Origin of the sequence: Bacillus cereus group sp. MYBKT14-1, from assembly GCF_051915185.1 — a bacterium.
GTDB classification, from domain to species: Bacteria; Bacillota; Bacilli; order Bacillales; family Bacillaceae_G; genus Bacillus_A; species Bacillus_A cereus.
This window is the reverse complement of the sequence record NZ_JBQAEF010000006.1, coordinates 1-57671: the sequence shown is the minus strand read 5'-3', so window position 1 is coordinate 57671 and position 57671 is coordinate 1. Positions and strand designations below refer to the sequence as shown.

Here is a 57671-nt window from a genome sequence, read left to right as displayed (position 1 = left end):
TTTTCAGCAGACTGCACAATATCAACCGCAGCTCTTACATCCACTAAGTCATATGTAGAATGTACTTTCATAAAACGTAATTGCTCATTTTCTACTAAGCGAATTAAATGACGAAACGTTTCTTGCCATTTATAAGGTGACACTTCTTTATTCCAATGTCGTAAATGAAATATGTTCGCGTGCACTTTTGCTTTCGTGACAATCTCTGCCCAGTTTACTTGTATTCCCGACAGAAGTCCTATAGTTAAAAAGTGCCCATTGGGACGTAAGGAGAAAGCTAATTCATTTCCATCCGGTCCCCCAATAGAATCAATCGCAGCGTCTGCACCTCTGCCGTTTGTTAATGTCATAACTGTTTCATAAAGCGGGGCAGTCGAAGTATCAATTATATGATGAGCGCCAAGCTGAAGTAATTCGTCTGTATGTTTACTATTTCTTGTCACGGCAATGAGTTGGAAATTTAAAATTTGCGATAACTGCGCAAAAAGATGCCCGATAGCGGATCCACAAGCATTCACTAACAAAACATCATTACGTTGTAAGTTTAGCGTTTCCGTACATGTAACCCAAGCCGTAAGGGGATTAATATACATTTGTGCCGCGGTAAAATCATCAATAGAATCGGGAATAGGGACTACAAAATCAGCCGATGTTTTCACATATTCTTGCCAAGTACCTTCCCCGCGTAACGGTAACACACGTTTACCGATGAGGTCTCTAGAAACAAAAGCTCCTACATCTTCTACAATACCAACACCTTCATAACCAGGTATGTTAGGTAAAGGGATTCTATGTGCGTACGCTCCGGTTATTGGAATTAAGTCAGATGGATTAATCGGTCTAACTAGCATACGGACGAAAACTTCATTATCTTTCAGTGGTTCTATATTTTTATATTGAACTTGTAATACGTCTTTTGGATTGCCAAACTTATGAAATTGAATGCATCTTCCAAGCAAAGTAATTTGCCCCCTTAGTTTCATTGGGTTTATTATAGCATTTTTAGTTTGGGTGGTTATTTTGTTAATGATAAATAGGGTTTTTAATTTACGTATTTATCAGAATTTTATAAAATGTGTATATAACTATGAAATGGGGGGGATTTCTTCATGTGTACTAGTTTGACGTTACAAACAAAAAATTTCCAGCATCTTTTTGGGAGAACAATGGATTTCACATTAGATATGAATCAAGAAGTAATAATTATTCCTCGGCGTTATCAGTGGAACAATATAACTGGTGAAACAATCCGAACGAAAAAGGCTGTTGTCGGAATGGGAATTAATTTTGGAGGAAGGGTCATGATGGCAGACGGAGTAAATGAAGCTGGTATGACATGTGCAACTCTCTATTTCCCAGGATTCGCTACTTATAGTAGTCATGTAGATAGCAATAAAACGAATGTAGCACCATTTGATTTTGTGACTTGGAGCCTCACGCAGTTCAATTCTGTTGAAGAATTAAGAAAATCTATTGATAGCATTGCCTTTATAGATGTGCCATTACCAATTTTAGGGGTTACTCCACCGCTACATTGGATTTTAGCAGATAAATCGGGAGAATGTATTGTACTTGAGCCGACAGCTGATGGAATAAAAGTGTATGACAATCCAATAGGAGTGATGACTAATAGTCCGGAGTTTAGTTGGCATTTACAAAATTTAAGACAATATATTGGTCTTAAATCGCAGCCATTTGCGCCAACGGAGTGGGGCGATGTACCATTAAGTGCTTTTGGCCAAGGTTCAGGATCGATGGGACTTCCTGGAGATTTCACACCGCCATCAAGATTTGTACGGGCAGCGTATGGCAAACAAAACATTCAAGGTATAGAGAACGAAGAAGAGGGGATATCGGCTATTTTTCATATTTTATCGAATTGTGAGGTTCCTAAGGGGGCAGTAATAACAGAAGACGGTATATTAGATAATACGATCTATACAAGTGCAATGTGTATGGAGTCTGGAACATATTATTACCATACTTACGATTGTAGACAAATTATAGCCATTCATTTATTCAATGAAGATTTAGATACAGCTGAGATTAAAACGTATCCGTTTCAGCGGAAACAAAAAATATTTTATGAAAACTGAAGCGCCCCTGAAAAAGTGAGACTAATAAAAACACCTCCATTTAATTTGCATACTTAGTATGCGAATTTAGGAGGTGTTTTTTATCATTTACCAATATTCAGGTTTACTTCTTGCTATTCTATTAAGCCGAAGCTCTCTTCATTCTCTCAAGTAAACTAGACAACACATGCGTACGATAAGATTCTAGTTTTTTACCTTCATAAGTACGGATACCTAATTTTTTAAGTTCTTTTACATACCAACCTTTGCTTCCGAAATACATGTGATCGCTCCCCTTCAACTTTGTTTTTATTTATCCTGATTGCATATGGAGGTACAGGAATTATAATGAAGGAAATGAATTTCGCGCGAAAATGGTTAACTTTGTTGCAAAAGACATATATACTAAAGATAGTATACAACGAGGTGGACAAGACGTGATTATAGAGAAGCACGAAATTCAAATTGACCAAATTACTAGCGGTAAAGTGAATATCTTTACTTTCTATAGAAATAGAAAGCAAATTGATGATCATTTTTTACGATTGCAAGAACCATCGCTTACAGCAAACTACTTCTTCCATTTTCATTTTGATGCAGAGAGCTTGCATCTACTGCAGAAAGAGTTTCCGAGCGTATATCCGTACGACGGTAGTGAAACGATTCACGACTGGACGGAAAAGATGAAAGCTGAATTGCAACATCAGATCCAAACAGGAAAATGGAATAAACGCGTACGTATCGGTAATCGCATTCTAGATGTGGTGTTTACGTGGTGTGACGAAGATATAGTAGAGTGAAAAAGAAGCGGATGACGCTTCTTTTTTTTAGCGCTGGAATAAAACGAGCTTACCTGCAGTAGATGTACAGCGATGTGTTTTTTCATACAATCCTTTTTCTTGTAAGATAGATTCACCTTTTGCTTTTGCTTCTTTTTCAGTTGCCGCCTCGAATGATTCGTCTAATGCTTTTGAACCATCTTTTTCAAAGACTGTTAGAACGTATACTCCCATGAAAATTCCCTCCAATAATTAAAATCAGAATCTTATAATTATTTTGACATAAAACGCTACAATATGCAAAGAAATATATGACATTGCGTGGTAAAATAGAATGAAACTTTACTCATCGAGAATATTTTTATTCTCGATGAGTATTAGTTTTCAGCAATTTTAATTTTAATAAAATGAAACTTTTGAAAGATAGAAAGGATCGTTATTTGTGAAACAAGTAAAGTTTATACATGCGGCTGATTTGCATTTGGATAGTCCGTTTAAAGGGATGGAGATGAATGTTGCGCAGTCTGTTTGGGAGAGAATGAAGCAAAGTACGTTTGAATCATTTGAGCGTATTGTTGATAAAGCAATTCAAGAGCGCGTTGATTTCGTATTACTAGCTGGGGATTTGTATGATGCGGAGACGAGAAGTTTGAGGGCGCAAGTGTTTGTGCGTGAGCAAATGAAGAGACTTTCGCAGTACGATATCCCTGTTTTTATTATTCACGGTAACCATGATCATTTAGGAGGAAGCTGGGCAGCAATTGAGTTTCCGGAAAATGTTCATGTATTTACTGAGCCTTATGTAGAAGAGAAATCATTTTATAAAAATGGTGAGCTATTAGCTTCTATTTATGGGTTTAGTTATTTGCAGCAAGCGGTAACGGATAATATGACAGCGCAGTATACGAAAATGAGTGATGCGCCTTTTCATATTGGCATGCTTCACGGAAGTGTGGAAGGAGATGCAGAGCATAATCGCTATGCACCGTTTCAAATTCGTGAGTTGAAAGAAAAACAGTTTGACTATTGGGCTCTTGGCCATATACATAAACGTGAAATTTTATCAGAAGAGCCATACATTATTTATCCAGGGAACATACAAGGTCGTCATCGTAAGGAAACAGGCGAGAAGGGTGCGTACCTTATTGAACTTACGAAACAAGGAACGCAGTGTTCATTTTTCCATACGGCAGATGTTGTATGGGATGAGATTGAAGTTTGTATTGATGGACTTGAAACTGTTGATGAACTTATGACGAGCCTATCTGCTGCGATGAATGAATGCAGAAGAGAAGAGGAAGGGACGCTTTTAACTGTCGTATTCACAGGGCAGGGCCCACTTTCTCCTTATTTGCGTGACGAAAAGCGTGTGGAAGAGATTTTTCACATTTTAGCATCTAGCGAAGAGCGAAAAGATTTTGTATATGCGATGAAGTGGAAAAATGAGACAGTTTCTTTTGCGGAAATCGAACGTTTGAAAGCGGAAAATCATTTCGTAGGTAGTGTGCTAAAGGAGTTAGAAGCTTTCAGCAATATGGACGGCGTATTGCGCACTATTTGGACATCTCCTGTAGCGCGTAATAGTATTGAATCTTTTACAGAAGAAGAGAAGAAAGAGATTCAAAAGGAAGCAGAAAATATTATTTTAGAGCAATTATTCCAGCAAGAGAGGGATAAAAAATGAGAATTGAAAAACTCCATATTTATGGGTACGGAAAATTAGAAAATGTGGAAATGGATCTTTCATTGCTGACGGTGTTATACGGTGAAAATGAAGCGGGGAAATCGACAATTCGCTCATTTATGAAAAGTATTTTGTTCGGTTTTCCGACGAGAGGACAGCGCCGTTATGAGCCGAAAGAAGGCGGGAAGTATGGCGGCGCGATGACTGTGCAAACAGAGCAGTACGGTCGTTTGAAAATTGAGCGATTGCCAAAGACGGCAGCTGGCGAGGTGACCGTTTATTTTGAAGACGGGAAAACGGGCGGAGAAGAAATTTTAAACGATATATTAAGCGGGATGAATGAAAGTTTATTTGAATCTGTCTTTTCATTTGATATGCATGGTCTTCAAAATATTCATCAGCTAGGCGAAGCGGATATTGGCAATTATTTATTTTCGGCAAGTGCAGTCGGAAGTGATGCGCTATTGCAGTTAGATAAAAAGCTAGAAAAAGAAATGGATCAGCGCTTTAAGCCGAGCGGGCGTAAACCAGAAATTAACGTGTCACTGCAAGAGATGAAGAAACTTGAAGAGAAGATGAAAGAGTGGCAAGGAAAAATTGGCACGTATGAAAAACAAGTAGAGCAGTTAAAAGAAAGTGAAGAGAAGCTTGCTTCTGTTCGCGTGGAGAAAGAGAGTGCAGAAAAAAGAAAGCAAGATTATGAAATATTAGCAGCGCTTGAGCCACTCGTTATTGAAAAACGTGCGCATGAGAAAGTGTTAGAGAACGAGAGCGGGCAGTTTCCTGTAAACGGAATGGCGCGTTATGAAGCAATGAAGGCGAAGATGGAGCCGCTTCAATTACAAGTTGATTCGCTCCACAAGAAAATTGAGACAGTGCAGTCGGAAATTGCCTCGATTCAAATAGATGAAGAGTTTTTACAAAAAGAAAGTTATGTAGAAGAACTTCGTATGCAGCATATGTCTTACGAAAATGCACGCCAAGAAATGCGTGATATGAGCGGGAATATTACGAATATAAAAGAAGAAATCGCAGAACTAGAACAGCAAATTGGTACTACTTTTGAAAAGGAAACAGTTCTTTCATTTGATATGAGTTTGGCAACGAAAGAGTTAATTACGCAAACGGTGCAAAAGGCGCGCGAATTAGAAACGCAAAAAGCACAGCTCGATGATCGTTTTAAAGTAGCGCAAGAGCAATTAGAAGAACAAGAAGAAAATATAAGACAGATTAAGAAACAAATGTTAGTGGATGAAGAGAGAAATGTGTTAGTTGAGAAAGAGAAATCGTTCCAAGATGCGGCGTTTATCGGTATGGGCGCAGAGAGAATGAAGCGCAAGTATGAGGAAAAAGCAGGAGTAGCTAAGCAAAAGAAAAAGCAGTGGCAAAGGGTTTGTCTTCTGTTACTTCTTATTAACACAGGCGTTTTATTCACAAGCTTATTTATAGATAACCGAGCGCTCTTATTTATTAGTGTCATTGTTTTTGTAGGGATTGTTCTCGCCCTTGTTTTATATAAAGATCCATCAAATGGATTACAAGAAGAGCTCCTTACACTTCAGCAAAGTGCCGGCGGGAGACAAAGTGAAGAAGCGATGTCTGTTCGCTATCAGTTAGAAAAAGATGAAGAGATACGTAAATTATTTGAGCGCGAGTCTTATAAGTTACAGCAGTTGGAACGAGCGTATGATAAAGTCGTTTCATCGTATGAGGAATGGGAGAGAGAAACGTTCCAGGCGGGAGAACAAGTCGATGCATATAAAACGCGCTATATGTTTCCTGAATTTTATACGTATGCACACATATTGCCGGCGTTTGAGCGTATTGAAAAAATGCAGCAATTATATCGTGAATTAGAGAAACAAGGCACGCGAAAATCTTCATTATATGAAATGATTTCGCAATTTGAACATAAACTAGAAACTGTTATCGGTAGTGCGGAGTATAGTAAGCTACACGAGGCACAAAGCCGTATGCAAAATGAGAAAGAGAAGCGCCAAACTTGTAAGCAGTTAAAAGAAAAACTGGCGGAATGGCAAGAAGAATATGAGTTTATGCAAGAACAATTAAAGCAATTACTAATAGAACGAGATGGTTTATGGCATATTGCAGCGTCTACAGATGAAGAGATGTTTTTAGAAGCGGGTAAACTAGCGGAAAAACGTGAAGATGCAGAGAAACAAGTGGGGCGTTTATTACCGCAAATTGATCTGTTAGAACAGCGTTTAATGAGTTTATCATTAGCTGAACATTACGAAGCTGACGGTTATGACGGAAAATTAAAGCAAGAACTGACAGTCGTGCAAAACTGTCTGGCGCAAGAGAAAGAACTGACAGAGCGTATTGCGAAACATCGTATGGAAATTGCGAATTTAGAAGAAGGTAGTACGTACGGCGATTTAATGCATGAATGGGAAATGAAAAAAGCGCAAGTGCGTGAACAAGTGAAGAAGTGGGCTGCTTATGCGGCCGCAAAAACGGTGTTAACGAAAACGAAGCAATATTATCATGAAGTACATCTTCCTCGTATTTTACAAAAGTCAGAAGAGTATTTCGTCTATTTAACAGGCGGACGATATAGTAAAATTTTTTCACCGTCAGAGTCAGAGCCGTTTATTGTAGAGCGTAACGATGGTATGCGTTTTTACAGTCATGAACTAAGCCAAGCGACAGCGGAGCAGTTATATTTATCGCTGAGATTTGCACTAGCAAAAACATTTGAGCATGATTATCCATTTATTATTGATGATAGTTTCGTGCACTTTGACGCGGTAAGGACGAATCGAACGATTGAACTTATAAAGGAAATTGCAAAGGATAGACAAGTCATATTCTTTACATGTCATGCGCATTTACTCGCCTATTTTACAGAAAAACAGATTATAAAATTAACACATATGCGTAAAGAAAATGAGTTGTAGTGTGCTATACTAAAAGTAACTGATTTGGTGGAGGAATTCGAATGAAAAAGAAAATTGCAGAGTATGAAGTTGGTGAACAAGTCGATATTTTCTTGTTAATTAAAACAGCGACAAAAGGTATCGCAAGCAATGGAAAGCCATTTTTAACAGTAATCTTACAAGATCCAAGTGGAGATATTGAAGCAAAATTGTGGGACGTATCACCAGAAGTTGAGAAACAATATGTAGCGGAAACAATCGTGAAAGTAGCTGGAGATATTTTAAACTACAAAGGACGTATTCAATTACGTGTGAAACAAATCCGTGTTGCGAATGAAAATGAAGTAACAGACATCTCAGACTTCGTAGAAAAAGCACCAGTGAAAAAAGAAGATATGGTTGAGAAAATTACGCAATACATATTTGAAATGAGAAACCCGAACATTCAACGTCTAACAAGACATTTATTAAATAAGCATCAAAACGAATTTTTAGACTATCCAGCAGCGACAAAGAACCATCACGAGTTCGTATCTGGACTAGCTTATCACGTCGTATCAATGCTTGATTTAGCGAAAGCTATCTCAAATCTATACCCATCGTTAGATAAAGACTTACTATATGCAGGCGTTATTTTACATGACCTTGGTAAAGTAATCGAACTATCTGGCCCAATTTCTACAACGTATACGTTAGAAGGAAATTTACTAGGCCACATTTCTATTATGGTGAACGAAATTGGTAAAGCGGCAGACGAATTGCAAATCGATGCAGAAGAAGTATTAATTCTTCAACACATCGTCCTTTCTCACCACGGAAAAGCAGAATGGGGTAGTCCAAAACCACCATTAGTAAAAGAAGCAGAAATTCTGCATTACATCGATAACTTAGATGCAAAAATGAACATGATGGACCGCGCATTAGGACGCACAAAACCAGGCGAATATACAGAACGTGTCTTTGCTCTTGATAATCGTTCGTTCTATAAACCGTCGTTCCATAATTAATAGTGTGAATAAAGTGGCCTCATTAAGTTTTAAAAGCTTAGTGAGGCTATTTTTATAGGAAGTAAATAATATGATACAAAAAATATCTCGAATTTGAGATAAATCTCTTGCTTTTTAATCACTTGAGGTGTAAAGTGATAGTAACGAAAGCGATTGAGTCATATGAAAACATACACTCAGTTGTTTTTGATTAAAACAAAGTAACTTATACAGTAAAAACTAAGATGAATTTACAAAAATATAATTAAGAATAAATTGAAAAGCTAAAAACCATATTAGTTGTGGGAAATGTTATTTTTTTAGTTGTCACTTGACTAGTAAAACGAAACGGAGGAATAACCAATGTATGAAATTAAAGGGCATCATCACATTTCAATGGTTACGAAAAATGCAAATGAAAATAATCACTTTTATAAAAACGTGCTTGGCTTACGTCGTGTGAAAATGACAGTAAACCAAGATGATCCGTCAATGTACCACTTATTTTATGGAGATAAAACAGGAAGTCCAGGTACGGAATTATCATTTTTTGAAATTCCATTAGTAGGAAGAACATATCGCGGTACGAATGCGATTACTCGAATTGGATTACTCGTTCCTTCAGAGGAAAGCTTACATTACTGGAAAGAACGATTTGAGAAATTTGATGTGAAACATAGTGAAATGACAACATATGCAAATCGTCCTGCTTTACAATTTGAGGATGCTGAAGGTCTTCGCTTAGTACTACTCGTTTCAAACGGAGAAAAAGTAGAGCACTGGGAAACTTGGGAGAAATCAGAAGTTCCTGCAGAGCATCAAATTCAAGGAATGGGTTCTGTAGAAATGACCGTTCGTAGACTTGATAAAATGGCGAGTACACTTACAGAAATGTTTGGTTATACAGAGGTTAGCCGCAGCGAAGAGGAAGCAATTTTCCAGTCCATTAAAGGAGAGGCTTTTGGAGAAATCGTTGTGAAATATTTAGATGGTCCTACTGAAAAACCGGGCCGAGGCAGCATTCACCATTTAGCAATTCGCGTGAAAAACGATGCAGAGCTTGCCTATTGGGAAGAACAAGTGAAACAAAGAGGCTTCCATTCTTCAGGAATCATCGACCGTTTCTACTTTAAAAGCTTATATTTCCGTGAATCAAACGGAATCCTATTTGAAATTGCGACAGATGGACCAGGGTTTACAGTTGATGGAGATGTAGAACATTTAGGAGAAAAACTTGATTTACCACCGTTCTTAGAAGATCAGCGAGCAGAAATTGAAGCGAATTTAGCACCGCTTGAAGAGAAGTAATAGAAGAAAATATACAACTTTAACATATAAATGAAACCCATTGGAGGAATATAAAATGAACCAATTAAAAGGAATTCACCACGTTACAGCGATTACAAGTAGTGCAGAAAAGAACTATGAGTTTTTCACTCACATTTTAGGAATGCGTTTAGTTAAAAAAACAGTAAACCAAGATGATATTCAAACGTATCATTTATTCTTTGCAGATGATAAAGGTAGTGCAGGAACAGATATGACATTCTTTGACTTCCCAGGTATTCCAAAAGGAGTACACGGTACGAATGAAATTTCAAAAACTTCATTCCGAGTGCCAACTGATGCAGCGTTAGCATATTGGGTGAAACGTTTTGACCGTCTTGAAGTAGAACATACAGGAATTAAAGAGCAATTTGGTAAGAAAACTCTTTCTTTCGTTGACTTTGATGACCAACACTATCAATTAATCTCAGATGAACTTGATAAAGGGATCGAATCAGGTACACCATGGCAAAACGGACCAGTTCCATTAGAATATGCAATTACTGGTTTAGGACCTGTATTCATTCGTATCGCAAACTTTAGTTTCTTCAAAGAAGTGTTAGAAAAAGTTTTATTATTTAAAGAGGTTGCGCAAGAAGGAGAATTCTATTTATTTGAAGTGAACAAAGGCGGAAACGGTGCCTCTGTCATCGTAGAACATAATACAATTCTTCCAGAAGCACGACAAGGTTTTGGTACAGTGCACCATGCTGCATTCCGCGTAGAAAATCGCGCTGTATTAGAAGAATGGATCGAGAGAATCAGTAGTGTTGGTCTTCCTTCATCTGGTTACGTAGACCGTCATTTCTTTGAATCATTATATGCAAGAGTTGCACCACAAATTTTATTTGAATTTGCAACAGATGGCCCAGGATTTATGGGAGATGAGCCATACGAAACACTTGGCGAAAAATTATCTTTACCTCCATTCCTAGAGCCAAAACGTGAAGAAATCGAAAAATTAGTTCGTCCAATTGATACAGTAAGAAGCACGAAGGAATTTATTAAAGAGTAAAAATAGAGCAAGTAGTTTTAGCGGAGTGCTGGAACTGCTTGCTTTTTTATTTATTCTAGTAAGTTTTCTGACAATTGTTTCTCAAGTTATTAAAAAGGAAAACTTTGGTATAATTAATTAAAATATTAAATTTTCTGATAATTATTTTTCAATGCATAGAAAAGGAGTGGTAATATACAATTTTGATAATTGTATAAAAATCCTAATTTTGTAATTTTGGAGAAAAGGGGATGCGAGTGTATGGGAGCAGATGTAGTAACAAGGGAGCAAATGAAACATTCTTTAGATGATTGGTATCGTGTAATGTTGCAGCAAAATATAGAGAAAGCTACGGAAATGAAAGAGGAGATTGAAAGTAAGATTAGTGGTTTGGACGTGGATCAGGATGTATTGCTTTATCATGCGTTGTTGAATTTTAGATATGATGCATTAGTGGATTGGATTGGGGTTAGAGAAGATAGTTTTGATAAAGTGGAATCTTTTGAAATCCCGGCAGAAGGTGTTCTAGCTTATTACTATCACTTTTTTAAAGGGTTTCATTGCACATTAATTTCAAATTATAACGAAGCGAAAGAACAGTATGAGCAAGCTGAGAAGTTATTGAAATATATTGCAGATCCGATAGAACATGCGGAGTTTAATTATCGGATGGGGAATTTCTATTATCAAAAATATGACCAAGTTCATGCAATAGATTACTTGAATAGGGCAAAAGCAGCATTTTTACAATATCCAGGTTATGAAATAAAAGTAGGATTATGTGAAAATGCTTTTGGACTATGTTGTGTAGACATAGATCACTATGAATTAGCGGAAGAAAACTTTAATTCTGCTATGGAAGTATTGCAAAAAGCAGATCAAAAAAAATATATGCTAATGGTTCGGCATAATTTAGCTTGGCTTTATGCTAGTCAAAATCTTTCAGAATTAGCAATTCGTCATATATCTGAGGTGACCAAAAACTACCCAGAACACTTTAAAGCCTTATTTGTAGAAGCGCGTGAACATTACAAATTAGGACAATATAATTTAGCGAATCCAATCGTTGAAAAAGGTTTAAATATTTGTGTTGATTTAGGAGAAAAAGAATTTCAACATCGGTTTAAAATTTTGAAAGAACTCAATGGAAAATCTTCAGTATCAATTATTGAAGATGTAATTTTAGAAGGACTTTCTTATTTTGAGAGAGAAAGATTATGGGATTGTATTCAAGAATACACTGAAATTTTAGCACTGAAATTTTATGAATTTGATGATCATGTTAAGGCAAGTAAATATTTTTATATGAATAATAAGGCTCAAAAAAATATATTGGAAAAGGGAGCGTTAAAATAATGAAGAAATTTCGTTTGGCTATTGTTGGGACTGCATTAGTAGGGGTATTATCAATTGGGTTCAATAGTTCTTTTACAAATCAAGCTGTAAATATTGGTGACACAGGAGGGGCACCAGCAAGACCAGACTACGTTAATATTGGTGACACAGGAGGAGCACCAGCAAGACCAGACTACGTTAACATTGGCGACACGGGCGGAGCACCAGCAGATAATAAAGGCGGTGGCGGTATTAGCAAGCAAGACTCACACGCTGATCATTTTTAAATTAAATAATAACAAAGAAAGGGATCTCACAACGAGGTCCTTTTCTTTGTTATTAGGCCATGTAGAGAAAAGAATTGACTTACTTTAAATATGTAACTATAATAGTTACAGGATAACCATTAGTAATAGAAATGAGTTATATTTTTTTAGTTTAATTGTAACTGTATTAGTTACAATTAAAAAGAGAACATAAAATAACCAAAAAATGTAAAAACTTTTAAATAGCAACAAGAGAAAGGAGACGGGAACTTTGAAACGGTTTAAGTTTTATATGATTAGCGGTATTGTGCTCGTTTTGTTAATTGTTTGTAACTTCGTTGATAAGCCGATTGCGAAGGTTGGAGAAGTGAAAGATACTGTTATGATGAAGCTGAATACGAAAGAGAGTATGGCGCAAATTGATGGGCAGACGATTTATTTTAAACAAATTGGTGAGGGGAAACCTCCTTTACTTATGCTGCATGGGTTTGGTGGTTCTTCTGATGGGTTTAGTGATATTTATCCGGAACTAGCGCGAGACCATACGATTATTGCGGTTGATATTTTAGGGTTTGGGCGTTCTTCTAAGCCAGTTGATTTTCAGTATTCGTTTCCTGCGCAAGTGAATTTATATTATAAGTTAATGAAGAAGCTCGGATACGATCAGTTTGCGGTGCTCGGCCATTCAATGGGCGGAGAGATGTCCCTCAATTTAGCGTATTTATATCCAGACGCAGTGACGCATCTCATCTTGGCGGATGCTACAGGGATAGAGTCTTTCCAGCAAAAAGAAAGTTATGAAGTACCACCGCTATCGACGGACTTACAAACTGTAACTGAGATTACGAAGTATAATAAAAATGAAGTGAAAAATAGTCGTGATGATAAAGAGCATTATGATCAGCTTACGAAAATGAGAGAGCGCCGCATTGCGATGGAAGCTGATAAAATTAAGGTACCGACTTTAATTATATGGGGACGACATGATAAGAGTGTTTCTTGGAAAAATGGTGAACTGTATCATGGGCTATTTGCGAATAGTACGTTTCATATTATTGAAAAAGGATACCACGCACCGTTTCGTCAAGAACCAATTGAGTTTATGGAATATGTACAAGCATTTTTCGCGAAGCATCCACAATAAAAATTTTAAGCATAAATCCACTTCTTTCCTCATAGAGTGAAACTAATAAGGCTTGTCTAAGGAAAGGAATGAAGTGATTTGGAAACTTTACCATGGTGGGTGTATCTTGTAATTGTCGGGATTGTACTAAGTGGCTACATGGTTTTATATACTTCGAAAAAAGAGCAAGATATGGATAATGAGTTTATCGAAAAAGAAGGCGAAGTATATATGAAGCGCTTAGAAGAAGAGCGCGAGAAACGTAATCAGGATAGTGATAAGGATTCTGTATTGCTTTAATAGAAATTTTGAAAGGCTACCACCTAGTAGAATTTTACAACTAGGTGGTAGCTTTTTTCTTCTGGGGGAGCAGTATATGTTCATCAAGCTAAGGTTATATTAGTTTAATTTTACATGTATAAGAGAGTCATCATAAACTTTTATTGATGGTATTTATATATATTTTTCCTCATAAGAATGGAACTAGCGGGGATTTTACTGGGGGGGATTAACAATGCATAGGGATGAAACTTCATTACATCCTGATACAGGCGTTACGTCTGTAATGTTTGTTGAGCGTTCATTAAATGAAATTCGTTTTTGGTCTAGAATCATGAAAGAGCATTCTTTTTTTCTTCGCTTGGGATTTAGGTGCGAGGATACTCAACTAATCGAAGAGGCGAATCAATTTTATCGATTGTTTGAACATATTGAACAAATAGCGCATTCCTATACAAATGAAACAGATCCTGAGCAAATAAAAAGATTTAATGCAGAAGTACAACAAGCCGCAACTAATATTTGGGGATTTAAACGAAAAATTTTAGGATTAATTCTCACATGTAAATTGCCAGGACAAAATAACTTTCCACTTTTAGTTGACCATACAAGTAGGGAAGCTGATTATTTTAGAAAACGTTTAATACAATTAAATGAAGGTAAATTAGATGCCCTTCCTGATGCTATTATTAAAGAAAATGTTTTCTTTTTACGGATTATGGCAGACCATGCTAAATTTATTGGCCATCTTCTTGATCCGTCGGAAAGAAAGCTTGTAGATACAGCACGAAATTTTAGCAATGATTTTGATGAATTGATGTATCAAGCAATTGACTTAGAATCTATGAAACCACAATCCCAAACAGCTCCTCTTTTAGATCAATTTTTAGATCAAAATCGCGTGTCAGTTGCATCTCTTCGGGATTTTAAGAAAACAGCACGTGATTTAATTGAGCAATGTAAAATAAAGAGTATCATTCATCCATTATTAGCAGACCATGTTTTCCGTGAAGCTGATAGATTTCTTGAAATCATTGATATGTATGATGTTCATCTTACAAATATTCAATCACAACCTAGATATTAGAAGATAAGGAAAGATACTATTTTTCCTTAAGCTGAGAAGTTAACAATTTATTGTTAGCTTCTTTTCTTTGTGATTAAAATTTCCTTTTAAGGACTACATAAATCCCTTTGACCAAATATGTAATTCTTTGTAAAATGTTATATATGGAAAGATTATGAATATACAGGAAATCTATGGGTAGTAGATTCTAATAAATTACTCGGGGGAAATTTATTAATTAAGTATATTAACTTTTTCACATTAAATTTTACAACTAAAGGGGTAGTAGTAATCATGAAGGCAAAGAAATTAGTAAGTTTAGCATTACCAGTTATGTTATTGAGCGGTTGTATTACAATTGAAACGGATGGTAAGAAAGCTAATGAACCAAAGAAAGAAGAAACACAACAGGTAGAGAAAGAAAATAAGGCTTCTGAAAAAGAGAGTAAGTCAACTGATAGCAAGAAAGAGGATAGCTTATCTGTAGCGAAAGGTGAAGGTACAAACAGTAGTTCATCAAGTAGTCAACCAAGTTCTTCTTCAAATAATTCAACTTCTTCACCTGGTAAGGTAACTGGTTCAGATGTTGAAAGGTACAAGGCAGATATCATAAATAGTGCTACTCAAATTGAAGATACAATGAAATTAATTGAAGGAATAGCAGATTCAGACGTAAAATCATACAAACAAAAGAAAAGTGAAGTACAACTAAGTTTAGGTGGAGCAAAGGCAACAACGAAGAAACTGAAGAATTTACAAGCGCCCCCTGAGTTACAGGGAGAACAGGCGAAGATAAAGCAATCGATGGAACTGTATGCGGATTGTTTTCAACTTCTTTTTGATGCATTGGACCAAGAAGACGAGAGTAAAATGCATCAATCATTAAGTAAAGCACAAGAAGGTTCAAAACTGTTTGAAGAAGCAGCGAAGAGTATTGGTAGTAAAACCAACTAAAAATAAAGTATTTAAAGGGGTATTTGTAAGTGCAGTTGGTGCAAGTGAAGAGTTAGGAATTAGTTATGGAAACACATTACAAATTTATCAAATGGACGATAATGTTCGTATTCGATATGTAAAACAATAAATAATTGGTGAAAAACTCTGTAATAAATTTTACAGGGTTTTTTATTAGTTTTAATTTAATTTCTTCATTATCTTTCCAGACGCTGTCCATACTAGTATAAGTTGAGAAATGAACAAAACGATAATGATAGGAAGATAATGTAACTCCATAGTAACTGTAACCATCTAAAGCCCAATTCATACACTATGATGGAGGATTTTTACTTCATAACCGGATGAAAAAGGAGTGTAATCATGAAGAAACGTACTGTTAATGAAGCGGGAGGGAATGTGCCGCAACCAATCCGTAGCGACGGAGCAGGTGCGATTGATTCTGGACCTCGTAATGTTATGCGGGATATTCAAAATCCGAATATGCTTGTTCCGCCTATAACGGATGCAGGGTTAGTTCCTAACTTGAAGTTTTCATTCTCGGACACTTCTATGATTTTGAAACAAGGCGGGTGGTCTCGGGAGATTACTGCTCGGGAACTACCGGTTTCGACGACGATTGCCGGAGTAAATATGAGTTTAACGGCCGGTGGAGTACGAGAACTACATTGGCATAAAGAAGCAGAATGGGCGTATATGCTTTTAGGACGGGCGCGCATAACGGCTGTTGATCAAAATGGACGGAATTTTATTGCTGATGTTGGACCAGGTGATCTTTGGTATTTTCCTCCTGGTATTCCGCATTCCATTCAAGGATTGGAACATTGTGAATTTCTACTCGTTTTCGATGATGGGCATTTTTCTGATTTATCTACTTTAGCTATTTCTGATTGGTTTGCGCATATGCCAAAAGAAGTGTTATCGGCTAATTTTGGAGTACCTGAGAGTGTTTTTCGTTCTCTCCCTTCAGATCAAGTTTATATTTATCAAGGAGAGGTGCCAGGTTCGCTTGAAAGTCAGGAAGTTCAATCACCGAAAGGAGAAGTTCCTTTAACATTTAAACATGAATTGTTAAAACAAAAGCCGATTAAGACGCCTGGTGGTAGCGTTCGAATTGTAGATTCTACAAATTTCCCTATTTCAAAAACAATCGCAGCAGCGCTCGTTGAGGTTGAGCCTGGTGGAATGAGAGAACTTCATTGGCACCCGAATAATGATGAATGGCAATATTATTTGACAGGGGAAGCGAGAATGACTGTGTTTCTTGGAAATGGTACCGCTCGTACATTTGATTATAGAGCTGGTGATGTCGGATATGTACCATTTGCGACGGGGCATTATATCCAAAATACAGGTGACGAAACATTATGGTTTTTAGAGATGTTCAGAAGCAATCGTTTTGAAGATGTATCGTTAAATCAATGGATGGCACTGACTCCTAAAGAAATAGTGGAGAGTAATATACGTGTTGGGCCGCAAGTAATGGATTCTCTTCGTAAGGAGAAGTGGCCTGTTGTGAAATATCCGGGGTTTTCATATAGTCCGAAAAGTGATGAGTAAAAATGAAAATTTGCGTTATTCTTTCTGGAGACTGATAAGAAGGGATGGCGTATTTTTTATGCCTAATCTAGTCTTTATCCCGCTATTTGCGGGGCAGTAAGACCCACCTCAAAATTCAGCGGAATCAAAGAAGTTAGGTGGGGCGCGGGCTGTCCGTAAAAGCCCGATTAGTGAGGGCTGATTAAAGTTTCACTTTATTAGTATCCGTCCCTTGTATTATTGTTCGGGAAATTATTATTGGAGCATAGTATAGGGAAGATACATATAAAAGAGCGCCATTATAAGCTGTAACGTATAAGTTGTGCAGGAAATGCAACAATAACTCGCTTTACTCTTCATCATTTATTTGAACATAATGGGCATAGAGAGGTGATAAACACAGTATGATTTTTAGTGAGCGTTTAAAAGAAGAACGAGAAAAACGAAATTGGTCGCAACATGATTTGGCTGAAAAACTTCATGTGAGCAGGCAATCTGTTTCGAAATGGGAGACGGGAAAGAACTATCCGAGCATTGAAATTATTATTCATTTAAGTGATCTGTTCGGTATTACAATTGATGAACTGCTAAGGAGTGATGAAGAATTGACGCAGAAAATAATTGAAGATAGTAAGCAATTGGCGTATCCAAAATGGAAGGTGTTTTTTGATAGTCTATTTATGATAGGAGTATTTTTGTTTATTGCAAAAATCGTTGTATGGATGCTAAATAAGTTTGCTGGAGCAAGTATTACAATTGTAGCAGATGCGCCATATGTAATGAATCTTTTGCCCCTTGTATTCATGATTATAGGTGGTATAGGTTCCGATAAGTTGAAGAAAATATATAAATAGAGGAAAGATTTGAAAGAAATCCCCAACACTGGCTGTTCTTTTCACTTAAATTGTGTACTATAAAGGATAGGATGACATAAAGAAGGGGACATTTAGAATGGAATTTCATGAACAGAAGATTTTGCCGGCAGTGAGGCAAATTAAAGATTTGGAAAAGCTATTACATAGTTCGTATGAATATATCGTTATTTTAGATATTCATGTCGGTCAATTGAAGAGTGTTATATCGCTTGCGAAGCAATATTGTAAAAAGGTGTTTTTACATGTGGATTTAATTCATGGTTTGCAGAGTGATGGGCATGCGACGGAATATTTATGTCAGGAGTTTAGACCGTACGGGTTACTTTCAACAAAGGCGAGTGTTATTATGAAGGCGAAGCAAAAAGGTGTTGTGGCAATACAACGCATCTTTTTAATCGATTCGAGTGCGATGGAAAAGAGCTGCAATCTTTTAGATAAGACGAAACCGGATTATATTGAGGTACTTCCTGGAGCATTAACGGATGTTATCGCTGAAGTGAAAGAGCGTACTGGTGTACCGATTTTAGCAGGTGGTTTTATTCGTACTGTAGAAGATGTGGAAAGAGCATTAAACGCTGGTGCGACAGCAATTACGACATCAAAACGTGAACTATGGAAACATTACCAAAAAAAGTGACGAAAATGTGAATTTTTTCGTTGACACCGCTTTCATTTACGGTTAACATTATAGACAAGTTAATAAACGTGACGGAGAAAAGTAGAGATCCACATTTCATTGTTTCTATATAAATTTATATAGAAGCGTGCAAGCTGTGGGTCTTTTTCTTTTGACAAAAACGAATGGCCATTCATTTTACCTCTATCACATTTGAAAGCGTTTAAATTGATTGTGGAGGGATACTATGTCAGCATTTTTAGGAGAGTTAATAGGGACTGCGTTGTTAATCGTACTTGGTGGCGGCGTTTGTGCTGGTGTAAGTTTAAAGAAATCGTTTGCGAAAGATTCAGGTTGGATTGTTATTACAATGGGCTGGGGCTTAGCAGTAGCGGTTGCAGCGTATGCGGTTGGATCAATTAGTGGGGCACATTTGAATCCAGCGTTAACGATAGGATTAGCATTTAAGGGAGCGTTCCCATGGAGTGACGTACCAGGTTATATCGTAGCACAAATGATTGGGGCAATTATCGGGGCAGTTATCGTATATTTACATTACTTACCACACTGGAAAGAAACAGAAGATCCAGGAACAAAGTTAGGTGTATTTGCAACAGGTCCAGCAATTCCGAACACATTTGCAAACCTTTTAAGTGAAATGATTGGAACATTCGTTTTAGTATTTGGTATATTAGCAATTGGTGCAAATAAATTTGCAGATGGATTAAATCCATTTATCGTAGGTTTCTTAATTGTAAGTATTGGTTTATCATTAGGTGGGACAACAGGATACGCAATTAACCCAGCGCGTGATTTAGGTCCGCGTATCGCACACTTCTTCCTTCCGATTGCAGGAAAAGGCGGTTCAAACTGGAAGTATGCATGGATTCCAGTAGTTGGTCCAATTTTAGGTGGATCACTTGCAGGTTTATTCCATCAAGTTGTATTTGAAGGAAAACAAAATTCAGCACTTATTTATGTGATTATCGCAACTGTGATTGTACTAGCAATCTCTTATATGACAAGTAAAAAAAGCGGAAGCAATACAAATAGTAGAAAAGTAGCATAAGGGGGAAACCGATATGAAAAAATATATTCTTTCATTAGACCAAGGAACAACGAGCTCACGCGCAATTCTTTTCAATAAAAAAGGTGAAATTGTTCATTCAGCTCAAAAAGAGTTTACACAACATTTTCCAAAGCCGGGCTGGGTAGAGCATAATGCACAAGAAATTTGGGGATCTATTTTAGCAGTTATCGCAACTTGCTTAAGCGAAGCAGATGTAAAACCAGAACAAATCGCAGGTATCGGTATTACGAACCAACGTGAAACAACGGTTGTATGGGATAAAACAACTAGTAAACCAATTTACAACGCAATCGTATGGCAATCTCGCCAAACAGCTGAAATTTGTGATGAGTTAAAAGAAAAAGGTTATAGCGAAATGGTTCGCGAAAAAACAGGTCTTTTAATTGATGCATACTTCTCTGGTACGAAAGTAAAATGGATTTTAGATAACGTTGAAGGTGCAAGAGAAAAAGCAGAAAACGGCGATTTATTATTCGGAACAATTGATTCGTGGCTTGTATGGAAACTATCTGGTGGTAAAGCACACGTAACAGATTACTCAAACGCATCACGTACGTTAATGTTTAACATTCACGACTTACAGTGGGATGATGAGCTTCTAGAAATGTTAACAGTACCAAAGAGCATGCTTCCAGAAGTGCGTCCATCATCTGAAATTTACGGAGAAACAATTGATTACCACTTCTTCGGCCAAAATGTACCGATTGCAGGTGTAGCTGGTGACCAACAAGCAGCATTATTTGGACAAGCTTGTTTCGGTGAAGGTATGGCGAAAAATACTTACGGAACTGGTTGCTTCATGTTAATGAACACAGGTGAAAAAGCAGTAGCTTCTGAGCACGGTCTATTAACAACAATTGCATGGGGAATAGATGGTAAAGTAAACTACGCATTAGAAGGAAGTATTTTCGTAGCGGGTTCTGCAATTCAATGGTTACGTGACGGAATGCGCATGTTTAAAGATGCAAGTGAGAGTGAAGTGTATGCGAGTCGCGTTGAATCAACTGACGGTGTATACGTTGTACCAGCATTCGTTGGACTAGGAACACCTTATTGGGATAGTGAAGTACGCGGCGCTATGTTTGGTGTAACGCGCGGTACGACGAAAGAGCATTTCATTCGTGCAACGCTAGAATCTTTAGCTTACCAAACGAAAGATGTATTATGCGCAATGGAAGCAGATTCAGGTATTGAGCTGAAAACATTACGCGTTGATGGCGGAGCAGTTAAAAATAACTTCTTAATGAAGTTCCAAAGTGATATTTTAGATGTTCCTGTAGAGCGTCCAGTAATCAACGAAACAACGGCTCTAGGTGCAGCATACTTAGCTGGTCTTGCGGTTGGATATTGGAAAAACCAAGATGAAATTAAAGAACAGTGGCATATGGACAAACGCTTTGAACCAACGATGGAAGCGAAAACAAGCGAAGAGCTATATGCTGGATGGAAAAAAGCAATTGAAGCAACAAAAGCTTTCAAATAATCATAAACAGTGTTATAATGGTGACAAGTTAATAATTCGGTAGGAGATTTGGAGAGACCACAACGCGCTATAGAGGCGAAATCTATAGCGGAGTTTGTGGTCTCTTTTTTCGTTATCAAAGGGAGGAATTACCATGAAATTTTCAAGTAAACAACGTAAAGACGTATTAAACGGAGTAAATAAACAAGAGTTAGATGTGATCGTAATTGGTGGAGGTATTACTGGTTCTGGTATTGCATTAGATGGAGCAACACGCGGGTTATCAACAATTGTGTTTGAAATGCAGGACTTTGCAGCAGGTACATCAAGTCGTTCAACGAAGCTTGTACACGGTGGTCTACGTTATTTAAAACAACTTGAAGTGAAAATGGTAGCAGAGGTGGGGAAAGAGCGTGCGATCGTATATGAGAACGGTCCCCATGTAACAACACCAGAGTGGATGTTACTTCCGTTCCATACAGGCGGTACGTTCGGATCATTTAGTACATCAATTGGTCTTCGTGTATACGACTTCTTAGCAGGTGTAAAACGAAGCGAGCGCAGAAAGATGTTTAACCGTGAAGAAACGCTAAACAAAGAGCCTCTTGTAAAAAAAGAAGGATTAAAAGGCGGCGGTTACTACGTAGAATATCGTACAGACGATGCGCGTCTTACAATTGAAGTAATGAAAGAAGCAATTGAGCATGGTGCGAAAGCTGTTAACTACGCAAAAGTAGACAGTTTCTTATATAAAGATGGAAAAGTATGTGGTGTACGTGTAATCGATTTACTAGACGGTGAAGTATATGAAGTTTACGGTAAGAAAATTGTAAACGCAGCTGGTCCTTGGGTAGATACACTTCGTGAAAAAGATAACTCGAAAAAAGGAAAAGTACTTCAGTTATCAAAAGGTGTTCACTTAGTAATTGATCAAAAACGTTTCCCATTAGGTCAAGCGATTTACTTCGATACACCAGATAAACGTATGGTGTTCGCGATTCCTCGCGGAGGAAAAACATACGTAGGTACAACAGATACGTTCTATGATAAAGACGCAGCTGTACCACAAATGACAACAGAAGATCGCACATATATCATTAATGCGATTAACTACATGTTCCCAAGCGTGAAAATTACAGAGAAAGACATCGAATCAAGCTGGGCTGGTGTACGTCCGTTAATTTACGAAGAAGGTAAGAGTGCATCTGAAATTTCTCGTAAAGACGAAATTTGGACTTCTGAATCTGGTTTAATTACAATCGCAGGTGGTAAATTAACTGGATACCGCAAAATGGCTGAAATGGTAGTAGACTACGTAACGAACTTACTACAAAAAGAAGGTCATAGCGCATATCCGAAGAGCGACACGAAACATATGCCAATCTCTGGTGGACATGTAGATGGTTCACACGGATTCCCAGCATTCGTTGCGAAAAAAGCTGGCGAAGGTACGAAATATGGTTTAACAACAGCACAAGCAGAAGAATTCGCGAAATTCTACGGCTCTAACGTTGACGTACTATTTGATTTAGCGAAAAAACATAAAGACGAAGCGAAAGAATACAACATGCCACTAGACGTTCTAATCCCGCTTGTATACGCAATGGATTACGAAATGACAGCAAAGCCAGTTGACTTCTTCGTACGCCGTAGAGGCGCTGTATTCTTCAATATCCACTGGGTATACGAGTGGAAAGAAGCAGTAATCAACTACATGGCTGCGAAACTAGGCTGGAGCAAAGAAGAACAAATGAAATACACAGCTGAACTAGAAAAAGCATTAACAGACGCTGTAATTCCTGTAGATCAACAAGAACAGGCAGCTGCGTTAGCATAAAATAGAGAACCACCTGAAGGGGAGCCTTTAGGTGGTTTTTTGTTTTATTATGCACGCACTAAAACCGTGATTATAAGTAAATAGAGTGTATTAATTTTATTTTGAATATTAAGGTTTCTAATGGGTTTATAAGCTTTTTTGCATAAAATAAAAAAAGACAGAACACTCATGAATTTCTGTCTTGTACAACCATACTTCTATGGTGGTAGTAGATGTGGTTATTGAACAATCAAATCAACAATTTAATTGAGAACCGCCCTTACCTTTTTCGCAAGCAGGGTGTTTTTCACTTTTTGTACCGCACGAAATCATTAAAACGATATGTGAAGTAACAAAGAACAAGAAGGAAACGTATGTTTCAAACGGGGACAGTTAAAATTAAATAAATTTCCATCAAAGAACCCTCTTCTATTTTGTACTAGATGATTAGAAGAATTTTTATATTTGAAAATTATAATTAAGTGGGAGTATTCGGACTCTCTTCTGTCAGAATCTTTAGATAGATGTATCTCTAAAGGGAATTTTAATTTATTTATCCAGATATATAAAATTGCATATTGGAAATTATGTGGAACTTATATACAAATTTTGGTTCGTATTGTAATATCAAGATGTCGCTAATGGAAAAAGTAAAAAAACATATTTTTTGTAAAAATATGTTTTTTGTTGTGAAATATAAATGGCAGGAAAATGGAGTTGATTAATTGGATATTTCGGTAAATAAAGATGTAATTGTATATGAAGAAAATAATGAAATTATTCTAGTGAATATGATTAAAAATAATTTCTATGCATTAGATCACACAGGATCTGAGATTTGGAAGAAAATCGAACTTCTATCAGAAGTAACAAAGATAATTGACTCTATATTTCAAGAGTTTGATGGCGAAAGAGAAGTTATTAAGAATGAAATAATGGATTTTATTTTTAATTTAGAGAAGGCAGGGGTAATTGAGATTGATAAGTAAGTTTAAGAATTTGAATACATACATATACTTGTTAGTATTATTAGTAAAATTCGACATGGAATTATCAAGAAATGGATTTAATAATACATTTAAAAGATATGCATATAAACATCTTAATATAAGGGATATAAAATGGGACAAGGAATCTATAGAAAAAACTAAAAGTGAAATCGAAAGAATATTCCATATATTAGATGTTGTTTGTGTTTGGTATCCAAGAAAGGCCGATTGCATACATAAAACTTTACTAGGGTATAAAATTATTAGAAAAAATTTCGCAATACCAGTTGAGATGGTTATAGGGATTAAAAAATTTCCTTTTGAGGCTCACGCATGGTTACAGTGCAATGGTGATAATTTTTTTGATGACCAAGAAGAAACAAGTCGATATAACATTATATTGGATTCGAGGGAATTAAAGAAGGAGGATTTAAAATGAAATGGTTTTTGGTATCCGTTTCTTCTAAGGAAAAAGATTTTAAAAATCTAAGTATAAAGAATACTATTTTTGATGAATTTAAAATAAAAGTTGAAGAAAATTATGGAATGAAAAATCATTTTGAATTTTTTGCCGCCAATAGCCATAAGAATATAAACACTAAATTTGAATTTGGTGACATATTAATTATTGGGGATATTGTATTACATAACAAAAGAGAGCTTATAAGGAAATATAATCTTTCAATATCGTTAGATGAAGACGTAGAAAGTGAATATATCATTAGTTATTTATACAAAGAAAAAGGGATTGAATTTATAAAAGATTTGGTAGGCGAATTCTCATTTGTACTGTATGATCAAGCGAAGCAAAAAACATTTGCAGTAAGAGATCATATAGGGGTGAAAACTTTATTTTGGGTTAAGCATAAGGATGAATACGTTTTAGCAAGTGATATTTTCTTATTAAAGAGTTACTTTGATTTTAAAGATATAAATTATAACTATTTCAAAGAATTTCATGAGAGAAACGGAATAATTGATACAACAGATACACCCTATAATAATATTTTTAGAATCCCTAGTGGATGTTATTTAAACATAAATCAGGACGTATCTAAAGTGCAAACATATTGGGATTTATCTAAAGTTTCTGGAACAATATTATATAAGACTGAGGAAGATTATTTCAGAAAATTTTCAGATTTATTATTTCAAGCTGTAAAAGATAGGCTAGATAAAGAGGAAGGAAACGCAATAATGTTGAGTGGAGGGATGGATTCTACCTCGTTGTACGCAGCTTCCAAAATTATTGCGAAGGAAGAAAAAAAACTCCATATTTCATCAGTTAGTGCAGTTTTTGATGAATTGAAGAATTGTGATGAAAGAGAATATATTAATGAATTAACTCACAAATATAATGATGAAGGAATATATTTAAATTTAGATAATACATTGATGTTTGAAAAATTCCCTAATGATGACCCTTTTACTTTTGAACCGAATGTAAATTCAATATCTTTTAATTTCACATATAATACTGTGAAAAAATCAGTTGAGAATAACTTAGTTAACATATTGAGTGGCTTCGCGGGTGATCATCTATTAAAAGGTTCCTTACATACAACTCGAGATTTTTTTAATAAAGGACAACTGAAAAAAACATTTTCTTGGATTACTGATTATTCTATAACTACAAATACATCAGCCCTTAAAAATTTTTATAACTGTGTACTATCTCCTGATTTAGCCAAAGAATTTATTGGGAATACAGATAGTAATTATTATAAGTTTATGAATAAAAAAATGAGAAATATTAAACGTTTTCACCAAAAGGAATTATATTACCAAATTACTAATGCTAAAGCACACTTATATATAGATAGGGTAATAGGTGCTGCAGTAGGTGCAGATATTAGTCATCCGTTTTTAGACAGAAGATTAATCGAATTCGTTTACAAAATCCCCGGTGAATTTAGATTTTCAACTGAAACTACTAAATATATATTAAGAAAATCAATGGAGAAATACTTAACTCCAAATATTGTTAATAAAATTAATAAAACAACTCACTTAGATTATACTTATAAAAGCATTCGAAAGAATTGGGATAAAATATACAGATTAATGGAAAATCCGATGATTGTAGAGAAGCTTAACCTGCTTTCGCATGAAGAGTGGCACGAGGAACTCGCAAAATGGAGAAATGGTCTTGAAAATAGAAAAGATTTTTGGACATTATTTTGTATTGAAATATGGTTTATAAAGTATCAACAAAGGTTAAATCAAAATAATTAGTAGAAAATATATCAAATAAATAACGCAATATTTTTATATATGAAATTAATGTTAACTAATTTTTTGTGAATTTATAATGAATATATTTAATTAAAATTAGTATAAAACTATTGCGTTATTTATCAAAAAACAATAAGGGAGATTGATTTAAATGAAAACATTTGTAAAACCTTCAATGGTGAATTGTGGTAAAAGTGAAAGTGTAATCAAAGGAGATTGCTCTTGGGGGAAAGAAAATTTCGCATTAGATGAAACAGGAGCGTACTATACGAAAAAAAGAAAATATGTACATGCTGGTTGGCTTCCAGGATATAAAGAAGTATTTAAATGTGCGGTTGTAGATGGTTGTAGTTCTGACTCTAACCAATGCTAAAAATAAATAAATAATTATTTTATTAAGCAAAAATATACAGGTGAATAGCGCAATATGTATATTTATTGGTAACAGATTTTTCGAAACGCACAATATGTCAAGAATGTAATTGAAATATAGTTAGAAATTATTTGAAGTTATTATACTCATAAAACTAAAGGGGATAAGTTAAATGAAAACATTTGTAAAACCTTCAATGGTGAATTGTGGTAAAAGTGAAAGTGTAATTAAAGGAGATTGCTCTTGGGGGAAAGAAAATTTCGCATTAGATGAAACAGGAGCGTACTATACGAAAAAAAGAAAATATGTACATGCTGGTTGGCTTCCAGGATATAAAGAAGTATTTAAATGTGCAGTTGTAGATGGCTGTAGTTCTGACTCTAACCAATGCTAAGAAATAATATGTAATTATTTAGGATTATTATACTTATAAAGTTAAAGGAGATAAGTTAAATGAAAACATTTGTAAAACCTTCAATGGTGAATTGTGGTAAAAGTGAAAGTGTAATTAAAGGAGATTGCTCTTGGGGGAAAGAAAATTTCGCATTAGATGAAACAGGAGCGTACTATACGAAAAAAAGAAAATATGTACATGCTGGTTGGCTTCCAGGATATAAAGAAGTATTTAAATGTGCGGTTGTAGATGGTTGTAGTTCCGACTCTAACCAATGCTAAATAAATTGAAAGATAATCATACCAGCTGTGTAGCTGGTATGATTGCCTAATTTTATAGTTTTTAATGAGAGGAATATTAATCCATTGATAAAACATGTTAATTTACTAAACTGATGAAACAAAAAATGTTTAATTGTTTTTAAATTTATTTTATTAGTATTCATAGGAGAATTTTAATGGTGACTTACCTTTTTATAATAATTTTAATAGTAGCAATTATTACATGCGCATACATATATATCAAAATTAAAAAAAATCAAGATTTTACCGCAAGTATTATGAGTGGATCGGAATTTAGGAAGAAGATTAATGACTATACAGGATATGCTATATGCTCAGATAGAGAAAGCTTTATACATGATTTTAATTTGTTTATAGAGTTGTTAAATATTATTAATAAAGAAAGACGATGTGTTTTAGTAGATTTATCTAATGACACACATGCTTCATCTGAACTAAATATGGAACTTATTAAAATATTAGACATTAGTTTTATTCCTTCAATTATATATATGAAAAATGGTAAGGAATTAAAAGAAATCATACATTTTGGTGAATTCGAGGAAAACTTCAATAATCAAGAATTTCTGGTAGAACTCAAAAAAAGGTTAGGGCAGGATTAAATTATGGATACAGTTTATCTAATTATGATTAAGATGTCATATGTTATTCTTGGTTTGATTTTTCTAAAAAGTGTTAGAACTAAAGTGAAAAAGCCATTTGCTTATTATATGGCTATGAAAGATTATCAAATAGTTAAAAAAGAAAAATCACTAAATGTTATTACTTCTCTATTAATTGCTTTAGAGCTATTCTTAGCATTATTATTAATAACTACAATATATTCAAATATTGTTCTAATTATAGGTTTAATAATTCAAGTGTTTTATATATTACTGATAGTAATTAACATAAACAAAGAATTTATAAATAATTGTGGTTGTTTTTCCTTAAATATGCCTAAGAAAGTAACAACAAAAAATTTAGCTGTTAATATTATTTTATTATTATCCATAGTACTGATATATGGTTGTGAGATTAGACTTTTATAATAGACCATATTTTAACATGATATATTATGCAGACTAGTTATCGATTAGGAGGAATTAGGCTTTTGAATGTTATAACATTAATATTTAGTGTGTCTGTAGGATTACTTTTTTTTATTTCGGGTTTGTTTAAATTGATTGCTATAAAAGAAGCATCTCAATCGATTGTTGAAATGAATTTAATGCCTGAAAAATTAGCATCTATATTTGGAATGTTATTCCCTTTTCTGGAGATTTTTTTAGGTGTATCCTTAATTATTTTTAATAATAATATGTTTATTAATATTATAGCGATAGGTTTGATAGTCATGTTTATTTTAATCAACTTCAAAGTAATTGTTGAAAAAAAGCAAAAGAAATGTTTTTGTTTTGGAAAAATAATAGAGACTAAACTTGGTTATGGTGGATTAATTCAATGTCTACTATTATTGCTTAGTATTATTCCAAATATAATATTTAATGGCACAAATTTAAGCACAGTATTGACTCATAAGGAGCATTTAATGCATGGACTAGAAATTATTATAATTTCTGTATTTTGGACAATAACATTAATATTAATTCGATTAATATTTGAAATTATATTTCCTAATAAATTATCTAATTAAGTTGTAATTGGAGGAGCAATAATGGATATAAATCATCAAATAATAATTTCATTACTTATTATTATAACGATACAAACAGCCTTACATATAATTACAATTTTAAAATTAAAATGGGGTCAAGTAGTTCAGGGGGGACTAGAAATCGGAGACAAGATTCCAAACGTTGATTTTAACAATGTTGATGGAGACATAAAGGGGATTTACGATAATGTATTAGGAAATAAAAATACACTTGTTTTTTTAGATCTAGATTGCAAAGAATGTAATAAAGTTTTTAGCTCGTTAGATGTTTTTAATATTAGCTACCTAAGTGAAATTAAACTAGTTTTAATAAAAACAGAAAAAAATTTCAAATATATGAGCAATAGTGTTTATAAGGATAGAGCATTATTTATTGATGAAGATATTATTATTAATAAATTCAATATTGATGTATTTCCTTTTGCAATGAGAGTGGATGAAAGTGGTAAAGTTGAAGAGAATAGTCATATTACTAAAGAAAACTTGATTAACTATATAACTTGAAAAATTAAACTAGCTAATTGAGAGGAGGATTATAGTGAAGGAGAAAAGACATAATCAATTTTGGGCATTTATAAAAACTCAGAAATATTTTCTAGGTTATATATATAGAGAGCATCCTTTGAGTTTAATCTTATTTTGTATATTATCACTTATTACCGCTACTATTCCACCAATTTTAATCATTTTAAATAAACAAACCATTGACACGATTACTAATATACATAATAACCCTGATGCTCAAAAAGTTGTAATAATTTTGTTGGTAGTAACTTTTTTATTGCAGTACTTCTCTTCTGTATTGAGTAATATAGGAATATATATATTTACTCGTATTACCCAGACTGTTAATTATGTTCTAAAAAAAATAATGTTAACAAAATTGATTAAAATACCATTAAAAGAATATGAAGATAGTAGTTTTTTTGACACTATAAATTTAGCGAATATAGCAATAAGCGGAAATGGTGTAAGGGTAATTAGTAGTTTGATAGGGGTTTTACAAAGCTTGATTTCTTTAATTGGGATTTGTGGGATATTGCTTGCGATCCATTGGATATTACCTATTGCACTATTTTTGTCTACATTGCCAGGTATTATTTTGATTTTTATAGCAAAGTCTAAAAATTATAGAATGACTAAAGAAACAGCGGCTAAAGATAGAGAACTGGGCTTTACTGATAACCTTTTTGTTGATAAAAGTGCTATCAGAGAGATAAAGATTAATGATTCGGGAGATTTTTTATTAAATAAATGGTCTAACTTATTTAAAGTTATACAAAAATATAAACTCAACTTAGCTTTATGGGAGTGCAAAACTAAATCGATTGCCGCATTACTATTACAGGTGTCTAGTTTAGTTGTATCTTTAATACTTGTATACCAAATATTTAATAATAAGTTATCCATTGGTGACTATGTTGCTTTACTTGGGGCAGTAGCTTCTGTGCAATCAATATTTGGTTCAATTGGTTCTCATCTAGGTTCGATTTTTGAGACAGCTATCTATAATAGTGCTCTAATGCAAATATTGGATTACGATGTTAAAAATAAAAAAGAAGTAGATCCCATAGAAATTCAAAGCGTAGAAGAGATATCTTTAAAAAACATAAGTTTTTATTATCCAAAAACTAATGTTAAAGTATTGGATAATATAAACTTAAAGATTAATAAGGGAGAAAATATTTCAATTGTAGGGCATAATGGTTCTGGAAAGACTACACTAGTTAAATGTATTTTAGGCCTTTATGATGTAAGTGATGGTGAAATTAGAGTAAACGAAAAAAATATTAAAGATATTGATAAAATAACTTATTTTGAAAGAGTAGCAGCAATTTTCCAGGATTTTTATAAATATAAATTTAGTGTAAGAGAAAATTTAGGATTTGGGAATCTAAAGAAGTTAAACGATGATCAGGAATTATATAATGCACTACAAAAGGTAGGGTTATATGAGAAAGTAAAAAATTATCAATTTAATCTGGATACATATTTAACTAGAGAAATACCAGATGGGAGAGAGTTATCTGGTGGAGAGTGGCAAAAATTGGCTATTGCAAGAGGGTTCTTGAAAGATTCAGATTTAATTATTTTAGATGAGCCTACTGCAGCATTAGATCCACTAAGTGAGATGAAAATTTTTGAACTTTTCAACAGATTATCTGAAAATAAAACGACAATAACTATTTCTCATAGATTAGGACCTACAAAGTATTCAGATAGAATTGTTGTAATGGACAATGGGAATATAGTTGAAGAGGGAAACTACGATGAGTTAATGAATAAACGTGGAGTATATTATGAAATGTATTTATCACAAGCAAAATGGTATGAGGAACAAATAACGCAAAATTCGATTTAAGACATTGAGGTGTATTATGGACAAGAGTCAGTTTTTATTATCTGTGAAAAATTTGTGTAAAACTTATAAGGGCGTTGGCTATGAAGTTAAAGCACTAAAAAATGTATCCTTTAATTTATATAGAGGTGAGTTACTTGCAGTTATGGGAACAAGTGGTTCAGGAAAGAGTACATTACTTAACATATTAGGTGCTTTAGATAGTCCAGATGAAGGCACTATTTTGTTAAATGGGGAAGTGAAAAATAATATGTTTACTGAACCATATGCGACAAAATACCGGAGTGAGAATATAGGGTTTGTGTTTCAATCATTTAATTTATTGAAAGATTTATCAGTTAAAGAAAATATTGCATTACCGCTTATTTTAAAAGATATAAAAAAAGAGGAAATAGACACTGAGGTACAGCAGATGATAGAACTAGTTGGTTTGGAAAATTGGTCTAATCATCGACCAGTTCAACTTTCAGGGGGGCAACAGCAACGTGTTGCTATCGGAAGGGCATTAATTACATCACCACCTATCGTATTAGCTGATGAACCAACTGGGAATTTAGACTTTAATAGAACTACAGAACTTTTAAAAATGTTAGTAGAGATGAAAAAAAAATTAAATCAAAGTATGGTTTTAGTTACACATGACCCCAATGTAGCAACATACGCAGATCGCGTGATTTTTTTCCATGATGGAAAAATTGTTGACAATTATGTATGTGATAATGGACCGATCGATATGGAAAATATTTTAGAGAAGTTTAAAGCGTTGATGGAGAAAGTGCAATGATTAGATCTATTAGGGGAATAGCATTACGTTTTTTTAGAGCGAATAAATTTATTGCATTGTCATCAATTGTTAGTGTGATGTTGTCCATTTCGTTAATTATCACAATGGGAACTTTCTCGGTAAATGCTAGACATTCAATAGAAAATAAAGTTAAACAGATATATGGAGATATGGATTTGTCAGTTGGTTACAGTAGTGATCAAACAAAAGTCATGGATAAGTCCCTATTAGATAAAATTACATCCTCAAAAAGTATTAAACAATCATCGAGTGCCTTGGTTACACGTTTAAAAGTTGATAGTTTAAACACAAATATGTATACAGTTGGGGTTCAAAATGATTTGCTAACAAAAAGTAAGTATCATTTTGATGAGAATATAGAATCCAATGAAGTGATAATTAATAAAGAATTAGCTCAAGTATTGAAGGTTCGAATAGGGGATAGTATTTTAATAGAAAATAAACAATATAAGATAAAAGAGTTATTGACAGATTTAGATGCAACGGGGATGCCTCCTGATATAATTATATTATCTAAAGATACAGTTCAACGACTTATGCAGGAAAAGAATAGTAAAAATATTGAAGCCACTTATGTTTTAATTAAGATGAAAGAAAATGAAGATGTACTAACATTAGCTAATCAAATTAGAGAAATTGATTCGGACTTACGAATTGATGTAACAGAAGAAGATGAATTTTTAAAGAGTAATCTAGCCTCATTAAATATATTTATGATTATTTTGTCGGTACTCATGCTTGTTGTTACTTCATTGATGATTATTTCTAATTTTGAATTGTTTTTATATAAATATAAAAATCAAATTTCTATTATGAGATCCATTGGAGCGACAACAAAACAAATATTTAAAGTTGTGTTATTTCAATGTAGCTTGATTAATATTATTGGTACTATCTTGGGCTTTGTGCTAGCTGTGATAAGTAATCAATTCTTGCAAAAATGGCTGGAAAAATTATTTTCTTTTCAAATTAGTTCGTTAGGATTTGATTATAAAATAGCAGTAATGGTCATGATTTTTGGCGCAATATTGATTGAAATATTCATGCTTTTGCCCTCTTATAAGAGTGCAAAAGTGTTGCCATTTAAAATTATGCAGGACAATGAAAAAGTCGATTTTTCTAATAAAAATAAGTATTTGAAATTTGGGAAATTCATAACTTTTATCAGTATAGCTCTAATTCTTATAGGAAGGTTTGTAACTTATGGAGAAGGTACAAGAGTAGCGTTTGTATTAATTGGATCACTGTTATTAATATTAGGGATATTTATATTGTTTCCTATTTATCTTCCAACGTTATTAACGCGCACTTTACCTATCATTAAATATCTTACTGGTAATACATCATTTGTAGCAATTAAGAATCTTATACCACAAGTAAAAAAGAATACATTTGTTGTTTTGACTATTAGTACAATGATGATTATTGCTGTTTTTGGATCGGCACTATTAAAAACTATTCAAAAGAATGAAGAAGCATATTTAAAACAAGAATATCCAACAAATATTATTGTAAAAAGTCATTTAAGTAAAAATTCAACAATTAAGCATGCAGAATTGCAAGCGGAGATAAAAAAAATAAAAAGCGTTAAGGAAGTAAGCACGCTAAGTAATTTTGTTTCTGCAGAATTGAAGAAAGGCGATCAATATGTTTCTTTTAATTATGCATTAGCTGATTTAAAGGAGATGGGGAAACAAAATTTACTTCCACTTCTTTCTACAAATGTGGAAAATAAGGTTGTTATTACTAAAGGTTTTGCGCTACAACATGATCTTCATGTAGGGGATAGTATTGTTCTTGGTATGTACTCAGAATCCTCACAAAAAATAGAAGAGAATGGAAGAGTTGTTGTGGGGGAAATCGTTCAAAAATTATCTGGCTCAAATGTAGAAATGTATATGGATTGGAGAAATAAAGAATTTAATACAGATTTCACTGTATTTAGTCGTTTATTTATTAGCTCCAACGATGAACAATATACCTTGAAACAATTAGAAGAATTAAAAAAACAGTATCCAGAATTACAAATCAATAGCTATGAACAGTCGGTCAAAAAGGCAAAACAAATGTTTTATCAAAGATGGTCCATATTTATTGTAGTGATGATAGTAATGGTGTTTAGTGTTATGTTAGGAGTATTTAATACTCTTATTAATAATATAAATTCAAAAAGAAAAGAATTTGCTGTTTTAAGGACGATATGTATTGATAAAAGAGGGATTATAAGGGTCATAATGACACAAGTTATTCTATATATCCTTATAGGATTAATACTTGGTACTTTTGCCGGGATTCTATTAACATATGCTATTAGTTTAATTGATCATGGGAAAGTATATATTGATTTTATTTTTGTGAATACGATTGTAGGAGTTATGTTAGGAATGGCGTTTATTATTTTTGTTCCTTTTGCAAATCGAATAGGGAAAAGAAAGGTTTCTATAGAATTAAATCAAGATAATAAATAATAGGCCATCATTATTGTAAGTTTTGAACGAATTAAGGTATTATTTATCATACTCAAAATTCTCCAGATCTAAGAAGGCTTTCACCACTGTATATGTCTTTATAGCGTTATTAATGATAATAGTGTTGAAATGAAATACACAGCAGAACTAGAAAAAGCACTAACAGACGCTGTAATTCCTGTAGATCAACAAGAACAGGCAGCTGCGTTAGTGTAAAATAGAGAACCACCTGAAGGGGAGCCTTTAGGTGGTTTTTTCTCTTGACTAAAAATAAATAAAATGTGTTACAATGATGATAGAGTATATAGTATGAATTTTGCATAAAATAAAAAAGACAGAAGCCTGAGAAACTTCTGCCTTGTGTAACCTAACTTGCTATTGTGGTGGTAGTAGGTGCGGTTATAAGACAATTACATTAACGTTTTAGCCGAGAACCGCCCTTACCTTTTCCACGAAGCAGGGTGGTTCTCGCTTTTTTGTATACAGAAATTAGCCATGGACCGACGTATCTTCTACCGATGACAACGCCAGCTCCGGTTAGGATACCATACACTAATTTAATTACAAACATCGCGATCATATTATCACCTCCCCCTTTTTTCAAAATGGAAGAGATGATTACCACACCTACTAGTTATAGCTTATTAAGTTACATATTAATTGTATTATGTTTTAAAATAGGGAACAAGACATATGGATGAAAATTCCTGTTTTTAAGCAGAACATTAGTGTCAGGGGACAAGAAGTAAATAAATATTCATAAAAAAACGGTATGGACATTACCATCCGTATTTTTTTATGTATTTATAAAACTTTTCCATACTTTTTAATTTAGCGATGAGGGGAATCTTGATGATATAAAACTAAGACAAAATCCTTATTGTAAACTTAAAGAGCGCCTTGGGAGAAAGACGCTCTTTAGGTGAATGCATTGTAACGACTATTCGGTTTATTATATGTAATTTACTGAGGAAGTGCTTTATAAAAAATGTGATTGCCGATCATATTTTTTTATACATTTATAAAACTTTTCCATACAGTGCGTCGTCTAATATATGGGAAGGAGGAAATGATGTGGATGAATTAACGATAGAAGCGTTTGAAATAGAAGATAAGGAGGACCTTATCGACGAAATAATGAACAAGTATGGACAAGAAGTTCTGCAGCTTGTGTATTCGTATGTGAATAATAAAGAGGTTGCGGAGGATGTAACGCAAGATATATTTGTGAAATGCTATAAATCTCTTCATACATATAAAGGAAAATCGGATGTGAAAACATGGTTATGGAGAATTGCGATCAATCAATGTAAGGACTATATAAAAAGTTGGTATAACAAAAAGGTAATCGTTACAGAGGATGAATTTGCGTATATTGGGATTCAAAATGATAGTGTCGAACAAACTGTCATTCAAAATGCTGAGGATAGTAGGTTAGCTTCTGCAGTAATGAATTTACCGATAAAATATCGAGAAGTCATTTATCTATTTTATTATGAAGAATTATCAATTAAAGAGATTACTATGGTAATAGACGTAAAGGAAAATACGATAAAAACGAGACTGAAAAAAGCGAAGGAACTTTTGAAGGAAGGATTGGAGGAATAATCAAATGGAAGATCGATTAAAAGGCTTGCGAAAATCAATGGAGAACACAACGTTTAAACATTTGAGTTTTTCTGATCAGCACCAGAAGCAGGTGCGCGAAAAAATTAAGCAATCGTCCGAAAAGGAAGAAGATATCCTTTTAGCAGTGTTACAACTTCTTATGAATGAAAAAACAGGTTATGAATTGATGCAGTTACTAAGAGGAAGAGGGATTCAAAAATTCGAAGGTGATGAAGGGTCTCTATACACTTTATTACATCGTCTAGAACAGAATCGCTTTATCCAATCTAGCTGGGATCACGCAGGAGCTAAATATTATCAATTAAATGATAAAGGAAACAAGATGCTGCGAAAGGCAGAGAAAAATGCTACAAAGGCACGATTTATATTAAAAGGCTTAGTACAGGGGTGAGAAAAAAATGAACAAAAAAGGAGAGCGTTTTTTAAAAGAAGTTACGAACCATATTAAATCAAAAGAAGCGAAGGACTTAGTAGCAACGGAACTAGATTTTCACTTGAAACAGACGAAGAATATGTGGATGGATAAAGGATTAAGTGAGGAAGTTGCTGAAGATAAGGCTGTTGAACAAATGGGAAGTCCAATTAAGCTTGGCCAGGAACTTAATAAACTACATAAGCCAAAGGTTGATTGGTTCTTAATTGGTTTATTAGTGGCTGCGATGGGGCTAGGGTTTTTGCCAGTTATAGCGCTTGGACATGCTGACTTATTAATGAATAAGGTGATATTTGTAATTCTCGGTGTTACAACAGCGATTGGGATGATGCTATTTGATTATCGGAAGTTAGAGAGAATCGGGTGGCTGTTTTATACAATTGGTGTACTTATCTTGTTAATAATAAAGTGTTTTCCTACTGCTTTTTTGAATGGTGAGCCATTAATGAAAATTGGTTCCATCATAATTGACTGTCTAATGACAATACCATTCTTCCTTCTAGCCTGGGCTTCTTTTTTCAATAACAGTAGATTAAAGTTTATACATCTTCTCATGTTGTATTTATTTTCTTTATATTTATTTCTAACTACATCAACTCTTTTACCACTGTTCATCTATATCACGATGGTATTTGTTATGCTTTGGTGGAGTAGGCTAGGAAAGAAAACGGCATGGCTCATTACAATGTTACCGATTTGTTTCTTTATTATTAGGGATTTATTTTCCTGGTCTGCCGTAAAAGAATACCGGATAGCTAGAATTTTAGGTTTTTTAAACCCAGAACATGATCAATGGTATTTACGTTTAAAAGAGGCAATGGCATCGGCAGGTTGGTTTGGTACATATGGAAATATAAAGTCTATCCCTGCTACCCATACTGATTTTGTATTTGCAAGTTTGACTTACTATTATGGATATGTACTTGCGCTAGTTCTTGTCGTGATTCTTTCTCTTTTTGCAGTAAGAATAATGACCATATCTTATAAAATAAACGATCGATATGGTAAATTGCTACTCGTTGGTGGAGTAACTCTTTTTGTATTCCATTTCATTTCATTTATAACGTGGGCATGATTTTAGGATTATTACCACGCGTTTCTATATCATTACCTTTTATTAGTTATGGATTAGTACCAACTCTGTTTCACGCATTTATAATTGGAATCGTGCTAAGTGTATATCGGCGTAAAGATATGTCGTTTAGAATGAGAAAAACACCTTGAATCATCAAGGTGTTTTCGTTATAAGCTCAAAACTCTCCGAATCAGCCCCAAGCACAAAAGGACTAACCTCGCCAACACTATAAAGTTGCAACTCATGCATCGCGCGCGTACAAGCAGTGTAGAACAATCTACGAACGCTCTCATCACTGTACACATCTTCAGAAGCATCGTAAATAATAACAGCATCAAATTCGATACCTTTCGCTAAGTAAGCAGGGATCACGACAATACCTTGCTCATACTCGGCTGAGTTACTTTTCACAAGTTTAATATTCTCGATATGATTAAGTGCTTCGTAGGCAGCGGCGCTTTCAGTTGCAGATTTACATATAATTGCGATCGTATTGTGCTGCTCTTTTTGTAGTTCAGCAACTTTAGCAGTAATATGTTCGTGTAGTTCGTTGTGGTTAGCTACTTTCGTCACTGTAGGTTTCGCGCCGTCACGTTCGAAGGCGTGAATGTTCTTCCCTTCCGGTACGAGAGCACGTGTAAATTCAATAATCGGTTTTGTTGAGCGATAGCTACGAGTTAAGTTAATGCCGTTTGTTTCGTCTGGCCCGTATAAATTCGTAAGTGTATCGAAATTCACCGTTTCACTCGCATGGGCAAATATCGCTTGGTTAAAGTCTCCGAGTACCGTCATTCTTGCAGCAGGGAAGAGACGTTTTAAAAACTCGAACTGGAACGGAGAGTAATCTTGTGCTTCATCTACGAGTACGTGTTTAATCGATCTGTTCGTTTGGAAGCCTTCAATTAATTCTTTTAAAAGTAAAAATGGAGTCGCATCCTCGTAATATAGCTTTCCTTCATCAAGCATGTTTACTGTTAATGAGCAAATGTCATCCCATTCTTTCGGTTTTTCCCCAGTAACCCATGATGCATCTGTGAAGAGCTGTTTATATATGCCTGTGAAATTGATAAAGCGCAGTGTTTGAACACCTTTGCGAAGTGGCTTCATTTTTTTACGGACAATCATACGTCCAAGTACTTTCGCTTCTTTCTCAAAATCATTAAAGGAGTTGTCGTCAAACTCGCCTTTTTTCTGCAAGTATTTATAAGCCTTTTGATATTCGTCTTTACTAAGTAGTTCAATTTCTTCTTCTACCCAAGGCTTTTTCAGTTCTGCTTTTTCAAGTGCATCTATTTGCTTATTTAGCCAATCCGTTAACTTTTCAATTCTATTATTGAAACGGAGGGAGGAGTCTGTATTGTAAAATTGCTCTGTAATTTCTTTAGCTGAGGCGATTAGTTTCCCTCTAAATTTCATTCCTCTAAATAGCATACCTGAAGATTCAAGAGATTGTCTGTACGCTCTAATCATCTCGAAAAATTGAGTGGATGCTTTAAATCGGATGCTCGCATTTCTCGTTTTATAGGTAGGGCTATTTGTTTCAGTTAGCATATATTCTAATTGCTCATAAGGGTCTTCAACGTCAAATGACTTACTCAGTCTATGATTTAAATATTCTTGGAATGTCACTTGCTGCATATTTTCTTCGCCGAGTTCAGGTAGTACGTTAGAAACGTAGCTATTGAACATAGAGTTAGGGGAGAAGAGAATAATTTGATCCGCTTTTAGCCATTCGCGATATTTATATAGTAAGTAGGCGATTCGCTGCAGGGCAGCTGACGTTTTACCACTACCAGCAGCTCCTTGCACGATAAGGAGTCGGCCTTCATCGTGACGAATAATTTCATTTTGTTCACGCTGAATTGTAGCGACGATACTTTGCATATGTTTGTTCGTACCTTTTCCGAGCGCTTGTTGCAAGATTTCATCGCCAATTGTAAGGCTCGTATCGAACATAGAATCAATCTCGCCATTTTGAATAATGTATTGTAATTTTTTCTCCACATTGCCGTGAATTACGCCTTCTGGTGTACTGTATTCAGCCGGTCCTGGTGGATAATCGTAGTAGACACTCGAAATGGGTGCGCGCCAGTCATATATAAGAAAGTTTTCTCCGCTAGCATCAGTAAGTGTAGCAACGCCAATATAAATTTGCTCTGCGCTAGGTTCGCCTTCTTCTTTGAAATCAATTCGTCCGAAATAAGGTGCTTTATGCATGCGTTTTAGTGCGGCAAGTCGATTAAAGGTGTGCTTATGGGTAATTTGTGTGACAGCTAGTGACTGAGCTTGTTGTCTTAAGTTGATAACTGTTTCAAGATAATCATCAAAAGTATCCGTGTTCACTTTCACGTCATCCCAGAAGTGTTTACGAATATTGATTACTTCTGCCCGGCGTCTGCCAGTTTCGTTTTCCAGTTTATCAATTTGCTGCGTAATCGTTTCGATTACGGTATCCAATCTTTTTTGCTCTAAATCAAGTTTTTTGTTCATACGGTAGCACTCCTTTAAAAGTGAAAAATAGAGGTTGACTGAAGATGTGTTTTGGTGTACAATTAAGATACGGATAAATACGTTCCTTTCGTTTTAGAAAACGTGTTTCTGTACTAATTTAACATAGTTTTTGAATTTAATCAATGATAATAAGATAAACCTTGGTTCTGCGTGGCGTGGATCAAGGTTTTTTTGTGTTTTTCTTTAAGGAAGAATTGCAATTTTATTGAGGAGAATGTAAGTAAAGCAAAGAAGAAAATCAGGAATAGGGGGATACTGATGCAAAAATATTTTGAGGAAGCGCATCGTTTTTGTTCTCGTAATAGAAAGCACTTAGAAAAGGATGTTATATGTGGTTGTTTCTATTGTTTAGAAATTTTTCATCCAGAAAAAATTACAGAGTGGTGGGATGATGATAACACAGCAGTTTGTCCGCATTGCGGGATTGACTCTATTATAGGAGAAAATTCTGGATTTAAAATTACAGAAATGTTTTTAAGTGAAATGCATAAAAGATGGTTTTAGTTAAACGAATGAAAAAATAAACTTTCATTAACGAAGAGGATACATAAAAAAGCTCGGGCCGAAGCCCAAGCTTTTTTTTTACTTCATTATTTCTTTTCTTCTTTTTTATCGTCAGCTTTTTTCTCTTCGAAAAGATCTTTTAAATCTTTATCGTCAACTTTTACGTCAGCTTTTTTGATTTCTTTCATCATAAGATCGTTCATGAATGCGCCATCTTGCACTTTCTTCGCAACAAGTTCTTTTTTGATGTCAGCTTTAGATTGTTCGAATGATTTTTCTGGCTCTTTAATGTCTGTAACTTTAATGATGTGGTAACCGAATTGTGATTTTACAGGCTCACTTACTTCATCTTTTTTCAGTTTATAAGCAGCATCTTCGAATTCTTTAACCATTTTACCAGGTCCGAAGAATCCTAAGTCTCCACCTTTTTCTTTTGAGCCAGTATCTTCAGAGTATTGTTTCGCTAACTCTTCGAAAGATTTACCTTGTCCAAGTTCTTCTTTTACCTTTTTCGCAGTAGCTTCATCTTTTACAAGAATGTGGCTTGCTTTAATTTCAGGCTTGTAGTTGTCTTTTAATTCTTTATCAGTGATTGTTTTTTCAATTGCTTTTTCTTGAGCTAATTGAGCACGTAACATATTTTTAAATGTTTCTTCTTTCAGACCTTGTTGTTTTAACAGTGTATCGAATTGATCACCAACTTGTTTTTTCGTTTCATCGAACTTTTTATCTACTTCTTTGTCGTCTACTTTGTAGTTTTTAATAAGTACTTTTTCCATAACCATGTTGTTTAGTACTTGTTTACCAGCTTGTGTCTTCATTTGATTGTAAAATTCTTCTTTTGTAATGTCACCAGCTTTAGATGTAACAATTTTGTCTGATGATGATGTTCCACATGCTGATAATGCGATTACACTTGTTGCGGCTAAGGCAAGCATAGCTTTCTTCATTCGATAAACACTCCTACTATTATGTATTTTTAATTTATCCTACACCAATGAATTTTGATTCATAAGAGCCCGATTAAGTCTCACTGATACTTTTGCTTTTTTATATTGGTAAAGCGCGCTTAACAGGGCTTACCGAGGCTGAGGATAAAGTTTTGATGAATGTTTTGTTCTATAGTATAAGCAATATGTACAAAATTTAATATATCATATTTCGAACCGTTTTCATATTGATAAAGAAAAATTAACCAGCACGTGTCAGATTTTGAAAGTGTGCCATATTGGGCGTATGCCGCATATACAGAATAGAGGAGGGGATGGGGATGAATTCTCAACTTATTTTATTACTTGTACTGTTTATTTTATTGGTTATTGTAGGTATAATTTGCTTATAGAGGAAAAAAGTGAGGAAGGGGCTTTCCTTCCTCACTTTCCATGAAATATAATTTCTATATAACTAGAAATTAATAAAATTGTTATACATACATTAATAACCCGAAAGACACCGGGCTGGCGGCTCGCAGCTATTTGTTTTCGTTCACACAGTGTATGTGTCATGAAATTCGTGTAAAATATAACAAGAAGTGCGAATGCGACAAAAACAACTGTTATAAGTGTCATGAGGCGAGACCTCCTTTTGGCTAAAATACATATACATATATTGTATCACACGATATTTTGTTCGTGTTACAAAATTCAGAAATAGAAGACTTTGTGTTAGAAAGTGAGGGAGAAAATGGACGTTGTTAGAAGATTAGAACAAGCTGAATACTATGTAGACCTACTATTTAAAATGATTGATGAAGAGAAGTGTCCATTTTATTCTTTGATCATAAAGAAAAAAGCTCGTAAAAAAGATATTGAACGTATACTAAATCTTTGTGAAAAACTGAACGAGCAATATGTAGTGGAGAAAGCAGAAGGGCTTCTTTTGTTCGATGCGCTGTTAGATCAATTTGAAAAAGCGCTTCCACATCAGCTCGAAGTACACGAAACTGCGGAAGCGCTAGCAAAACAAGGTTTATTTAAGCCGCTTATGAATGAATTCTTAAGCATGATTGCGAAAAAATAAATAGATTATTTCTTAACTAACTTTTGATCGGATTCTGTAAAGTTCTCTTCAATATCTTCTAATGATTTCTCAAAAATATCGATAAAGTCTTGTCCATAAATATTACGTAGGATTGCAATCAGTTCGATATTTTCTGGGAACTTCCCATAAAAATTACGAAGTGCAAGAGCCCCATTAAACACTGAATTATTTTCAGGATCATACTCCTCCATTAAGCGAAGTAGTAATTCTTCCCCTTTGTCTGTAATTTCAATGTACGTATTTCGTTTATCATCTTCCTTTTTTGAGAATACAAGATAGCCGCGTTCTTCTAGCTTTTTAGAGAAGTTAAACGCCGTTGATACGTGCATAACTCCAAACTTAGCAATCTCAGAAATAGAAGCCCCTTTTAAATGATAAGCGATTGTTAAAATATGATGTTCATTAATATTTAAATCGTAAGGTTTAATCCACTGCTGCCAATCTTTCTCTACACATTTCCATAACGCTTTCGATAATTGAGCAATGCGTTGGCTGAAAATCATCGCTTCTTTTACCGAGTAATCTTTTTCTCCACTTTTCATTTACTCACCCACTTTAACATTCTTTTTTCATTACTATCTATTATGCCAGTAAAATAAAAATTAATAAAGTCTTTTTGTGAGAATTGTGAAAATTTTTCGGAAAAATGACATTCTATACAAATCATGCATAACTATGGAAGCGTTTTATGAGTCATGAATACATACGTTGTCCTTACATGTTAAGTGATAACATATATTGTAAATGCATAAAAACACGGCATATCTATACGACATGCCGTGTCAAGGTCAATTTATATAAAAAATATTTGTTATATGCAAAAAACTAAGCAGGAATTTGTTTACGCTTTTTCTGGAACAGCTTCTTGTAGTTTCTCAATTGACTTTTGGATGTCCAAAATTTCTTTCTCAATATGGCGCTTGTTTTGAGAAATATCTTGCTTCCAGTTAGAAAGTGTATCGTGCATATCGTCTTTTAATTCTTGGAACACTTCTTTACCTTCTGAAGCAGTTTCAACGATTTGACGTTTTAATAATTTCGTATCAGCTGTAATATCAGCTAAAGTCTTTTTAATATCATTTCCTTTTTCTTTTAACTTGCCGCGCATGTCTTTACCAGAAGAAGGAGTTGAGAAAAGAACAGCTAGTCCAGCAACTGCTCCGCCGCAAATAACACCTGTAATAAAGGATTTAGCTTTTGACATAAAAGGAGACCTCCTTATTTTTTGTTCGTATTCATGATGTGAAAAAATATGCATATCTTTCTTATATGTGCTATGCACAAACAATCATCCCTGAGCATTTTAGGTGAAGAAACAAGCCATGCGGAATTTGATGACTTCAGGGAAGTGGCTTGTTATGTATTACGCCTTCTTATAGTGTCATTATTTCACACTATTTGCAATTGTACTTGCGATGTTTTGTAAATTTTCCATAGTGTATTCATTTTGGTGTGATTTCCAAACAGCACCGAAACCATCTTTTTCACCGTAGCGTGGAATTAAATGAAGGTGGAAGTGGAACACAGTTTGTCCAGCTTTTTCACCGTTATTGTTAAGTAGGTTAAAGCCAACTGGATTAAACTCTGCTTTAATCGCATTTGCGATTTTTGGAACGACAGAAAAAATGTGTGATGCGATTTCTGGCGTTAACGCAAAAATGTCTTGTTTGTGAACTTTCGGAATAACAAGAGTATGTCCTTTTGTTACTTGACTAATATCTAAAAATGCAAGCACATGTTCATCTTCGTATACTTTTGAGCAAGGGATTTGCCCGTCAATGATTTTACAAAAAATACAATTGTCTGCTGTATGATTCATTGATCTCATCCTTTCAAATATCCTTAGCCGTATTTTACCATAATTACATAAGAGAACAAACACGAAAAACAGGAAGCTGACTCAGCTTCCTGTTTTCTGAAGAGGGATTGAAAAAGCATTATCGTAATTTACGTTTCGCAGACACCTCATTTATTTAAGAAATGCACGGTAAATCGGCTAAAGTTTCTGCCGTAGACACCCCATTTTCAAGTGAAATGAATTGCAATCTTTTTTTAAATGAAATTGTTTATTTTTTAAAACAGTATATGCTCTTTCAGAGACACCCCGTTTCGAAAATGAAACAAATGATCTGGTTATGTGTAAATTTCATTGTCCAACTTGGACACCCCATTTCATGATGACTTCACTATGTTGTTGTACTCATCAATTGGTGGTTGCTTTTTCAATGTGTTCCTTCTTCAATAATTATGATGTCCGCTTTCGGGAAATTATATGCTAATAAATTTAAAAATTTTTTTTGAGTACATGGATACTATGTAGTACAGCATAATTTTTGGTAAGATGAATATAGAATGAATACTAATGAAGAAAGTGGTGTCGTATGAGCGAGTTATTGCGTGTAGAAAATGTTACAGGAGGATATACGAAACGACCTGTATTAAAAGACGTTTCGTTCTCTGTTAATAAAGGCGAACTTGTCGGCTTAATCGGTTTAAATGGAGCTGGTAAAAGTACGACGATTAAACATATTATCGGTTTAATGGAACCGAAAAAAGGAACTGTCACAATTAATGGGAAAACAATTCGTGATGATATGACAGCGTACCGTTCTAGCTTTTCATTTATTCCGGAAACGCCGGTATTATATGATGAATTAACGTTAGAAGAGCATTTGAAATTAACAGCTATGGCGTACGGCGTGGATGAAAAACAATATGAAGAACGTGTAGGACAACTACTACAAGAGTTTCGTATGAAAAATCGTTTAAAATGGTTTCCATCTCATTTCTCAAAAGGGATGAAACAAAAAGTAATGATTATGAGCGCATTTTTAGTGGAGCCATCTCTTTATATAGTAGATGAACCTTTCGTTGGATTAGATCCGTTAGCGATTCAATCCCTTCTTCAAATGATGGACCAAATGAAAAAGAGTGGTGCCGGTATTTTAATGAGCACACATATTTTAGCGACGGCAGAGCGTTATTGTGATTCGTTCATTATTTTGCATCAAGGTGAAGTAAGAGCGAAGGGAACGCTATCTGAACTGCAATCACAGTTTAATATGCCAGGTGCAACGTTAGATGATATTTACATCGCGCTAACGAAGGAAGAAGATTATGAATAGCACAGCGTTATGGAAAGAACGATTTCGTCACTTTCTAAAAGAAGTTCGTACATATAGTAAATACGTATTTAATGATCATTTGAAATTTATTTTCGTGTTCATCATCGGTGCGGGAGCGTATTATTACCAGCAATGGTTACAAACGTTAACAACTTCGTTTCCAACTGCGCTCGTAATGGCAGTATTAATTGGACTCGTGTTAACGGCTGGATCCATTCAAACGTTATTAAAAGAAGCGGATCTCGTTTACTTACTGCCAGTTGAAGAAAAGTTAAAACCTTACTTCACAAAGGCATTTCTTTTTACATTTATGATTCAGTTATACATAATCGCAATCGTAGCAGCTGCGCTTGCTCCGTTATACTTCCAACAAATGAAGCAAACAGGAGCTGGCTACATATGGATCGTACTCGCATTTGTCATTGTAAAAGCGTGGAATTTATTTGTAGCGTGGGAAAAGTCATTTTTAACAGATCAAAATATACAAAGGGCTGATTGGTTTATTCGTTTTATCCTAAACGGTTTATTTGTATATTTCCTTGTAGAACGTACTTCAGTTCTTTTCATTGGTGGAATCGTCCTTCTCATGGTGTTATACCTTGCTATCATGCATCAAATGGTCAAAGGAAAGCCACTAAACTGGGAGTATTTAATTTCCGAAGAAGGTAAGAAGATGATGCTGCTGTACCGCATTGCGAATATGTTCGTTGATGTACCAGCATTAAAAGAAAGAGTAGCCCGCAGAAAATGGCTAGATTTCATTCTGTCGATGATAGGCGAAAAGCGTACATATTTATACTTATATACGAGAACGTTCTTAAGATCTGGTAATTATTTTGGCTTATATGTGCGCCTGCTCGCTCTAGGCGGAGTTATTCTTTACTTCATTCCGTTTTTATATGGACGATTTATCGTAAGCCTTATCTTCCTATACTTAATCGGTTATCAGCTATTAACTTTATGGAAACATTACCGCATGAAAATTTGGCTTGATTTGTACCCAGTAGGCGGAGAAGAGAAGAAGAAAGATTTTCTTACTTTATTAAATGCAATTCTTATTACAGGTAGCGTTATATTTACAATTATATTTGCACTAGCAACGAAAGATTTCATGATGACAGGAATTTTACTTATCGTAAGCATATTATTTAGTATCGGTTTCGTTTACCAATACGGGGCGAAGCGCATTGAGCGTTTAAATTGAAAGGAATGAACCTATGATTACATACGAAGAGAAGGTTATAAAAGAATTGGAGCAGTGGAAAGCTACATTCATGAAAGATTCTTCTATGATGACACGGTTCTCCAAAAAAGTGCAGACGAAGGTGCAACAGCTCATTCCGGCGAAAGTACAAAAGGTACTAACAGAGACGATTCGTATGATGGTGCAAACGATTAGCGCCGGGTCAAACTTTATAAAGCCGAAGCTAAAAGAGACGACATGGTCACTGCAAAGACGTGACGATGAAGTTCGTAAAAAAATGGATGAGTACAAAAAAATAGCAGCGGCAGAAGGAGCAGGGACTGGAGCTGGTGGTATTCTCCTCGGTCTTGCTGACTTTCCGCTTTTACTTACAATTAAAATTAAATTTTTATTCGATGCAGCGACATTGTACGGATTTGATACGAGTAAACAAGAAGAGCGTCTTTTTATCCTTCACGTTTTCCAACTTGCCTTTTCAAGTGACGATCACAGAAAAGAAATATGGAAAGCAATCGAAACGTGGGATACAGAAAAAGAAAATCATATGGACTGGGAAAAGTTCCAAACAGAGTACCGAGACTATATCGATTTAGCAAAAATGCTTCAGCTCGTCCCAGTAATCGGTGCCCCGGTCGGCGCATATGCGAACTATCAATTATTACAACGACTTGGAGAAGTGACGATGAATTGCTATCGTATGCGATTGCTGAATAGGGATTAAAAACAAGGCGTCCTACATATGTAATGTAGGACGCCTTTTCTTAGAAGCTAAGTCCGATATAGCTAATTCCAACTATAATCAATACGATAAAAAGTACAATGATTAATGAAAATCCGCTCTTACCAGCTTGTCCCGCTTCACCGCCGCCATTACCACCACTACCGCCATTACCACCAAGTCCCATATGATATCCTCCTTATTGTTATATGTTGCTTTTACTTTATAACTTTCTGTATTTTCCAATAAACACCTTCTGTAGTGCTAACTAAATTGAAAATCATTTCGTTTTGTTTTATAATTTACTTACCGACCGGTAAGTAAAAATAAGTGAGGTACAGTATGACGAAGAATTTACAAACATCGCAGAACATTGTAGAGGCATCATTTAAACTTATGGCAGAACACGGCATTGAGAAGATGAGTCTTTCCATGATTGCGAAAGAGGTAGGTATTTCAAAACCGGCTATTTACTATCATTTTTCTTCTAAAGAAGCGTTAGTTGATTTTTTATTTGAAGAGATTTTTTCTGATTATCATTTTACAAAGTACTTTAATGAAGAGCGGTATACGAAAGAAAACTTTGCAGAAAAGCTAATCGCAGATGGTTTACATATGCTCTCTGAGTATGAAGGGCAAGAAGGAATACTACGCGTTATCAATGAATTTATCGTAACTGCATCACGAAATGAAAAGTATCAAAAACGTTTATTTGAAATACAAGAGGATTTTTTGCATGGTTTCCACGATTTATTGAAGAAAGGCGCGAGACTGGGCGTTGTGTCACAACATGAAACGGAAGAAAATGCTCATACGCTAGCGCTTGTGATCGATAATATGAGCAACTATATGCTCATGGGATTCCATTTAAAGTATAAAGAAATTTGGATTCGAAATGTGAAAAACGTAATGAAGGAGGAGTAAAGATGAAAATGCAAAAAAACTGGTGGCTCGGTTTTCTTGGATTTATTGGGATTTATAAAATACCAGGTATGATTGAAGCTTTTCAAGCGGATGGAAGTTGGATGAAGTTAATCGGTTTCATTTGGTTACTTTGGTTCGGATATTTTATTCCTGAGAAGAAAGAAGATTAAATTTCAATTTTCTGTAAAGTTATGTAAAATGTAGATTAAGAGTATTCATATATTAGATTACTAGATTTGGAGTGGTTACATGGATTCATTGAAAAATGAAATTCACCCTGACATGGTCAAGGTGTGGAAAGTTCGTGCTGTAATTGAAGAAGGGATCGGTATACTCGTCATTTTAGCTTACCTTTTCCTCATGATAAAGTTTGATTGGTGGGCGTGGATTTTGTATGTAATGATTGGGCTGACAGTTGTGTTCGCACCATTTTCGTACTTCTTATTCCCGAAACTACGTCAACGTTATTACAGCTACCAACTAAATGAAGAAGAACTTGAAATTCAGCATGGCCTTTTCGTTGTTAAGCGCGTATTAGTGCCGATGATTCGTGTACAGCACGTAACGATTGAACAAGGGCCAATTATGAGAAAATACGGATTAGCAGAATTACACATTTCAACAGCAGCAACTTCTCATAGCATCCCAGGTTTAACGATGTATGAAGCTGAAATGTTGAAAACGAAAATCGCAGAATTAGCGAAAGTGAGTGATGAGGATGTATAAAAGGCAGCATCCAATCACGATGTTATTAGAATTAAAAATAACAGATTTTATACCACTCATTATTTTCATGTTTAGCTTAAACGGAAAATTCCCGTTTTGGTATTTAATTCCTGCAGCATTTGGTTTACTCACCGTTTTTTCAGCGTTTGAAAAATGGTATTACACAACATATTGGGTTGAAAATAACGTATTGCATGTGAAAAAAGGTCTCTTCGTGAAAAAGGAGAGCTACTTAAATAAAGAACGTGTTCAAACGATTAATACAAGTTCTAACGTACTATATCAAATGCTCGGTTTGAAAAAAATTCAGATTGAAACAGCTGGCGGAGGCGATGAAGCAGAAGTTAGCTTAGCTGGAATTACGGTAGAAGAAGCGACAGAGCTTATCGCAATGTTAAATGAGTCGGCTTCAGAATTGAAAGTAGAAAAAACATTAGAAGAAGTAGAAGTAAAAGAAATTATTACAGAGGAAAAACAAGCGAGAGAATACAAATTAACGTGGAAAGAGATTTTAATAGCCTCTGTTACATCTGGTCAATTTGGATTATTATTCTCATTAATCTTTTTTGTGTATCACCAAGTAGATGAGTACATTCCGAAATGGATAGAGAATAGCGTAAAGTCGTATGTAATGGAACATGATATATATGGCTGGATTTTTATGATAGCCATTTTGCTCGTCCTTTCGTGGATTATATCGACAATTGGTTATGCGCTAAAACATGGAGATTTCACAGTGAATCGAAGAAATGACGAAGTCCGTATTTCGCAAGGATTACTGGAGAAAAAAGAACTCGTACTAAAATTGCACCGTATTCAAGGGATTACGATAAAAGAAGGTATTTTACGCCAACCGTTCGGTTATTGTGCTGTGCAAGTAGAAGTCATTCAAAGTAAGGGAACGGGTGACGAAAAAGAAAAAGTTACACTGCACCCTATCATTCGAAAAGATCGAGTGCAACAGTTACTCGCGCATTTACAATTACCATACGAACTGAATGCAAATATTACTTCGTTACCAAAAGCAGCATTGCGCCGTTATCTCATTGATAGTTTCATCTTTTTCGCTATGCTCGCAATCCCGCTTACTGGAATAAGCATATACTTTGAAAAGTATTACATCATGTGGGCATTATTACCGCTCGCAATCCTTATCTTTACACTTGGATACGCAACATTTAAAACAAATGGTTACAGTGTTAACGGAGAACAAATTACACTTGTCTATCGTAGCGTCGGAAAATATACAGGACTTATTAGAAGAAGACACGTCCAATCAATGGAGAAGACACAATCATATTTCCAGCGCCGTGCGGATTTATGTACGTATAAGTTTTCGAGTGCATCATCTAGTTACAAAATAGAGCATACGAGAGTAGAAGATGCGGAGAGAATGCAGGATTGGTATAAGAAGAAGTTAAGTGAGAATTAAGTGGAACGGCTCGTCTTTCGCGGAAGACGGGCTATTTTTTTATGCGAAAATAATGAATAATATATGTAAAGAAAAAAGCGAGGTGAATGAGAGTGAGCAAATTTTTAATACCGTATTCATTTTCTATATTAAGTTTCTTTATTTCAGCAACAGCACTTGATTTATATGATAGGATGGGAAACAATAGTGAGCTGGTTTCGCCGAACATAATTGGAAAGATAATTCAATCTACTGCGCAAATGGGAGTCCTTACATTGTATTTCGGAGTACCTATTATTTTAGGTGGCTGTCTACTTGGTGAGCTATTGTTTAGAGGTATCATTTTACGATTTAAACTCAGCTATATTATATCTTTATTATTATATCTACTTTTAGCTTTTAGTATTGTTTCTGTAACGGTTGGAATTCCAACTACATATGAGGATTCTAATACTACTTTCATGGTAATAACTATGATTTGCGCTGTTACATTCTTTATGGGCCGGAATATATGGGAGAAAAAAGAAATGAATAATGGAGTAACAGAATGAAATATACATGTCCGTGCTGCGGGTATAGAACAATAGAAGAAGAACCACCAGATACATATGAAATTTGTAATATATGTTACTGGGAAGATGATGAGGTACAGTTTAACGATCCTGACTTTGAAGGCGGGGTAAATGAAGTCTCGTTAAGACAAGCACAGAAAAACTTCATTGCATTTGGTGCTTGCGAGGAATGTTTTATTGGATTAGTTAGAAAACCGACTAGTGAAGATGTGAAGGATGCTAGTTGGCAGCGAATTTGTTAAGTGAAATGTTATTACTCAATTCAATGGGAGTAATAACATTTTTTATTTAGTGCTGAAAGAATTACTGCCGTCTTATAAGGTAATAAGAAGGACTAAATTGGTAAATTTTATCAATGGATATATTTTCAATAAATACAAAAGTATAGATGTATAGTCAGCTTTGTGTGTTTAATGTTATCATATTGAATGATATGGAAATTTTTAATAGAATAAGTAACTAAAAATTCAAAGGTAATGAAGCTTTTGTTGTATAAAGAAAATACTTAGTAGTAATCAACAATATTAAAAATAAGATTCGTATTTATATAAATTTAGTAGAAATGGGGTTTTAAAAAGGAATGAGTATAAGCATAACGCGGCAAAAGATTTTGGCGGCCGCTTCTCAAATTGTGCAATGTAAAGGGGTTGCTAAATTAACCTTAGAAGCAGTGGCAAAAGAGGCGGGTGTAAGTAAAGGTGGATTATTGTATCACTTTTCAAATAAAGAAGCTTTAATAGAAGGTATGATAGTCAGAGGGGTAGAGGATTATGAAGGGGCCATTTACAATAAAGTAGCGGAAGACGCAGAGAGGAAAGGGAGATGGGTTCGCTCTTTTGTAGAGGAAAGATTAAATAATGAGAGAAGAACAGAAGAGTTGTCTAGTAGTATGATGGCAGCATTCATGTTAAAACCTGAATTACTTGAGCCATTACAACAATCATTTCAGCAACTGCAAAAGAATATAGAAAACGATGAGATAGATGCAGTTTGTGCAACAATTATTAGATTAGCAGCAGATGGATTATGGTATTCGGAATATTTAGGGGTTGGAAGACTAAGCCCCGAGTTAAGAGAAAAAGTGATTCAAGCTCTTATTAGTAATTCATATAAATAGAATATGCGAACTATATAATGCGAAAATAATTCACCATTGCTTCTTTAATGTATTGGTGAATTGTTTTTTTTATTAGAAAAATAGAACAATTTTATAGAGTATTGAATTATAACCGTCCAGACGGTATAGTAATATTTGGTTTAAGAGGAAAATGAAACAAAAAAAGAATAAAAGATATTTTTAGCACACTATTCGAAAGGATAGGCCGCAAAGCTTAGAGTCTACGGTAATACATATTGGTTACTAAGATCGTCTGGTTGCACATTTTTGATGCAACCGGACGGTCTTTTTTTGTTATATAAATATAAAAAATAGGAGGGAACTATGCAAATGAAAAGTACTAAAAGACATATTTCAATGGTTTCATTAGTTTTTCTAGTATTATTTTCAGTGCTGAATGTGTGGGCTCCAGTTATTCAAGCTGCTGTGATGAAAAGTCCAGTGGACGAAATTAATATTTCCCGTACTGATGGCACGACATCTGAACCGTATCAAGCCTCAGATGGTATGAAAGTAGAAGTGAAGTGGTCAGCTAAAGAAAAAATAAAAAGTGGAGATCAATTCACAATTGATATGCCAAAAGAGTTTCGAAAAGACCTTATGAATATGAGTTTTCCTTTAAAAGATGCTGAAGGAAAAACAGTTGGTACATGTGAGATGAAAAAGGGTCTATTAACGTGTACTATGGGTGATTACGTAGAAGGAAAGAATAACATTAAAGGTTCTTTATTCGTAGAATTCTACTTTGGTCTAGAAGCATATGATGGTGTTAAAGAAATTCCATTAGAATTTAACGTTGATGGTCAAATCGTCAATAAAGAAGTAAATGTAAGTAATACGACAGAGAGACCGAAGCCACAGCCCAATACAGATAATCTATTGAAATGGGGTTCTTATAATCAAGAAGATCCTTCGATTGCTGATTGGCTTGTATATGTAAATGCAACTGGAACAGAAATGCAAGATCTTAAATTAACAGATACATTAGGACCTGGGCATGAGTTAATTACAGACAGCGTAGTATTAGAAGAGGCTGTATTTGAAGATGGTTATGCACCAACAAATATTAAGCCAGCAGATTTATCTAACATTAAAATTAATGCAACAAAGGCTGGATTTACAATTGAGTTTCCAGACAGTTCAAAAGGTTATATTTTAAGATATAAAACAAAGATTACTAATCCTGCTGCAAAGCCTCATAAAAATACTGTGAAATTAGAAGGTAAAAATATTAAAACTGAAGAAAAAGTAGGACAAGTATTCGTAAGTGGTGGAGGGGGAACCGGTTCAGGTGACGATAATCCACCTAGTATTGAAAAAAATATAGTTGATGAGAATGGCAAGCTTGTAGAGAATGAACAGCTAACACAAATGGATCAAGTGATTCAATACCAAGTTGGTACACATATACCGAACGATCCTCCTAAATACACATCAATGGTAATTAGTGATGATTTAGAAGATGTTTTAGAAGTATTAGAGGCAAAAGTGTATGATCAAAATGGCCAAGATATTACTTCTAAAGGGACGTTAAAGATAGATAAGCAAAGAAGTGAAGTAACATTTACGTTTGGTGAGAATTTTGACTATAAGTCATATGAAGACCAGAGAATCAATCTTAGTATCAAGGCGAAAATTAAAAATAATGCAGACTTATCTTCTTACGTAGATAAGAAGATTCCTAATAAAGCGGAATTACATTTTGATGATAAAACATTAACATCAAAAGAAGTAACTATTACGCCGCCTGAAGCTCCAAAAGACGGTACAGTATCGATTTATAAAATAGATTCTGAGAATCCGAACAAAGGGTTAAAAGGTGCCGAATTTGAAGTCCGAAATAGTGCAAATGAAGTTGTTGCAAAACTGAAAACGGACGAAAAAGGTTTTTCAGTACCTCAACCTTTAGCTCCTGGGACGTATAAAGTATATGAAACAGTAGCACCAGAAGGATATCAAAAATTAAAAAGTCCAGTAGAGGTTACACTTCAAGCTGGAGAAACAAAAACAATTGAAATTAAAAATACTATGCAAAAGGGTCAAATTGAAGTAAAGAAAATTGATTCGGAAAATGGTGAGAAACCATTAGCAAATGCAGAGTTTGATATAGTAAAAGACGGTGTAGTAGTCGAACATATTGTTACAGATAAAGATGGCAAGGCAATCTCTAAACCGTTAGCACCAGGGAAATATATTTTAAAAGAAACGAAAGCGCCTGAAGGCTACCAATTAAAAGAAGCAGAGTTCGAAGTAAATGTAACAGGGGACGGCATATTCCCAATACAAGTGGAAAATGCAATGGTAGACAAAGGTAATATAGAAATTACAAAAGTGGACAAAGAAAACGGAGCAGTATTAGCGGGTGTCGAATTTGAAGTCCAAGATGAGAAAGATGAAGTAGTAAGAAAAGTAGTAACAGATAAAGATGGAAAAGCAAACGTTTCAGATCTATCAGTAGGAAAGTACAAATTAGTAGAGACAAAAAGCTTACCAGGTTATAAAAAGCTAACAGAACCAGTACCATTTGAAATAAAAAAAGGTATGACAAAAGCTTTAGCAATAAAAGTAGAAAACGAGCAGTTAGACAAAGGCTCAGTAGAAATTACAAAAATAGATAAAGATAGTCAAAAAGTATTAGAAGGCGTAGTCTTCGAAGTGCAAGATGAGCAAGGCAAAGTAGTAACAGAAGTAAAAACAGATAAAGATGGTAAAGCAAAAATCTCTGATTTATCAGTAGGGAAGTACAAATTAGTAGAGACGAAAAGTTTACCAGGCTACAAAAAGCTAACAGATTCAGTATCATTCGAAATTACAAAAGGTATGACAACAGTCCTATCGTTGAAAGTAGAAAATGAACAGTTAGATAAAGGTTCAGTAGAAATTACAAAAATAGATAAAGACAGCAAAAAAGCATTAAAAGGCGTAGTTTTTGAAGTGCAAGATGAAGCTGGAACAGTAGTAAAGGAAGTAAAAACAGATAAAGATGGTAAAGCAAAAATCTCAGATCTATCAGTAGGAAAGTACAAATTAGTAGAGAAAGAAAGTTTACCAGGCTATAAGAAATTAACAGAGCCAGTATCGTTTGAAATAAAAAAAGGTATGACCGAGATTTTATCATTAAAAATAGAAAATGAAATGGTAGATACGGGAAATATAGAGATAACAAAGATAGATAAAGATAATAAAGCACCGTTAGCAGGAGTAACATTCATCGTACAAGATGAAAAGGGTAAGGAAGTTACGAAAATAACGACAGATAAAGAAGGAAAAGCAAATGTTTCAGATTTACCTGTAGGAAAGTATGAATTAGTAGAGGTAAAAAGTTTACCTGGTTATAAAAAGTTAGAAAAACCAGTATCATTTGAAATCAAAAAAGGCATGACCGAGGTCCTATCATTGAAAGTAGAAAATGAAATGGTGGATACAGGGAATGTAGAGATAACAAAAATAGATAAAGATAGTAAAGCTCCATTAGAAAATGTTGTATTTGAAGTACGTGATTCAAAAGGAAAAGTAGTTGCGAAAGTAAAAACGGATAAAGAAGGAAAAGCAAACGTTTCAGATTTATCTATTGGAAAGTATGAGTTGGTAGAAGTAGAAACACCGGCAGGATACAAACCACTAGAAAAGCCAATTTCATTCGAAATTGAAAAGGGTAGAGTAACAGCATTACAATTGACTGTAGAAAATGAATTAGTGGATACAGGAAATGTAGAAATTACAAAAGTAGATAAAGAAAATAAAGATGCTTTAGCTGATGCAGTCTTTGAAATTCAAGATGAAGCAGGACAAGTAGTCGCTAAAATAACGACAGATAAAAAAGGACAAGCACAAGTTACTAATTTATCAGTCGGCACATACAAGTTAGTAGAAGTAAAAGCACCAAAAGGATATAAACAATTAGTAGATCCGATTACTTTCCAAATTGAAAAAGGTATGACAAAATCTCTTGCTTTAACAGTAGAAAACGAAATGTTAGACAAGGGAAATGTGGAAGTAACAAAAGTAGATAAAGATAGCCAAAAAGTATTAGAAGGCGTAGTCTTCGAAGTACAAGATGAGCAAGGCAAAGTAGTAACAGAAGTACAAACAGATAAAAATGGTAAAGCAAAAATCTCAGACTTATCTGTAGGAAAGTACAAATTAGTAGAGAAAGAAAGCTTACCAGGCTACAAACAATTAACGGAACCAGTATCATTCGAAATCAAAAAAGGTATGACGAAAGTTTTATCATTGAAAGTAGAGAACGAACTGTTAGATAAAGGTTCAGTAGAAATTACAAAAGTAGACAAAGAAAGTGGCGCAGTATTAGCGGGCGTAACATTCGAAGTGCAAGATGAAAAAGGCAAAGTAGTAACAAAAGTAACAACAGATAAAGAAGGAAAAGCAACAATTTCAGATTTACCAGTAGGAAAATATAAGCTAGTAGAGGTAGAAAGCTTACCAGGATATAAAAAACTAGTGAAACCAGTATCATTCGAAATCAAAAAAGGTATGACAGAAGTTTTATCACTAAAAGTAGAGAATGAATTAGTAGATAAAGGCTCAGTAGAAATTACAAAAGTGGACAAAGAAAGTGGCGCGTTATTAAAAGGCGTAACATTCGAAGTGCAAGATGAGCAAGGCAAAGTAGTAACAAAAGTAACAACAGATAAAGAAGGAAAAGCGAAAATTTCAGATCTATCTGTAGGGAATTACAAACTAGTAGAAGTAGAAAGCTTACCAGGCTACAAAAAGCTAACAGAGCCAGTATCATTCGAAATTAAAAAAGGTATGACAGAAGTCTTATCACTAAAAGTAGAGAATGAGCTAGTAGATAAAGGTTCAGTAGAAATTACAAAAGTGGACAAAGAAAGTGGCGCGTTATTAAAAGGCGTAACATTCGAAGTGCAAGATGAGCAAGGCAAAGTAGTAACAAAAGTAACAACAGATAAA

The 57671-nt window shown here is 34.6% G+C and carries 59 protein-coding genes, 1 pseudogene and 1 riboswitch (1 of these 61 running past the window's edge); of the genes and pseudogenes, 49 read left to right on the top strand and 11 right to left on the bottom strand.

All coding sequences use genetic code 11. The features are described from left to right. Window positions 1-959, bottom strand: the 5' portion of a protein-coding gene (locus ACTFO4_RS16445) for a zinc-dependent alcohol dehydrogenase family protein (RefSeq protein ID WP_326234755.1). Its footprint begins 34 nt before the window's first position; 959 of the gene's 993 nt are visible here — the first part of the coding sequence; it begins with the start codon at window positions 957-959; its stop codon lies off the left edge, out of view. Between the two features lie 150 nt (window positions 960-1109). Here ACTFO4_RS16445 and bsh point away from each other — a divergent pair, with 150 nt between their 5' ends. Further along, a complete protein-coding gene (gene bsh, locus ACTFO4_RS16440) occupies window positions 1110-2096 on the top strand; it encodes a choloylglycine hydrolase (RefSeq protein ID WP_326234756.1) in 987 nt (328 codons plus the stop codon). A gap of 121 nt (window positions 2097-2217) precedes the next feature. On the opposite strand, the gene ACTFO4_RS16435 is transcribed toward bsh, so the two are convergent. Next, window positions 2218-2358, bottom strand: coding sequence for a YflJ family protein (locus ACTFO4_RS16435; RefSeq protein WP_000273537.1), 141 nt, complete (start codon window positions 2356-2358; stop codon window positions 2218-2220). Window positions 2359-2512: 154 nt separating this feature from the next. Here ACTFO4_RS16435 and ACTFO4_RS16430 point away from each other — a divergent pair, with 154 nt between their 5' ends. Further along, window positions 2513-2875 (top strand): hypothetical protein, encoded by a 363-nt coding sequence (locus ACTFO4_RS16430; protein WP_000582785.1) that lies wholly within the window; start codon window positions 2513-2515, stop codon window positions 2873-2875. A gap of 27 nt (window positions 2876-2902) precedes the next feature. Here the strand turns inward: ACTFO4_RS16430 and ACTFO4_RS16425 are convergent, their stop codons facing one another. Then, window positions 2903-3088 (bottom strand): YhzD family protein, encoded by a 186-nt coding sequence (locus ACTFO4_RS16425; protein ID WP_000539552.1) that lies wholly within the window; start codon window positions 3086-3088, stop codon window positions 2903-2905. Between the two features lie 208 nt (window positions 3089-3296). Here ACTFO4_RS16425 and ACTFO4_RS16420 point away from each other — a divergent pair, with 208 nt between their 5' ends. The 31 genes from ACTFO4_RS16420 to ACTFO4_RS16270 all read left to right on the top strand — a co-directional run bounded on the left by ACTFO4_RS16420 (window position 3297) and on the right by ACTFO4_RS16270 (window position 34747). Further along, window positions 3297-4538, top strand: coding sequence for a metallophosphoesterase family protein (locus ACTFO4_RS16420; RefSeq protein ID WP_017673397.1), 1242 nt, complete (start codon window positions 3297-3299; stop codon window positions 4536-4538). Further along, window positions 4535-7459 (top strand): ATP-binding protein, encoded by a 2925-nt coding sequence (locus tag ACTFO4_RS16415; RefSeq protein WP_326234757.1) that lies wholly within the window; start codon window positions 4535-4537, stop codon window positions 7457-7459. Before ACTFO4_RS16420 ends, ACTFO4_RS16415 begins: the two co-directional genes overlap by 4 nt. Before the next feature lie 41 nt (window positions 7460-7500). Further along, a complete protein-coding gene (gene yhaM, locus ACTFO4_RS16410) occupies window positions 7501-8445 on the top strand; it encodes a 3'-5' exoribonuclease YhaM (RefSeq protein WP_000726638.1) in 945 nt (314 codons plus the stop codon). 342 nt (window positions 8446-8787) lie between these two features. Then, complete coding sequence (locus ACTFO4_RS16405; protein WP_017673399.1) at window positions 8788-9732, top strand: ring-cleaving dioxygenase; 945 nt, start codon at window positions 8788-8790, stop codon at window positions 9730-9732. A 55-nt stretch (window positions 9733-9787) separates the two neighbouring features. Next, window positions 9788-10765, top strand: a complete 978-nt coding sequence (locus tag ACTFO4_RS16400; RefSeq protein ID WP_326234758.1) for a ring-cleaving dioxygenase — start codon at window positions 9788-9790, stop codon at window positions 10763-10765. A gap of 240 nt (window positions 10766-11005) precedes the next feature. Then, entirely contained in the window at window positions 11006-12100 is a 1095-nt protein-coding gene (locus tag ACTFO4_RS16395) for a RapH N-terminal domain-containing protein (RefSeq protein WP_086385436.1), read from the top strand. After that, window positions 12100-12366, top strand: coding sequence for a Phr family secreted Rap phosphatase inhibitor (locus tag ACTFO4_RS16390; RefSeq protein WP_016124231.1), 267 nt, complete (start codon window positions 12100-12102; stop codon window positions 12364-12366). Before ACTFO4_RS16395 ends, ACTFO4_RS16390 begins: the two co-directional genes overlap by 1 nt. A 250-nt stretch (window positions 12367-12616) precedes the next feature. Next, window positions 12617-13489: an alpha/beta fold hydrolase gene (locus tag ACTFO4_RS16385; protein ID WP_070179910.1), complete on the top strand. Its 873-nt coding sequence runs from the start codon at window positions 12617-12619 to the stop codon at window positions 13487-13489. 78 nt (window positions 13490-13567) lie between these two features. Continuing rightward, the gene (locus ACTFO4_RS16380) at window positions 13568-13768 is read left to right on the top strand and encodes a sporulation YhaL family protein (protein WP_000449223.1); all 201 of its coding nucleotides are present in this window, start codon (window positions 13568-13570) and stop codon (window positions 13766-13768) included. Between the two features lie 214 nt (window positions 13769-13982). Beyond that, window positions 13983-14834: a DUF2935 domain-containing protein gene (locus tag ACTFO4_RS16375; RefSeq protein WP_000554479.1), complete on the top strand. Its 852-nt coding sequence runs from the start codon at window positions 13983-13985 to the stop codon at window positions 14832-14834. Between the two features lie 273 nt (window positions 14835-15107). Next, window positions 15108-15767 (top strand): DUF7018 domain-containing (lipo)protein, encoded by a 660-nt coding sequence (locus ACTFO4_RS16370; RefSeq protein ID WP_100651308.1) that lies wholly within the window; start codon window positions 15108-15110, stop codon window positions 15765-15767. After that, a complete protein-coding gene (locus ACTFO4_RS16365) occupies window positions 15748-15897 on the top strand; it encodes a hypothetical protein (protein WP_000260576.1) in 150 nt (49 codons plus the stop codon). The genes ACTFO4_RS16370 and ACTFO4_RS16365 overlap by 20 nt, the downstream gene beginning before the upstream one ends. Before the next feature lie 233 nt (window positions 15898-16130). Further along, window positions 16131-17327, top strand: coding sequence for an oxalate decarboxylase family bicupin (locus ACTFO4_RS16360; protein WP_326234759.1), 1197 nt, complete (start codon window positions 16131-16133; stop codon window positions 17325-17327). A gap of 383 nt (window positions 17328-17710) precedes the next feature. Then, window positions 17711-18160 (top strand): helix-turn-helix domain-containing protein, encoded by a 450-nt coding sequence (locus ACTFO4_RS16355; RefSeq protein WP_119683065.1) that lies wholly within the window; start codon window positions 17711-17713, stop codon window positions 18158-18160. A gap of 97 nt (window positions 18161-18257) precedes the next feature. Beyond that, window positions 18258-18818 (top strand): glycerol uptake operon antiterminator GlpP, encoded by a 561-nt coding sequence (glpP, locus tag ACTFO4_RS16350; RefSeq protein WP_000394285.1) that lies wholly within the window; start codon window positions 18258-18260, stop codon window positions 18816-18818. A gap of 226 nt (window positions 18819-19044) precedes the next feature. Next, entirely contained in the window at window positions 19045-19866 is an 822-nt protein-coding gene (gene glpF / locus ACTFO4_RS16345) for a glycerol uptake facilitator protein GlpF (protein ID WP_001272200.1), read from the top strand. Between the two features lie 13 nt (window positions 19867-19879). Next, window positions 19880-21370: a glycerol kinase GlpK gene (gene glpK / locus ACTFO4_RS16340; RefSeq protein WP_000760011.1), complete on the top strand. Its 1491-nt coding sequence runs from the start codon at window positions 19880-19882 to the stop codon at window positions 21368-21370. A 133-nt stretch (window positions 21371-21503) separates the two neighbouring features. Continuing rightward, window positions 21504-23186 carry an aerobic glycerol-3-phosphate dehydrogenase gene (glpD, locus tag ACTFO4_RS16335; protein ID WP_000672831.1) on the top strand — a complete coding sequence of 561 codons (1683 nt, stop codon included), beginning with the start codon at window positions 21504-21506 and terminating at the stop codon, window positions 23184-23186. Window positions 23187-23890: 704 nt separating this feature from the next. Beyond that, entirely contained in the window at window positions 23891-24154 is a 264-nt protein-coding gene (locus ACTFO4_RS16330) for a PqqD family protein (RefSeq protein WP_000355425.1), read from the top strand. Then, window positions 24144-24593, top strand: coding sequence for a lasso peptide biosynthesis B2 protein (locus tag ACTFO4_RS16325; RefSeq protein WP_223840594.1), 450 nt, complete (start codon window positions 24144-24146; stop codon window positions 24591-24593). The genes ACTFO4_RS16330 and ACTFO4_RS16325 overlap by 11 nt, the downstream gene beginning before the upstream one ends. Then, window positions 24590-26389, top strand: a complete 1800-nt coding sequence (locus tag ACTFO4_RS16320; RefSeq protein WP_000870873.1) for an asparagine synthase-related protein — start codon at window positions 24590-24592, stop codon at window positions 26387-26389. Before ACTFO4_RS16325 ends, ACTFO4_RS16320 begins: the two co-directional genes overlap by 4 nt. A 151-nt stretch (window positions 26390-26540) precedes the next feature. Continuing rightward, window positions 26541-26762, top strand: a complete 222-nt coding sequence (locus ACTFO4_RS16315; protein ID WP_000847606.1) for a hypothetical protein — start codon at window positions 26541-26543, stop codon at window positions 26760-26762. Between the two features lie 172 nt (window positions 26763-26934). Beyond that, window positions 26935-27156, top strand: coding sequence for a hypothetical protein (locus ACTFO4_RS16310; protein WP_000847606.1), 222 nt, complete (start codon window positions 26935-26937; stop codon window positions 27154-27156). Window positions 27157-27215: 59 nt separating this feature from the next. Beyond that, a complete protein-coding gene (locus ACTFO4_RS16305) occupies window positions 27216-27437 on the top strand; it encodes a hypothetical protein (RefSeq protein WP_000847606.1) in 222 nt (73 codons plus the stop codon). A gap of 176 nt (window positions 27438-27613) precedes the next feature. Then, window positions 27614-28060 (top strand): hypothetical protein, encoded by a 447-nt coding sequence (locus ACTFO4_RS16300; RefSeq protein ID WP_440014010.1) that lies wholly within the window; start codon window positions 27614-27616, stop codon window positions 28058-28060. 3 nt (window positions 28061-28063) lie between these two features. Next, the gene (locus ACTFO4_RS16295) at window positions 28064-28489 is read left to right on the top strand and encodes a MauE/DoxX family redox-associated membrane protein (RefSeq protein ID WP_000381999.1); all 426 of its coding nucleotides are present in this window, start codon (window positions 28064-28066) and stop codon (window positions 28487-28489) included. A gap of 62 nt (window positions 28490-28551) precedes the next feature. Then, entirely contained in the window at window positions 28552-29094 is a 543-nt protein-coding gene (locus tag ACTFO4_RS16290) for a MauE/DoxX family redox-associated membrane protein (RefSeq protein WP_326234760.1), read from the top strand. Between the two features lie 21 nt (window positions 29095-29115). Then, the gene (locus ACTFO4_RS16285; protein WP_000353919.1) at window positions 29116-29619 is read left to right on the top strand and encodes a hypothetical protein; all 504 of its coding nucleotides are present in this window, start codon (window positions 29116-29118) and stop codon (window positions 29617-29619) included. A gap of 34 nt (window positions 29620-29653) precedes the next feature. Further along, window positions 29654-31477 carry an ABC transporter ATP-binding protein gene (locus tag ACTFO4_RS16280; RefSeq protein WP_326234761.1) on the top strand — a complete coding sequence of 608 codons (1824 nt, stop codon included), beginning with the start codon at window positions 29654-29656 and terminating at the stop codon, window positions 31475-31477. 16 nt (window positions 31478-31493) lie between these two features. After that, the gene (locus ACTFO4_RS16275) at window positions 31494-32258 is read left to right on the top strand and encodes an ABC transporter ATP-binding protein (protein WP_326234762.1); all 765 of its coding nucleotides are present in this window, start codon (window positions 31494-31496) and stop codon (window positions 32256-32258) included. Beyond that, complete coding sequence (locus ACTFO4_RS16270; protein ID WP_326234763.1) at window positions 32255-34747, top strand: FtsX-like permease family protein; 2493 nt, start codon at window positions 32255-32257, stop codon at window positions 34745-34747. The genes ACTFO4_RS16275 and ACTFO4_RS16270 overlap by 4 nt, the downstream gene beginning before the upstream one ends. Before the next feature lie 415 nt (window positions 34748-35162). On the opposite strand, the gene ACTFO4_RS16265 is transcribed toward ACTFO4_RS16270, so the two are convergent. Then, entirely contained in the window at window positions 35163-35327 is a 165-nt protein-coding gene (locus ACTFO4_RS16265; RefSeq protein ID WP_000561154.1) for a hypothetical protein, read from the bottom strand. Window positions 35328-35821: 494 nt separating this feature from the next. Between ACTFO4_RS16265 and ACTFO4_RS16260 the strand changes: the two genes are divergently transcribed. From ACTFO4_RS16260 to ACTFO4_RS16250, 3 genes and pseudogenes are all read left to right on the top strand, one after another. Further along, window positions 35822-36355, top strand: coding sequence for a sigma-70 family RNA polymerase sigma factor (locus ACTFO4_RS16260; RefSeq protein ID WP_016124237.1), 534 nt, complete (start codon window positions 35822-35824; stop codon window positions 36353-36355). A gap of 4 nt (window positions 36356-36359) precedes the next feature. Further along, complete coding sequence (locus ACTFO4_RS16255) at window positions 36360-36767, top strand: PadR family transcriptional regulator (RefSeq protein WP_016124238.1); 408 nt, start codon at window positions 36360-36362, stop codon at window positions 36765-36767. A 7-nt stretch (window positions 36768-36774) separates the two neighbouring features. Continuing rightward, window positions 36775-38033 (top strand): annotated as a pseudogene (locus ACTFO4_RS16250) (FtsW/RodA/SpoVE family cell cycle protein). Between the two features lie 4 nt (window positions 38034-38037). On the opposite strand, the gene helD reads toward ACTFO4_RS16250, so the two are convergent. Continuing rightward, window positions 38038-40374, bottom strand: a complete 2337-nt coding sequence (helD, locus tag ACTFO4_RS16245; RefSeq protein ID WP_326234764.1) for an RNA polymerase recycling motor HelD — start codon at window positions 40372-40374, stop codon at window positions 38038-38040. Window positions 40375-40653: 279 nt separating this feature from the next. Here helD and ACTFO4_RS16240 point away from each other — a divergent pair, with 279 nt between their 5' ends. Next, the gene (locus ACTFO4_RS16240) at window positions 40654-40899 is read left to right on the top strand and encodes a hypothetical protein (RefSeq protein WP_001174905.1); all 246 of its coding nucleotides are present in this window, start codon (window positions 40654-40656) and stop codon (window positions 40897-40899) included. 86 nt (window positions 40900-40985) lie between these two features. Here the strand turns inward: ACTFO4_RS16240 and prsA are convergent, their stop codons facing one another. Beyond that, window positions 40986-41849, bottom strand: coding sequence for a peptidylprolyl isomerase PrsA (gene prsA / locus ACTFO4_RS16235; RefSeq protein WP_000710074.1), 864 nt, complete (start codon window positions 41847-41849; stop codon window positions 40986-40988). Window positions 41850-42272: 423 nt separating this feature from the next. Beyond that, a complete protein-coding gene (locus ACTFO4_RS16230) occupies window positions 42273-42467 on the bottom strand; it encodes a hypothetical protein (protein ID WP_000172690.1) in 195 nt (64 codons plus the stop codon). Window positions 42468-42582: 115 nt separating this feature from the next. Here ACTFO4_RS16230 and ACTFO4_RS16225 point away from each other — a divergent pair, with 115 nt between their 5' ends. Beyond that, entirely contained in the window at window positions 42583-42918 is a 336-nt protein-coding gene (locus ACTFO4_RS16225; RefSeq protein WP_000383655.1) for a DUF1878 family protein, read from the top strand. A 5-nt stretch (window positions 42919-42923) separates the two neighbouring features. Here ACTFO4_RS16225 and ACTFO4_RS16220 read toward each other — a convergent pair whose 3' ends face one another. From ACTFO4_RS16220 to ACTFO4_RS16210, 3 genes are all read right to left on the bottom strand, one after another. Further along, entirely contained in the window at window positions 42924-43481 is a 558-nt protein-coding gene (locus ACTFO4_RS16220; RefSeq protein WP_000834924.1) for an HTH-type transcriptional regulator Hpr, read from the bottom strand. A 299-nt stretch (window positions 43482-43780) separates the two neighbouring features. Further along, on the bottom strand, window positions 43781-44143 hold the full coding sequence (locus ACTFO4_RS16215; RefSeq protein ID WP_000030300.1) for a YtxH domain-containing protein: 363 nt from the start codon (window positions 44141-44143) through the stop codon (window positions 43781-43783). A gap of 180 nt (window positions 44144-44323) precedes the next feature. Next, entirely contained in the window at window positions 44324-44758 is a 435-nt protein-coding gene (locus ACTFO4_RS16210) for an HIT family protein (RefSeq protein WP_001016835.1), read from the bottom strand. 562 nt (window positions 44759-45320) lie between these two features. On the opposite strand from ACTFO4_RS16210, the gene ecsA reads away from it, so the two are divergent. Genes ecsA through ecsC form a run of 3 tightly spaced genes read left to right on the top strand, consistent with a single transcriptional unit; the run spans window position 45321 to window position 47989 of the window. Then, a complete protein-coding gene (gene ecsA, locus ACTFO4_RS16205; RefSeq protein ID WP_001292603.1) occupies window positions 45321-46064 on the top strand; it encodes an ABC transporter ATP-binding protein EcsA in 744 nt (247 codons plus the stop codon). Beyond that, window positions 46057-47268, top strand: coding sequence for an ABC transporter permease EcsB (ecsB, locus tag ACTFO4_RS16200; RefSeq protein WP_440014014.1), 1212 nt, complete (start codon window positions 46057-46059; stop codon window positions 47266-47268). Before ecsA ends, ecsB begins: the two co-directional genes overlap by 8 nt. 13 nt (window positions 47269-47281) lie before the next feature. After that, window positions 47282-47989: an ecs operon protein EcsC gene (ecsC, locus tag ACTFO4_RS16195; protein WP_000634142.1), complete on the top strand. Its 708-nt coding sequence runs from the start codon at window positions 47282-47284 to the stop codon at window positions 47987-47989. Window positions 47990-48029: 40 nt separating this feature from the next. On the opposite strand, the gene ACTFO4_RS16190 is transcribed toward ecsC, so the two are convergent. Further along, window positions 48030-48173 carry a YjcZ family sporulation protein gene (locus ACTFO4_RS16190; RefSeq protein WP_000522759.1) on the bottom strand — a complete coding sequence of 48 codons (144 nt, stop codon included), beginning with the start codon at window positions 48171-48173 and terminating at the stop codon, window positions 48030-48032. 155 nt (window positions 48174-48328) lie between these two features. On the opposite strand from ACTFO4_RS16190, the gene ACTFO4_RS16185 reads away from it, so the two are divergent. The 8 genes from ACTFO4_RS16185 to ACTFO4_RS16150 form a co-directional block, all read left to right on the top strand. Beyond that, window positions 48329-48910 (top strand): TetR/AcrR family transcriptional regulator, encoded by a 582-nt coding sequence (locus ACTFO4_RS16185; RefSeq protein ID WP_000164837.1) that lies wholly within the window; start codon window positions 48329-48331, stop codon window positions 48908-48910. A 2-nt stretch (window positions 48911-48912) separates the two neighbouring features. Next, window positions 48913-49080 (top strand): hypothetical protein, encoded by a 168-nt coding sequence (locus ACTFO4_RS16180; protein WP_000783808.1) that lies wholly within the window; start codon window positions 48913-48915, stop codon window positions 49078-49080. A 79-nt stretch (window positions 49081-49159) separates the two neighbouring features. Next, window positions 49160-49636 (top strand): PH domain-containing protein, encoded by a 477-nt coding sequence (locus tag ACTFO4_RS16175; protein WP_153582686.1) that lies wholly within the window; start codon window positions 49160-49162, stop codon window positions 49634-49636. Continuing rightward, window positions 49629-51068 (top strand): PH domain-containing protein, encoded by a 1440-nt coding sequence (locus tag ACTFO4_RS16170; RefSeq protein ID WP_000278217.1) that lies wholly within the window; start codon window positions 49629-49631, stop codon window positions 51066-51068. Before ACTFO4_RS16175 ends, ACTFO4_RS16170 begins: the two co-directional genes overlap by 8 nt. An 86-nt stretch (window positions 51069-51154) precedes the next feature. Next, entirely contained in the window at window positions 51155-51598 is a 444-nt protein-coding gene (locus tag ACTFO4_RS16165) for a hypothetical protein (RefSeq protein WP_080350299.1), read from the top strand. After that, window positions 51595-51861, top strand: a complete 267-nt coding sequence (locus ACTFO4_RS16160; protein WP_326234765.1) for a CPCC family cysteine-rich protein — start codon at window positions 51595-51597, stop codon at window positions 51859-51861. The genes ACTFO4_RS16165 and ACTFO4_RS16160 overlap by 4 nt, the downstream gene beginning before the upstream one ends. A 338-nt stretch (window positions 51862-52199) precedes the next feature. Continuing rightward, complete coding sequence (locus ACTFO4_RS16155; RefSeq protein ID WP_199631097.1) at window positions 52200-52736, top strand: TetR/AcrR family transcriptional regulator; 537 nt, start codon at window positions 52200-52202, stop codon at window positions 52734-52736. 172 nt (window positions 52737-52908) lie between these two features. After that, a riboswitch (cyclic di-GMP riboswitch) is annotated at window positions 52909-53001 on the top strand. Window positions 53002-53060: 59 nt separating this feature from the next. Further along, window positions 53061-57671: SpaA isopeptide-forming pilin-related protein (locus ACTFO4_RS16150; protein ID WP_440018861.1), on the top strand; the 4611-nt coding region annotated here is incomplete at its 3' end.

What these genes read in the sequence shown, in the direction of transcription:
- glpP (WP_000394285.1), top strand. Translation starts at nt 18,258, where the DNA reads ATGGAATTTCATGAACAGAAGATTTTGCCGGCAGTGAGGCAAATTAAA.
- ecsA (WP_001292603.1), top strand. Translation starts at nt 45,321, where the DNA reads ATGAGCGAGTTATTGCGTGTAGAAAATGTTACAGGAGGATATACGAAA.
- ecsB (WP_440014014.1), top strand. Translation starts at nt 46,057, where the DNA reads ATGAATAGCACAGCGTTATGGAAAGAACGATTTCGTCACTTTCTAAAA.
- ACTFO4_RS16270 (WP_326234763.1), top strand. Translation starts at nt 32,255, where the DNA reads ATGATTAGATCTATTAGGGGAATAGCATTACGTTTTTTTAGAGCGAAT.
- ACTFO4_RS16220 (WP_000834924.1), bottom strand. Translation starts at nt 43,481, where the DNA reads ATGAAAAGTGGAGAAAAAGATTACTCGGTAAAAGAAGCGATGATTTTC.
- ACTFO4_RS16370 (WP_100651308.1), top strand. Translation starts at nt 15,108, where the DNA reads ATGAAGGCAAAGAAATTAGTAAGTTTAGCATTACCAGTTATGTTATTG.
- ACTFO4_RS16360 (WP_326234759.1), top strand. Translation starts at nt 16,131, where the DNA reads ATGAAGAAACGTACTGTTAATGAAGCGGGAGGGAATGTGCCGCAACCA.
- ACTFO4_RS16400 (WP_326234758.1), top strand. Translation starts at nt 9,788, where the DNA reads ATGAACCAATTAAAAGGAATTCACCACGTTACAGCGATTACAAGTAGT.
- ACTFO4_RS16355 (WP_119683065.1), top strand. Translation starts at nt 17,711, where the DNA reads ATGATTTTTAGTGAGCGTTTAAAAGAAGAACGAGAAAAACGAAATTGG.
- ACTFO4_RS16255 (WP_016124238.1), top strand. Translation starts at nt 36,360, where the DNA reads ATGGAAGATCGATTAAAAGGCTTGCGAAAATCAATGGAGAACACAACG.
- yhaM (WP_000726638.1), top strand. Translation starts at nt 7,501, where the DNA reads ATGAAAAAGAAAATTGCAGAGTATGAAGTTGGTGAACAAGTCGATATT.
- ACTFO4_RS16210 (WP_001016835.1), bottom strand. Translation starts at nt 44,758, where the DNA reads ATGAATCATACAGCAGACAATTGTATTTTTTGTAAAATCATTGACGGG.
- ACTFO4_RS16395 (WP_086385436.1), top strand. Translation starts at nt 11,006, where the DNA reads ATGGGAGCAGATGTAGTAACAAGGGAGCAAATGAAACATTCTTTAGAT.
- ACTFO4_RS16160 (WP_326234765.1), top strand. Translation starts at nt 51,595, where the DNA reads ATGAAATATACATGTCCGTGCTGCGGGTATAGAACAATAGAAGAAGAA.
- ACTFO4_RS16240 (WP_001174905.1), top strand. Translation starts at nt 40,654, where the DNA reads ATGCAAAAATATTTTGAGGAAGCGCATCGTTTTTGTTCTCGTAATAGA.
- ACTFO4_RS16175 (WP_153582686.1), top strand. Translation starts at nt 49,160, where the DNA reads ATGGATTCATTGAAAAATGAAATTCACCCTGACATGGTCAAGGTGTGG.
- ACTFO4_RS16390 (WP_016124231.1), top strand. Translation starts at nt 12,100, where the DNA reads ATGAAGAAATTTCGTTTGGCTATTGTTGGGACTGCATTAGTAGGGGTA.
- ACTFO4_RS16405 (WP_017673399.1), top strand. Translation starts at nt 8,788, where the DNA reads ATGTATGAAATTAAAGGGCATCATCACATTTCAATGGTTACGAAAAAT.
- ACTFO4_RS16305 (WP_000847606.1), top strand. Translation starts at nt 27,216, where the DNA reads ATGAAAACATTTGTAAAACCTTCAATGGTGAATTGTGGTAAAAGTGAA.
- ACTFO4_RS16425 (WP_000539552.1), bottom strand. Translation starts at nt 3,088, where the DNA reads ATGGGAGTATACGTTCTAACAGTCTTTGAAAAAGATGGTTCAAAAGCA.
- ACTFO4_RS16180 (WP_000783808.1), top strand. Translation starts at nt 48,913, where the DNA reads ATGAAAATGCAAAAAAACTGGTGGCTCGGTTTTCTTGGATTTATTGGG.
- ACTFO4_RS16435 (WP_000273537.1), bottom strand. Translation starts at nt 2,358, where the DNA reads ATGTATTTCGGAAGCAAAGGTTGGTATGTAAAAGAACTTAAAAAATTA.
- helD (WP_326234764.1), bottom strand. Translation starts at nt 40,374, where the DNA reads ATGAACAAAAAACTTGATTTAGAGCAAAAAAGATTGGATACCGTAATC.
- ACTFO4_RS16230 (WP_000172690.1), bottom strand. Translation starts at nt 42,467, where the DNA reads ATGACACTTATAACAGTTGTTTTTGTCGCATTCGCACTTCTTGTTATA.
- ACTFO4_RS16165 (WP_080350299.1), top strand. Translation starts at nt 51,155, where the DNA reads ATGAGAGTGAGCAAATTTTTAATACCGTATTCATTTTCTATATTAAGT.
- ecsC (WP_000634142.1), top strand. Translation starts at nt 47,282, where the DNA reads ATGATTACATACGAAGAGAAGGTTATAAAAGAATTGGAGCAGTGGAAA.
- ACTFO4_RS16315 (WP_000847606.1), top strand. Translation starts at nt 26,541, where the DNA reads ATGAAAACATTTGTAAAACCTTCAATGGTGAATTGTGGTAAAAGTGAA.
- ACTFO4_RS16275 (WP_326234762.1), top strand. Translation starts at nt 31,494, where the DNA reads ATGGACAAGAGTCAGTTTTTATTATCTGTGAAAAATTTGTGTAAAACT.
- prsA (WP_000710074.1), bottom strand. Translation starts at nt 41,849, where the DNA reads ATGAAGAAAGCTATGCTTGCCTTAGCCGCAACAAGTGTAATCGCATTA.
- ACTFO4_RS16415 (WP_326234757.1), top strand. Translation starts at nt 4,535, where the DNA reads ATGAGAATTGAAAAACTCCATATTTATGGGTACGGAAAATTAGAAAAT.
- ACTFO4_RS16320 (WP_000870873.1), top strand. Translation starts at nt 24,590, where the DNA reads ATGAAATGGTTTTTGGTATCCGTTTCTTCTAAGGAAAAAGATTTTAAA.
- ACTFO4_RS16295 (WP_000381999.1), top strand. Translation starts at nt 28,064, where the DNA reads ATGGATACAGTTTATCTAATTATGATTAAGATGTCATATGTTATTCTT.
- ACTFO4_RS16285 (WP_000353919.1), top strand. Translation starts at nt 29,116, where the DNA reads ATGGATATAAATCATCAAATAATAATTTCATTACTTATTATTATAACG.
- ACTFO4_RS16185 (WP_000164837.1), top strand. Translation starts at nt 48,329, where the DNA reads ATGACGAAGAATTTACAAACATCGCAGAACATTGTAGAGGCATCATTT.
- ACTFO4_RS16190 (WP_000522759.1), bottom strand. Translation starts at nt 48,173, where the DNA reads ATGGGACTTGGTGGTAATGGCGGTAGTGGTGGTAATGGCGGCGGTGAA.
- ACTFO4_RS16310 (WP_000847606.1), top strand. Translation starts at nt 26,935, where the DNA reads ATGAAAACATTTGTAAAACCTTCAATGGTGAATTGTGGTAAAAGTGAA.
- ACTFO4_RS16215 (WP_000030300.1), bottom strand. Translation starts at nt 44,143, where the DNA reads ATGTCAAAAGCTAAATCCTTTATTACAGGTGTTATTTGCGGCGGAGCA.
- ACTFO4_RS16170 (WP_000278217.1), top strand. Translation starts at nt 49,629, where the DNA reads ATGTATAAAAGGCAGCATCCAATCACGATGTTATTAGAATTAAAAATA.
- ACTFO4_RS16225 (WP_000383655.1), top strand. Translation starts at nt 42,583, where the DNA reads ATGGACGTTGTTAGAAGATTAGAACAAGCTGAATACTATGTAGACCTA.
- glpD (WP_000672831.1), top strand. Translation starts at nt 21,504, where the DNA reads ATGAAATTTTCAAGTAAACAACGTAAAGACGTATTAAACGGAGTAAAT.
- ACTFO4_RS16155 (WP_199631097.1), top strand. Translation starts at nt 52,200, where the DNA reads ATGAGTATAAGCATAACGCGGCAAAAGATTTTGGCGGCCGCTTCTCAA.
- glpF (WP_001272200.1), top strand. Translation starts at nt 19,045, where the DNA reads ATGTCAGCATTTTTAGGAGAGTTAATAGGGACTGCGTTGTTAATCGTA.
- glpK (WP_000760011.1), top strand. Translation starts at nt 19,880, where the DNA reads ATGAAAAAATATATTCTTTCATTAGACCAAGGAACAACGAGCTCACGC.
- ACTFO4_RS16265 (WP_000561154.1), bottom strand. Translation starts at nt 35,327, where the DNA reads ATGATCGCGATGTTTGTAATTAAATTAGTGTATGGTATCCTAACCGGA.
- bsh (WP_326234756.1), top strand. Translation starts at nt 1,110, where the DNA reads ATGTGTACTAGTTTGACGTTACAAACAAAAAATTTCCAGCATCTTTTT.
- ACTFO4_RS16375 (WP_000554479.1), top strand. Translation starts at nt 13,983, where the DNA reads ATGCATAGGGATGAAACTTCATTACATCCTGATACAGGCGTTACGTCT.
- ACTFO4_RS16300 (WP_440014010.1), top strand. Translation starts at nt 27,614, where the DNA reads ATGGTGACTTACCTTTTTATAATAATTTTAATAGTAGCAATTATTACA.